51 protein-coding genes and 1 tRNA gene (2 of these 52 running past the window's edge) are annotated in these 56257 nt (G+C 62.6%); 32 read left to right on the top strand and 20 right to left on the bottom strand.

Going from position 1 to position 56257, the window contains the following annotated elements:
• Positions 1-593, top strand: the 3' portion of a protein-coding gene (gene aroB / locus KJQ96_RS20515) for a 3-dehydroquinate synthase (RefSeq protein WP_213288358.1). Its footprint begins 550 nt before the window's first position; only the last 593 of its 1143 coding nucleotides appear in the window; the start codon falls outside the window, past its left edge; the stop codon is at positions 591-593.
• Positions 594-654: 61 nt separating this feature from the next.
• Entirely contained in the window at positions 655-2007 is a 1353-nt protein-coding gene (locus KJQ96_RS20510) for a hemolysin family protein (RefSeq protein WP_213288357.1), read from the top strand.
• Between the two features lie 33 nt (positions 2008-2040).
• Here the strand turns inward: KJQ96_RS20510 and KJQ96_RS20505 are convergent, their stop codons facing one another.
• A complete protein-coding gene (locus KJQ96_RS20505) occupies positions 2041-2484 on the bottom strand; it encodes a hypothetical protein (protein ID WP_213288356.1) in 444 nt (147 codons plus the stop codon).
• A gap of 187 nt (positions 2485-2671) precedes the next feature.
• A complete protein-coding gene (locus tag KJQ96_RS20500; protein WP_213288355.1) occupies positions 2672-2947 on the bottom strand; it encodes a BolA family transcriptional regulator in 276 nt (91 codons plus the stop codon).
• Positions 2948-3056: 109 nt separating this feature from the next.
• On the opposite strand from KJQ96_RS20500, the gene KJQ96_RS20495 reads away from it, so the two are divergent.
• Positions 3057-3704 (top strand): J domain-containing protein, encoded by a 648-nt coding sequence (locus KJQ96_RS20495; protein WP_028347651.1) that lies wholly within the window; start codon positions 3057-3059, stop codon positions 3702-3704.
• Between the two features lie 171 nt (positions 3705-3875).
• Here the strand turns inward: KJQ96_RS20495 and KJQ96_RS20490 are convergent, their stop codons facing one another.
• Positions 3876-4967 (bottom strand): citrate synthase/methylcitrate synthase, encoded by a 1092-nt coding sequence (locus KJQ96_RS20490; protein WP_213288354.1) that lies wholly within the window; start codon positions 4965-4967, stop codon positions 3876-3878.
• Between the two features lie 75 nt (positions 4968-5042).
• On the opposite strand from KJQ96_RS20490, the gene KJQ96_RS20485 reads away from it, so the two are divergent.
• A complete protein-coding gene (locus KJQ96_RS20485; RefSeq protein ID WP_213288353.1) occupies positions 5043-6260 on the top strand; it encodes a citrate synthase family protein in 1218 nt (405 codons plus the stop codon).
• Here the strand turns inward: KJQ96_RS20485 and KJQ96_RS20480 are convergent.
• Positions 6218-6877 carry a DedA family protein gene (locus KJQ96_RS20480; protein WP_213288352.1) on the bottom strand — a complete coding sequence of 220 codons (660 nt, stop codon included), beginning with the start codon at positions 6875-6877 and terminating at the stop codon, positions 6218-6220. The two genes, KJQ96_RS20485 and KJQ96_RS20480, sit on opposite strands and share 43 nt — an antisense overlap.
• 300 nt (positions 6878-7177) lie before the next feature.
• Here KJQ96_RS20480 and cobS point away from each other — a divergent pair, with 300 nt between their 5' ends.
• From cobS to KJQ96_RS20455, 5 genes are all read left to right on the top strand, one after another.
• Positions 7178-8176 carry a cobaltochelatase subunit CobS gene (gene cobS, locus KJQ96_RS20475; RefSeq protein ID WP_065746623.1) on the top strand — a complete coding sequence of 333 codons (999 nt, stop codon included), beginning with the start codon at positions 7178-7180 and terminating at the stop codon, positions 8174-8176.
• A gap of 136 nt (positions 8177-8312) precedes the next feature.
• Positions 8313-10217: a cobaltochelatase subunit CobT gene (gene cobT / locus KJQ96_RS20470; protein ID WP_213288351.1), complete on the top strand. Its 1905-nt coding sequence runs from the start codon at positions 8313-8315 to the stop codon at positions 10215-10217.
• A 4-nt stretch (positions 10218-10221) separates the two neighbouring features.
• Complete coding sequence (locus KJQ96_RS20465; protein WP_213288350.1) at positions 10222-11289, top strand: esterase-like activity of phytase family protein; 1068 nt, start codon at positions 10222-10224, stop codon at positions 11287-11289.
• Positions 11290-11409: 120 nt separating this feature from the next.
• Positions 11410-12522 carry an NADH:flavin oxidoreductase/NADH oxidase gene (locus tag KJQ96_RS20460; protein WP_213288349.1) on the top strand — a complete coding sequence of 371 codons (1113 nt, stop codon included), beginning with the start codon at positions 11410-11412 and terminating at the stop codon, positions 12520-12522.
• Positions 12523-12696: 174 nt separating this feature from the next.
• The gene (locus tag KJQ96_RS20455; protein WP_213288348.1) at positions 12697-13797 is read left to right on the top strand and encodes an LLM class flavin-dependent oxidoreductase; all 1101 of its coding nucleotides are present in this window, start codon (positions 12697-12699) and stop codon (positions 13795-13797) included.
• Positions 13798-14030: 233 nt separating this feature from the next.
• Here the strand turns inward: KJQ96_RS20455 and KJQ96_RS20450 are convergent, their stop codons facing one another.
• Both KJQ96_RS20450 and KJQ96_RS20445 read right to left on the bottom strand, forming a co-directional pair.
• Positions 14031-15158: a DUF2336 domain-containing protein gene (locus KJQ96_RS20450; RefSeq protein ID WP_213288347.1), complete on the bottom strand. Its 1128-nt coding sequence runs from the start codon at positions 15156-15158 to the stop codon at positions 14031-14033.
• Positions 15159-15476: 318 nt separating this feature from the next.
• On the bottom strand, positions 15477-16763 hold the full coding sequence (locus tag KJQ96_RS20445) for a DUF2235 domain-containing protein (RefSeq protein ID WP_213288346.1): 1287 nt from the start codon (positions 16761-16763) through the stop codon (positions 15477-15479).
• 236 nt (positions 16764-16999) lie between these two features.
• On the opposite strand from KJQ96_RS20445, the gene KJQ96_RS41765 reads away from it, so the two are divergent.
• Positions 17000-18595: a dsDNA nuclease domain-containing protein gene (locus KJQ96_RS41765; RefSeq protein ID WP_213288345.1), complete on the top strand. Its 1596-nt coding sequence runs from the start codon at positions 17000-17002 to the stop codon at positions 18593-18595.
• Positions 18596-18651: 56 nt separating this feature from the next.
• Positions 18652-20751 carry a DEAD/DEAH box helicase gene (locus KJQ96_RS20435; RefSeq protein WP_213288344.1) on the top strand — a complete coding sequence of 700 codons (2100 nt, stop codon included), beginning with the start codon at positions 18652-18654 and terminating at the stop codon, positions 20749-20751.
• Between the two features lie 69 nt (positions 20752-20820).
• Here the strand turns inward: KJQ96_RS20435 and KJQ96_RS20430 are convergent, their stop codons facing one another.
• Together KJQ96_RS20430 and rpmB are read right to left on the bottom strand one after the other, a co-directional pair.
• A complete protein-coding gene (locus tag KJQ96_RS20430) occupies positions 20821-21585 on the bottom strand; it encodes a hypothetical protein (protein ID WP_213288343.1) in 765 nt (254 codons plus the stop codon).
• A gap of 243 nt (positions 21586-21828) precedes the next feature.
• Positions 21829-22137 (bottom strand): 50S ribosomal protein L28, encoded by a 309-nt coding sequence (rpmB, locus tag KJQ96_RS20425; RefSeq protein ID WP_213288342.1) that lies wholly within the window; start codon positions 22135-22137, stop codon positions 21829-21831.
• A gap of 335 nt (positions 22138-22472) precedes the next feature.
• On the opposite strand from rpmB, the gene KJQ96_RS20420 reads away from it, so the two are divergent.
• From KJQ96_RS20420 to KJQ96_RS20390, 7 genes are all read left to right on the top strand, one after another.
• The gene (locus KJQ96_RS20420) at positions 22473-23378 is read left to right on the top strand and encodes a DUF3108 domain-containing protein (protein WP_213288341.1); all 906 of its coding nucleotides are present in this window, start codon (positions 22473-22475) and stop codon (positions 23376-23378) included.
• Between the two features lie 649 nt (positions 23379-24027).
• A complete protein-coding gene (locus KJQ96_RS20415; RefSeq protein WP_213288340.1) occupies positions 24028-27450 on the top strand; it encodes a helicase-related protein in 3423 nt (1140 codons plus the stop codon).
• Between the two features lie 12 nt (positions 27451-27462).
• Positions 27463-27732, top strand: coding sequence for an RNA-binding S4 domain-containing protein (locus KJQ96_RS20410; RefSeq protein ID WP_028347636.1), 270 nt, complete (start codon positions 27463-27465; stop codon positions 27730-27732).
• Between the two features lie 124 nt (positions 27733-27856).
• Positions 27857-28195, top strand: coding sequence for a ferredoxin FdxA (gene fdxA / locus KJQ96_RS20405; protein ID WP_057842040.1), 339 nt, complete (start codon positions 27857-27859; stop codon positions 28193-28195).
• 415 nt (positions 28196-28610) lie between these two features.
• A complete protein-coding gene (locus KJQ96_RS20400) occupies positions 28611-29396 on the top strand; it encodes a CarD family transcriptional regulator (protein WP_249734257.1) in 786 nt (261 codons plus the stop codon).
• A gap of 378 nt (positions 29397-29774) precedes the next feature.
• A complete protein-coding gene (locus tag KJQ96_RS20395) occupies positions 29775-30134 on the top strand; it encodes a hypothetical protein (protein WP_213288338.1) in 360 nt (119 codons plus the stop codon).
• A 656-nt stretch (positions 30135-30790) separates the two neighbouring features.
• Positions 30791-32449 (top strand): peptidoglycan-binding protein, encoded by a 1659-nt coding sequence (locus KJQ96_RS20390; RefSeq protein WP_213288337.1) that lies wholly within the window; start codon positions 30791-30793, stop codon positions 32447-32449.
• A gap of 156 nt (positions 32450-32605) precedes the next feature.
• On the opposite strand, the gene KJQ96_RS20385 is transcribed toward KJQ96_RS20390, so the two are convergent.
• Positions 32606-34093, bottom strand: a complete 1488-nt coding sequence (locus KJQ96_RS20385; protein WP_213288384.1) for a M48 family metalloprotease — start codon at positions 34091-34093, stop codon at positions 32606-32608.
• Between the two features lie 101 nt (positions 34094-34194).
• A complete protein-coding gene (locus KJQ96_RS20380; protein WP_213288336.1) occupies positions 34195-34983 on the bottom strand; it encodes a thermonuclease family protein in 789 nt (262 codons plus the stop codon).
• A gap of 82 nt (positions 34984-35065) precedes the next feature.
• Between KJQ96_RS20380 and KJQ96_RS20375 the strand changes: the two genes are divergently transcribed.
• The 4 genes from KJQ96_RS20375 (at position 35066) to KJQ96_RS20360 (ending at position 38628) form a co-directional block, all read left to right on the top strand.
• The gene (locus tag KJQ96_RS20375) at positions 35066-35473 is read left to right on the top strand and encodes a VOC family protein (RefSeq protein WP_213288335.1); all 408 of its coding nucleotides are present in this window, start codon (positions 35066-35068) and stop codon (positions 35471-35473) included.
• A gap of 233 nt (positions 35474-35706) precedes the next feature.
• Positions 35707-36915: an ABC transporter substrate-binding protein gene (locus KJQ96_RS20370; RefSeq protein ID WP_213288334.1), complete on the top strand. Its 1209-nt coding sequence runs from the start codon at positions 35707-35709 to the stop codon at positions 36913-36915.
• 152 nt (positions 36916-37067) lie between these two features.
• The gene (locus KJQ96_RS20365; RefSeq protein ID WP_213288333.1) at positions 37068-37862 is read left to right on the top strand and encodes an enoyl-CoA hydratase; all 795 of its coding nucleotides are present in this window, start codon (positions 37068-37070) and stop codon (positions 37860-37862) included.
• Position 37863: 1 nt separating this feature from the next.
• A complete protein-coding gene (locus tag KJQ96_RS20360; RefSeq protein WP_213288332.1) occupies positions 37864-38628 on the top strand; it encodes a hypothetical protein in 765 nt (254 codons plus the stop codon).
• A gap of 156 nt (positions 38629-38784) precedes the next feature.
• Here the strand turns inward: KJQ96_RS20360 and KJQ96_RS20355 are convergent, their stop codons facing one another.
• Genes KJQ96_RS20355 through KJQ96_RS20345 form a run of 3 tightly spaced genes read right to left on the bottom strand, consistent with a single transcriptional unit; the run spans position 38785 to position 41884 of the window.
• A complete protein-coding gene (locus tag KJQ96_RS20355) occupies positions 38785-39585 on the bottom strand; it encodes an enoyl-CoA hydratase/isomerase family protein (protein WP_213288331.1) in 801 nt (266 codons plus the stop codon).
• Positions 39586-39622: 37 nt separating this feature from the next.
• Positions 39623-40783 (bottom strand): acyl-CoA dehydrogenase family protein, encoded by a 1161-nt coding sequence (locus tag KJQ96_RS20350; RefSeq protein ID WP_213288330.1) that lies wholly within the window; start codon positions 40781-40783, stop codon positions 39623-39625.
• A 33-nt stretch (positions 40784-40816) separates the two neighbouring features.
• On the bottom strand, positions 40817-41884 hold the full coding sequence (locus KJQ96_RS20345; RefSeq protein WP_213288329.1) for an acyl-CoA dehydrogenase family protein: 1068 nt from the start codon (positions 41882-41884) through the stop codon (positions 40817-40819).
• Between the two features lie 279 nt (positions 41885-42163).
• Between KJQ96_RS20345 and KJQ96_RS20340 the strand changes: the two genes are divergently transcribed.
• Complete coding sequence (locus tag KJQ96_RS20340; RefSeq protein WP_028347623.1) at positions 42164-42946, top strand: SDR family NAD(P)-dependent oxidoreductase; 783 nt, start codon at positions 42164-42166, stop codon at positions 42944-42946.
• Positions 42947-43093: 147 nt separating this feature from the next.
• On the opposite strand, the gene KJQ96_RS20335 is transcribed toward KJQ96_RS20340, so the two are convergent.
• Positions 43094-43372 (bottom strand): GlsB/YeaQ/YmgE family stress response membrane protein, encoded by a 279-nt coding sequence (locus KJQ96_RS20335; RefSeq protein ID WP_065726443.1) that lies wholly within the window; start codon positions 43370-43372, stop codon positions 43094-43096.
• A 71-nt stretch (positions 43373-43443) separates the two neighbouring features.
• Positions 43444-44019, bottom strand: coding sequence for a YidB family protein (locus tag KJQ96_RS20330; protein WP_213288328.1), 576 nt, complete (start codon positions 44017-44019; stop codon positions 43444-43446).
• A gap of 138 nt (positions 44020-44157) precedes the next feature.
• Between KJQ96_RS20330 and KJQ96_RS20325 the strand changes: the two genes are divergently transcribed.
• Positions 44158-45165: a 2-dehydropantoate 2-reductase gene (locus tag KJQ96_RS20325; RefSeq protein ID WP_213288327.1), complete on the top strand. Its 1008-nt coding sequence runs from the start codon at positions 44158-44160 to the stop codon at positions 45163-45165.
• Positions 45166-45224: 59 nt separating this feature from the next.
• Positions 45225-45425, top strand: coding sequence for a hypothetical protein (locus KJQ96_RS20320; protein WP_213288326.1), 201 nt, complete (start codon positions 45225-45227; stop codon positions 45423-45425).
• Positions 45426-45585: 160 nt separating this feature from the next.
• Here the strand turns inward: KJQ96_RS20320 and KJQ96_RS20315 are convergent, their stop codons facing one another.
• The gene (locus KJQ96_RS20315) at positions 45586-46227 is read right to left on the bottom strand and encodes a hypothetical protein (RefSeq protein ID WP_213288325.1); all 642 of its coding nucleotides are present in this window, start codon (positions 46225-46227) and stop codon (positions 45586-45588) included.
• A 268-nt stretch (positions 46228-46495) separates the two neighbouring features.
• Positions 46496-47452, bottom strand: a complete 957-nt coding sequence (locus tag KJQ96_RS20310) for a helix-turn-helix domain-containing protein (RefSeq protein WP_213288324.1) — start codon at positions 47450-47452, stop codon at positions 46496-46498.
• Between the two features lie 268 nt (positions 47453-47720).
• Here KJQ96_RS20310 and KJQ96_RS20305 point away from each other — a divergent pair, with 268 nt between their 5' ends.
• The 3 genes from KJQ96_RS20305 (at position 47721) to KJQ96_RS20295 (ending at position 49873) form a co-directional block, all read left to right on the top strand.
• Entirely contained in the window at positions 47721-48359 is a 639-nt protein-coding gene (locus tag KJQ96_RS20305) for an RraA family protein (RefSeq protein WP_213288323.1), read from the top strand.
• 29 nt (positions 48360-48388) lie between these two features.
• Complete coding sequence (locus KJQ96_RS20300; RefSeq protein WP_213288322.1) at positions 48389-48757, top strand: cupin domain-containing protein; 369 nt, start codon at positions 48389-48391, stop codon at positions 48755-48757.
• A gap of 156 nt (positions 48758-48913) precedes the next feature.
• Entirely contained in the window at positions 48914-49873 is a 960-nt protein-coding gene (locus tag KJQ96_RS20295; RefSeq protein ID WP_213288321.1) for a tripartite tricarboxylate transporter substrate binding protein, read from the top strand.
• A 78-nt stretch (positions 49874-49951) separates the two neighbouring features.
• Here KJQ96_RS20295 and KJQ96_RS20290 read toward each other — a convergent pair whose 3' ends face one another.
• Positions 49952-50494: a PRC-barrel domain-containing protein gene (locus KJQ96_RS20290; protein ID WP_213288320.1), complete on the bottom strand. Its 543-nt coding sequence runs from the start codon at positions 50492-50494 to the stop codon at positions 49952-49954.
• A 358-nt stretch (positions 50495-50852) separates the two neighbouring features.
• Between KJQ96_RS20290 and KJQ96_RS20285 the strand changes: the two genes are divergently transcribed.
• Positions 50853-50929: transfer RNA gene (locus tag KJQ96_RS20285), tRNA-Arg, on the top strand.
• A 64-nt stretch (positions 50930-50993) separates the two neighbouring features.
• Here KJQ96_RS20285 and KJQ96_RS20280 read toward each other — a convergent pair.
• Positions 50994-51950, bottom strand: coding sequence for an alpha/beta hydrolase (locus KJQ96_RS20280; protein ID WP_213288319.1), 957 nt, complete (start codon positions 51948-51950; stop codon positions 50994-50996).
• A 239-nt stretch (positions 51951-52189) separates the two neighbouring features.
• On the opposite strand from KJQ96_RS20280, the gene KJQ96_RS20275 reads away from it, so the two are divergent.
• A complete protein-coding gene (locus KJQ96_RS20275; RefSeq protein ID WP_213288318.1) occupies positions 52190-52432 on the top strand; it encodes a hypothetical protein in 243 nt (80 codons plus the stop codon).
• 101 nt (positions 52433-52533) lie between these two features.
• Here the strand turns inward: KJQ96_RS20275 and KJQ96_RS20270 are convergent, their stop codons facing one another.
• A complete protein-coding gene (locus KJQ96_RS20270) occupies positions 52534-54375 on the bottom strand; it encodes a di-heme-cytochrome C peroxidase (RefSeq protein ID WP_213288317.1) in 1842 nt (613 codons plus the stop codon).
• A gap of 243 nt (positions 54376-54618) precedes the next feature.
• Here KJQ96_RS20270 and KJQ96_RS20265 point away from each other — a divergent pair, with 243 nt between their 5' ends.
• Both KJQ96_RS20265 and KJQ96_RS20260 read left to right on the top strand, forming a co-directional pair.
• Positions 54619-55302, top strand: coding sequence for an alpha/beta family hydrolase (locus KJQ96_RS20265; RefSeq protein WP_213288316.1), 684 nt, complete (start codon positions 54619-54621; stop codon positions 55300-55302).
• Positions 55303-55617: 315 nt separating this feature from the next.
• Positions 55618-56257 carry the 5' portion of an aspartate/glutamate racemase family protein gene (locus KJQ96_RS20260; RefSeq protein ID WP_213288315.1) on the top strand. Its footprint extends 95 nt past the window's final position, so only the first 640 of its 735 coding nucleotides appear in the window; the start codon lies at positions 55618-55620; its stop codon lies off the right edge, out of view.

The raw sequence follows: 56257 nt of genomic DNA, 5'->3' as shown, positions 1-56257 counted from the left end.
CGCCGCGCCAGTTCCGCGCCGGCTATGCCGAGGTCGCCAAATATGGCGTGCTTGGCGATGAAGCCTTTTTTACCTGGCTCGAAGCCAACCATGCCGACATCTTTTCCGGTGGCGCGGCGCGCGAGCACGCGATTGCAACCTCCTGCCGCGCTAAGGCAGCGATCGTCTCCCGCGACGAGCGAGAAAATGGCGAGCGCGCGCTGCTCAACCTCGGCCACACCTTCGGCCATGCGCTGGAGGCCGCGACCGGCTTTTCCGACCGCCTGTTCCACGGCGAGGGCGTCTCCGTCGGCATGGTGCTGGCGGCGGAGTTTTCGGCGAAACTCGGCATGATCTCCGAGACCGACGCCACCCGGGTCGAGCGCCATCTTGCTTCTGTCGGCCTGCCGACCCATTTGCAGGACATCGCAGGCTTTGCCCAGGAAGGGCTGGCCGATGCCGATGCCCTGATGGCGCTGATGGCGCAGGACAAGAAGGTCAAGCGCGGCAAGCTGACCTTCATCCTGCTGCAGGCGATCGGCCGCGCGGTGGTTGCAAACGACGTCGAGCCGGCGCTGGTTCGCGATTTCCTGCAACAGAAGTTGTCGGGATGACGGGATTGTCGGGCGGCTTGACGCAAGCGTCGCGCGGGGCCGGGGCCGTCACGAGGAATATATGAGTTCGACCGCGTTCAATCTGCTGCTCGCGATCTTCCTGCTCGCCGCCAACGCGTTTTACGTGGCCGCCGAGTTTGCGCTGGTCAAGAGCCGCGGCTTCCGTATCAAGGCGATGGTCGAGCAGGACCGGTTCGGTGCGCGCCTGCTGCACGGCATGATGGGCAATATCGAGGCCTATCTCGCCTGCTGCCAGCTCGGCATCACCATGGCTTCCCTCGGCCTCGGCTGGGTCGGCGAACCGACCGTTTCGGCGCTGCTCGAACCGGTGCTCATGCCGCTCGGAATGTCGGAAGCCAGCTTGCATTTCGTGTCGTTCCTGGCCGGGTTCCTGGTGTTCTCCTCGCTGCATATCGTCGTCGGCGAGCAGGTGCCGAAGACGCTGGCGATCAGGGAGCCGATGCCGGTATCGCAATGGATCGCGTATCCGCTCTATTTGTCCTATCTGGTGTTCTGGCCGCTGAACTGGCTGCTCAACAGCGCCTCGCGCGGGATTCTGCGATTGCTCGGCGTACAGGAATCCTCGCAGCACGAAATTCTCACCGACTCCGAGATCGAAGGGCTGGTGGAAGAATCGGCCGTGCACGGCGGGATCGAAAGCGGTGAGGCCGAATACATTCAAAATGTCTTCCGCTTTGGCGATCTGGCGGTATCCGACGTCATGGTTCATCGCACCGCGATGGTGATGATCAATGCCGACCTGCCGCCGGACGAACTGGTGGGCGAGGTGCTGGCAACAGAATACACCCGCATCCCGCTCTGGCGCGACAAGCCGGAGAACATCATCGGCGTGCTGCACGCCAAGGATCTCTTGCGCGCGATCCGTGCTTCCGACGGCGATACCTCGCACATCAACGTTTCGGCCATCATGCGCCCGCCCTGGTTCGTGCCGGAAATGCGGCCTCTGTCCGAACAGTTGAAGGCGTTCCGCCGCCGCAAAACCCACTTCGCGCTCGTCGTCGACGAATATGGCGAGGTCGAAGGCATGGTGACGCTGGAAGACGTTCTGGAAGAGATCGTCGGCGATATTTCCGACGAGCACGACGTCGTGGTCGCCGGCGTCCGCATCCAGGCCGACGGCTCCGTGGTGGTAGATGGCTCCGTGCCGATCCGCGACCTCAACCGCGCCATGAACTGGCACCTGCCCGACGAGGAGGCGACGACGGTCGCCGGCCTCGTGATTCACGAGGCGCGCTCGATTCCCGAACGCGGCCAGAATTTTACCTTCCACGGCTGCCGTTTCCGCGTGCTGCGCCGCGAGCGCAACCGTATCACCGCACTTAAGATCACGCCGCTGCCGCGCGAAACCGACGCGGAGTATCCGAAGCCGAAGCGGGCAGGGACGGCGTTCTAAGCGCCTCTCCGCGCATTTGCGCGCATGACGGGACTATTCAATATCGATCGTGACGCCGGAGAGTTTCCACTGGCCGTCGGAGGGAATGAAACCGAGCTGGTACTTCACCCTTTTCGGCGTGGTGTCGAAGCGGCCTTTCAGGCGCAGCACACCCTTGTCGTCGATCTTGGCGTCCTCCTCCGGAATGACCGGGCTGGCGACGATCGCGTCGAACACGGCGTGCTTCTCGACCAGATCCTTGAAGACAGTGCGCAGCTTGTCGGGCGGAAACTGATCGCGGAACGGCTTTGAAATCTTGGCGTGCAGGACCGTGAAATTGTCCGATGCCACCGCGTCGTTGAGCGTCACGAGAATGCTCTTGATGAGCACCTCCTGGACAAACGGGCTCGGCATGTCCAGCGCTTGTGCCTTGGTTGACGAGACTGCAACCAGGGCCATCACGGCCACGGCCCATCTGAAGCGTACCCAATGCTGCATCGGACGACCCTATCGAGTGGCGATGGCATTGGGGCCGCTCCGGCCCCGGTTCGGATGGAACTGCGTCCATCGCCCAGCAGTCAACAGATAAATCAAAACGGTTGTGCCGTCTGCGCGATCTTGAGCAAAAGCCACAGGTCTTCGGCCTGTCTGTCGGCGCACTTCAGGATCGGGTTGATCGGGCTCGTCAGCCCTGACCCTCCCGGGGCGCCTGCGCCCTGATGGCAAGTGCATGGACGGAGCCCTCAAGTTCCGCCGCAAGCGTCGCATTTATCATGCGGTGGCGTTCAACCCGGCCCTTCCCTTCGAAGGCTTCAGATACGATATAAACTCTGAAATGCGTCTCACCGCCTGGCCGGTGGCCCGCATGGCCCTCATGCAGATGAGATTCGTCCGCGACGTCGAGGCTTTCCGGCAAGAAAGCTTCACGCAACTTGTTTATGATAATGTCCCTGGTGCTCATGATGGTTGCAGATAATTCTGTGTCCGCTTCTCGTCAATGGCGCATCCGAATGGAGGTATTCGCAATGTCAAGACTTGAAGCCTTGCGCGTTGCGTAGTCAAAGTCAGCCATGCCGATTGATTCATCCAAGTTCTTCGATTCCATTCGCATCAAGCCCAACAAGCTGAGTGCGAAGCAGCAGGCGCAGGCGCGCGAGGAAGCCGCCATGTGCGAGTGGGCGGGCTGCCAGAACAAGGGCCCGCACCGCGCGCCCAAGGGCCGGGAGAATTCCCGCGAGTACTGGCACTTCTGTCTCAACCATGTGCGCGAATACAACCAATCCTACAATTTCTTCCAGGGCATGAACGCCGACGCCGTCGCGCGCTACCAGAAGGACGCGCTGACCGGCCATCGCCCGACCTGGAAGATGGGCGCCAACACCGCCGGCAAGAAGGGTAAGCAGCCCAGCGCCGAAGACTTTGACGGCGCCGCCGATCCGTTCAGCATGTTCTCCGAGCTCAACGGTCGCGGCCGCTGGCGGCCGGGGCCGGGCGCGCAGGCCAAGACCGAAACGCGCAAGGTGATGAACGCCGAGCGCAAGGCGCTGCAGGTGATGGGTCTTTCCGCCGAAGCAACGCTCGATGACGTCAAGGCCAAGTACAAGGCGCTGGTCAAGCAGCACCATCCCGACGCCAATGGCGGCGACCGCTCCACCGAGGACCGCCTGATCGAGATCATCAAGGCGTATAATTATTTGAAGACTGTGGTGCGGGCGTAGTTTTCGTCGTCCCTGCGAACGCACGGACCCATACGCCGCGGCTTCTCGATTTATTCCATCGGTTGACGGCTTCGCCAGACAACACGCATTTGTGGTTATGGGTCCCTGCGTTCGCAGGGACGACAGCGGAGATCTTGGCTCCGCTGTTGTTGTACGAAGCTTTGGTCCCGCTCACCTCGGCATTGAGCCAATATACGCCGAACTCGGCCGGATCAGCCTGCCGCCACGCTGCTGCTCGCGGGCATGCGCGGTCCAGCCTGCGGCGCGCGCCACCGCAAAGATCGGCGTAAACGCCTGCCGCGGAATTTTCAGCGCGTCGAGCAGGATTGCGGTGAAGAACTCCACATTGGTATCGAGCGGGCGCTCCGGATTTTTCCGCCGCAATGCATCGCGAATGTAGGCCTCGACCTCGCCCGCGAACGGCAGATCGGCGCCGCCTCCTGCGAGCCGCTCGATCGCGCGCTTAAGCACGTCGGCGCGCGGGTCGCGGACGCGATAGACGCGGTGGCCGAATCCCATCAGCCGCTCGCCGCGGGCCAGTGCGCTGTCGACCCACGGCTTGATGCGCTCGCTCGAGCCGATCGCATCCAGCATCTCCAGCACCGGCTCGGGGGCGCCGCCATGCAATGGCCCGGTCAGGGCGCAATAGCCTGCCGTGACGGCTGCGAACAAATCCGCTTGCGTCGAGGCTACGACGCGCGTCGTGAAGGTCGACGCGTTCATGCCGTGGTCGCACACCGTGACGAAGTAGGTGTCCAGCGCGGTGATCTCGCGCGGTTCGGCTTTGCGGCCGCGCAGCATCGACAGCGTGTCGGCGGCATGGCCGACGGTCGGGTCGGCCGCGATCGGGTGCTCGCCTTTGGCCCGCTGCAATAGCGCGCCGGCAATCACAGGCAACGCGCCGACGATGGTCGCCTCGTGCTCAAGTCCGTTTTCGCCGCGCAGGCCGGCAACGGCTGCGCGAAAGCCGTCGACAATCGACATGCCACGCGTTGCCGGTAGCAATTCGGGTAGCCGAGCGAATGCGCGTTCCCGGGCAGCGCCAAGCCTTGAGCGCACATTGGCTTCGTTGAGCGAGGTTCCCATTGCGGCGTTCCACAGCCGCGCGGTGACGCCTTCAAAACTCGACTTGCCCGCGAGGTCGCCGACCCGTTCGCCGGCGATGATCAGTTCGCCCCGCTCGCCATCGACATGGCTGAGGACGGTTTCGGCGGCCGGAATGCCGTCGAGCCCGATCGGGGTCTTGGAAATCTGCATGTTCATGGGGGCTCTCCTTTTTGCCTGCTGCAGAGGTCGGGCCTCTCGACAGATTGATCAATCTTGATTATATAAATCAATATGAAAAAGCCTGCCGGCCTTTACCTCTCGGCCCGCGAGGCCTCCGCCGAACTCGCGATCTCCCAGGCGACCCTCTACGCCTATGTCAGCCGTGGCCTGATCCGGTCGGAACCGTCGGAGGATTCCCGCAGCCGCCGCTACCGGGCCGAGGACGTCCGCACGCTAAAAGAGCGGCGTGCGCCGTCGCCGGAGCCGCGCGGCCTGCGCAGCTTCGACGCCGATCTGCCGGTGCTGGATTCGGCCGTCGGAACCATCACCGAGGACGGCGCGATCTATCGCGGCGTCAACTGCATCGATCTCGCCGAGCGCGACACGCTCGAACATGCCGCGACGCTGTTGTGGGATGTGACAGGCGTCGACCCCTTCGATCAGAACAATTGTCCCGTTGTGTCGGACGAAATGCGCGCAGTGGCCGAGGCCGCACGTGGGGCAAACGCGATCGATCGCGCCATCGCCGTGCTGGCGCTCGCCGCCAGGGCTGACCCGCGAGCCTTCACCCGCGCCGACGAAGAGCGCGCGATGCTAGGTGGCCGCATCATGCGCCTGGTGGTCGCGACCATGCTGAACGCCAAATCCTCGGCAAAGCCGCTTCACTTGCAGATCGCGCGGGTCTGGGCGCCGGAACACAAGCATGCGGCCGATTTGATCCGCCGCGCGCTCGTGCTGCTGGCGGATCATGAGCTGAATGCCTCGACCTTCACCGTGCGCTGCGCGGCCTCGACCGGGCTAAATCTCTACGATGCCATGATCGCCGGTCTCGTCGCGCTGAAAGGCCCGAAGCACGGCGGCGCCGGCGTGCTGGCGGCGCAGCTTCTGAAGACGCTCGCCAATGGCGAGGTCGCCCCTGTCATCCGCGAGCGCGTCGCGCTCGGCGAGCGCTTCGCGGGCTTTGGTCATGGGGTCTATAAGCATGGCGATCCCCGTGCACGGGCGCTCTTGGAGGCGCTGGCACGCTCGGGCGCGAACCGTAAGTTTACCCACGAAATCCCGGAGCGCATCGCCGAAGCGACTGGCGAGTTCGTCAATATCGACTATGCCCTTGCGGTGCTGGTGCACACGCTCGGCCTGCCGCCGGGCCATGAACTGGTCTTGTTTTCCATGGCGAGAACGGTCGGATGGATCGCGCATGCTTGCGAGCAATTGCGCCATGGCCGGCTGATCCGGCCCCGCGCGCGCTATGTCGGCCCCGCCCCGGGACGGAGCCCCGTCCGCGCCTGACGGCGGCGCAGCGTCCAGACCCCGAGCGCGATGATCGCCGTCGCGAACACGGCCAGAATCCACAGATGCTTTCCGGTGTGTTGGTGATGCGGCAGGCCGGCATATTCATGCAACACCGAGACCGCGAGCACGCCTGGCAACACATGCGCCAACGCCCAGGCGAGTACCGCGGGAATATTGACGCCGAAGAAAAGGATCGGTTGCATCCCGAGCGCGCCGGCCGTGACCGGTACGAAGGCCCGGATCGGCGGCACAAAGCGCGCGAATAACACCGCCAGCGCTCCCCAGCGGTGGAAGAACGCCTCGCTCTGCGCCATCACGCCTGGATATTTCGACATCGGCCAGGCGCCCAGAATTTCGCGCTGCGAGCGATGGCCGGCCCAGAACGCCGTACCGTCACCCAGCAATGCGCCGGCGATCGCGGCCGCCAGCACGCCCCACAGCTTCAGTTCGCCGCCGGGCACCAGCGCACTCAGCGCAAGGATGATGGTCGAGCCAGGCACCAGCGCGCCTGCGACCGGGATCGCTTCCAAGAGAGCCGCCAGAAATAGCGTCAGGTAGGCCAGCCATGGATGGGCCGATACGACTGCAATCACGGGATCGAGGAATGAAGTCACAATTGCCGTCCTGTGGGTGGCCGCCTGCGCCTAGAGCTACCAAGCCCAGGCAGGGGCCGAAAGTGCCGGCAGAGCTGGCACGGCCGCGGCGAAGTGGCCAAGCGGGCAAAAGTGCGGCGTGATTCGCAGGGCAGCCCTCCAAAAACCTGAGAGATGGCTTATCTCAATGATAAGGCAATGGAACTTTGATTGCGCCGCGGGCTTCTGCCGGCCCCTGCTCTCTGCTAGGTTTGCGTTAGCCCCCATCCGCAGCCATTCACCAGATCTGGTTTCGGGAACGCCCGGGACCTCGGAGGATTGATGACGACCGCCGCCATGAGCAAAGTTTCGGAGCCCGTCGGACTGCCCGATATGAAGGTGTCGGTCCGGCAGGTTTTCGGTATCGACAGCGACCTCGAAGTGCCGGCCTATTCCGAAGTCGACCCGCACGTGCCGGAAGTCGATTCGGACTACCGCTTCGACCGCGCCACCACGCTCGCGATCCTCGCCGGTTTCGCCAAGAACCGCCGCGTCATGGTCACCGGCTACCACGGCACCGGCAAATCGACCCATATCGAGCAGGTCGCCGCACGGCTGAACTGGCCCTGCGTGCGCGTCAACCTGGACAGTCACATCAGCCGTATCGATCTGGTCGGCAAGGACTCGATCGTCATCAAGGACGGCAAGCAGGTCACCGAATTCCGCGACGGCATCCTGCCCTGGGCGCTGCAGCACAACATTGCGCTGGTGTTCGACGAGTACGACGCCGGCCGCCCCGACGTGATGTTCGTGATCCAGCGCGTGCTGGAAGTCTCCGGCCGCCTGACGCTGTTGGACCAGAACAAGGTGATCAAGCCGCACCCGGCGTTCCGCCTGTTTTCGACCGCCAACACGGTCGGCCTCGGCGACACTTCGGGCCTCTATCACGGCACCCAGCAGATCAACCAGGGCCAGATGGACCGCTGGTCGATCGTCACCACGCTGAACTATCTGGCGCATGACGAGGAAGTCGAAATCGTGCTGGCCAAGGCGCATCACTACCGTACCCAGGAAGGTCGCGACATCGTCAACAAGATGGTGCGGCTGGCCGATCTCACCCGTAACGCATTCGCCAATGGCGATTTGTCGACGGTGATGAGCCCGCGCACCGTGATCACCTGGGCCGAGAACTCCGACATCTTCGGCGACATCGGCTTTGCGTTCCGCGTCACCTTCCTCAACAAGTGCGACGAGCTGGAGCGGCCGCTGGTGGCGGAATTCTATCAGCGCTGCTTCAACCAGGAGCTGCCCGAGAGTTCGGTAAACGTGGCGCTTTCGTAGCTGTCGTTCCCGCGAAAGCGGGAACCCATACGCCGAGGACTTTCGATGGAAGGATGCTGCCAACGTCGGGTGAATTAACGATCGCTGGTGATTATGGGTCCCTGCTTTCGCAGGGACGACGGGTGATAGAAACGTAATGACGACGTCGAACTCCAAATTCCGCACCGGATCCAAGGAAGCCCCGACCGAACCGTTCAAGCGCGCGGTGACCTCGTGCCTGCGCGCGATCGCGAAGGCGCCGGAACTTGAAGTGACATTCGCGGCCGAGCGGCCCGGTCTTGCACCGGGCAAAGCGCGGCTGCCGGAGCCGGCGCGCAAGATGACCAAGCGGGATGCTGCGATCGTGCGGGGTCACGCCGATTCGGTCGCGTTGAAGCTCGCCTGCCATGATCCCAAGGTGCATCGCAAACTGATGCCGGGAAATCCGCAGGCGCGCGGCGTGTTCGAGGCGGTGGAGCAGGCCCGTGTCGAGGCCATCGGTTCGCGGCGGATGGCGGGTGTAGCGAAGAATCTCACCGCGATGCTCGACGATCACTTTCATCGCGGCAAATACGATGAGATCACCGACCGCGCCGATGCGCCGCTGTCGGACGCGCTGGCGATGTTGGTGCGCGAACGGCTGACGGGCCTTGCGCCGCCGGCGGCTGCGAAAAAAATGGTCGATCTCTGGCGTCCGGCGCTGGAAGATAAAATCGGCACCCGGCTCGACAAGCTCAGCCGCGTCACCGAGGACCAGGCCAAGTTTGGCGATCTCGTGCACGACCTCTTGTCGGCGCTCGACCTCGGCGACGACCGCGACGCGGACGCCGATGACGACGAAAACGATGACGAGAACCAGGACGGCGAGAGTGATCAGTCCGGCGCCGAGGGCTCGCCCGACTCCGATGCAGCGCAGGAAATGAGCGCCGACCAGGCGCAGGCTTCCACCGACGAAATATCGGAAAGCGCGATGGAGAGCGCGCAGGCTTCCACGTCAGATACGTTCGACGACGGCGAACTCGGCGACGACGAGACGCCGGGCGAAGCGACGCGGCCGAATACGCGTGGCGCCAACGAGCCGCGCGGCCCGGAATATCACGCATTTGCGCCGAAATTCGACGAGGTCATCGCCGCCGAAGATCTCTGCGACCATGACGAGCTGGAGCGGCTGCGTTCCTATCTCGACAAGCAGCTCGCGCATTTGCAGGGCATCGTGGCGCGGCTCGCCAACCGGCTGCAGCGCCGCTTGATGGCGCAGCAAAACCGCGCCTGGGAGTTCGATCTCGAGGAAGGCATTCTCGACCCCGCAAGGCTGTCGCGCGTGGTCACCGATCCCTATCACCCGCTGTCCTTCATGCACGAGAAGGAGGCGACCTTCCGCGATACCGTGGTGACGCTGCTTCTCGATAATTCCGGTTCGATGCGCGGCCGGCCGATCACGGTGGCGGCCACTTGCGCCGACATTCTCGCGCGCACGCTGGAGCGCTGCGGCGTCAAGGTCGAGATTTTGGGTTTTACCACCCGCGCCTGGAAGGGCGGCCAGTCCCGCGAGGCGTGGCTCGCCGCTGGCAAGCCGGCCAATCCCGGCCGGCTCAATGATCTCCGCCACATCATCTACAAGTCCGCCGACGCGCCCTGGCGCCGTTCGCGCAAGAATCTTGGCCTGATGATGCGTGAAGGCCTGCTGAAGGAAAATATCGACGGCGAAGCGCTGGACTGGGCGCACAAGCGGCTGCTCGGTCGCGCCGAGCAGCGCAAGATCCTGATGATGATTTCGGACGGCGCGCCGGTCGACGATTCCACGCTGTCGGTCAATCCCGGCAATTACCTCGAGCGGCATCTGCGCCACATCATCGAGGAGATCGAGACCCGTTCGCCGGTCGAACTGATCGCGATCGGCATCGGTCACGACGTCACGCGTTACTACCGCCGCGCGGTCACCATCGTCGACGCCGAGGAGCTCGGCGGCGCCATCACCGAAAAGCTCGCCGAGCTGTTCAGCGAGACCCACGGCGCCGCGCCTGCCAACGGTCACCGCCGGCCGCGCCGCTTGCATTCGTGAGCGCATGCCCCCGCTCATAGGCCGCCGCCGCCTTTTGAAGTATGCAGCGGCGGGGCTTTCCATGGCGGCCGTCCCAGGCGCTGCATTGGCGCAGGCCGCCGTTCAGCGGCCGCCGAGGCAGACCGTTCCCGACGAGTTCTCGGTCAGTGCGCCGGTCTCGATTGACGTCAATGCAAGGCCGCTGCAGTCGTTCGACACCCGCGACCGCTCGCGTGTGCGGTTCGGCGAACTCGAATTTCGCAGCGGGCTGATCCTGACCTCGCGGTTTCGTGGCTTCGGCGGATTGTCCGGCCTGCGGCTGGATTCAAAGGGCGAGCGCTTCATCGCCATCAGCGACAAAGGGGGCTGGTTCACCGGCCGCATTGTCTACAAGGGCCGCGAGATGACCGGACTTGACGACGTCGAGGCCTCGCCGGTGCTTGGCCACGACGGCAAGCCGATCACCTCGCGCGGCTGGTACGACACCGAGGCGCTCGCGCTCGACGGCTCGCTGGTCTATGTCGGCCTCGAGCGCGTCAATCAGATCCTGCGCTTCGACTTTTCCAAGGGATTTACCCGAGCGCACGGCGAGTTGATTCAGTTGCCGCTGGGCGTGCGCAAGCTGCCCTACAACAAGGGAATCGAGGCGCTCGTCGTGGTGCCGAAGGGCTTGCCGCTGGCGGGCACGCTGATCGCGATCTCCGAACGCGGGCTCGACGCGCAGGGCAACATCACAGCCTTCCTGATCGGCAGGACGCTGGGGCTGTTCAGCATCAGCCGCAGCGACAATTTCGATATCAGCGACGCGGTGCTGCTGCCGTCCGGCGGGCTGCTGCTGCTTGAGCGCAAATTCTCCTGGCTCGGTGGCGTCGGCATCCGCATCCGCCGCATAGCACTTGCCTCTATCGCCCCCGGGGCAGTGATCGACGGCCCCGTGATCTTCGAGGCCGACCTCGGCAGCGAGATCGACAATCTGGAAGGCATCGACGCCCATGTCACGCCGGAGGGCGAAACGGTCCTGACGCTCGTCTCCGACGACAATTTCTCGATGATCCAGCGCAATCTGCTGCTGCAATTCGCGCTGGTGGAGTAGCGCCGCATCTTCTCCCCGTATATTCGCCCGGCAGGGTTGAGCCAGACGCGGTTGAGCAGCGGGCGCGGCCTGGTTACACAAATAGGGCTTACTTTCCTCCGGTCCGGATCCTTATCGCCCATGAGCGCTTTGTTTACCCCGATCAAGCTGCGCGGCCTTAACCTCGCCAACCGCATCATGGTGGCGCCGATGTGCCAGTATTCGGCCGTCGACGGCGAGGCCAATGACTGGCACTTCACCCATATCAATTCGCTGGCGCTGTCGGGGGCGAGCGTTTTCTGTATCGAGGCGACGGCGGTGGAGCCGACGGGCCGGATCACGCCGGGCTGCCTCGGCCTCTACAATGACGCCACTGAAGCCGCGCTGAAGCCGATCCTGGCATCCGTGCGCAAGCGTTCGAAGGCCGCGGTGATGATGCAGCTCGCGCATGCCGGCCGCAAGGCGTCGAGCCACACGCCGTGGGAGGGCGGGCAGTTGATCCCGGTGACTGAGGGCGGCTGGCGGGCGGAGGGGCCGTCGGCGATCCCGCACAAGGAGAGCGAGCCGCCGCCCGTTGCCTTCGATGCCACGGGCCTTGCGCGCGTGCGCGATGCGTTCGTGGCGACTACTAAGCGTGCCGAGCGCCTCGGCATCGACGCGATCGAGGTGCACTCGGCGCACGGCTATCTGCTGCACCAGTTCCTGTCGCCGATCGCCAACCGGCGCACCGATCAATATGGCGGCTCGTTGCAGAATCGCATGCGCTTTCCGCTCGAAGTGTTTGACGCGGTGCGCGCGGCGTTCCCGCATGACAAGCCGGTCGGATTGCGCGTCTCCTGCACCGACTGGGTCGAGGGCGGCTGGGATCTGGCGCAGACCATCGAGTTCGCGCAGGAGCTGAAAAAGCACGGCGTCGACTGGATCGACGCGTCCTCGGGTGGCGTGTCGCCGCTGCAAAAAATTCCGCTCGGCCCCGGTTATCAGGTGCCGTTCGCGCAAGCGATCCGCGAGGCGACCGGGCTGACCACGATTGCCGTCGGCCTGATCACGGAATCCAAGCAGGCCGAGGAGATCGTGGCCTCCGGCAAGGCCGACATGGTCGCGCTCGCCCGCGCCATGCTCTATGACCCGCGCTGGGGCTGGCACGCCGCGGCCGAACTCGGCGGCGAGGTGTTCGCCCCGCCGCAATACTGGCGCTCGCAGCCTTCGACCCAGAAGGCGCTGTTCGGCGCGACGACATTCGGGACGCGGTAGCGCGGCCGCCTATGCCACCTTCTCCCACAGGGGGAGAAGGGAAGTGCGCAATACTCCGCCGCGCGAACTCCTGCCCATCCGTTTCGTCATATCTCGGCCATACGTCCGGCGTGCTATGCTTTCGCTGCGCGCGATAGACGCGTTTTCAATAACAACATACAGCGAGGACACCCTATGGAGATCGGATATTTCACGATGCCGTCCCATCCGCCGGAGTGCGGGTTGAAAGAGGGGCACGACTGGGACCTGCAGACGCTGCGCTGGCTCGACGAACTCGGCTATCAGGAAGCCTGGATCGGCGAGCACCACACCGCGCCCTGGGAGCCGCATCCTTCGCCCGATCTCATTCTCGCGCAGGCATTTTTGCAGACCAAAAATATCCGCCTCGGCCCCGGCGGCTTCCTGTTGCCCTATCACCACCCCGCTGAACTCGCGAACCGCGTCGCGATGCTCGATCATCTTTCCGGCGGACGATTGAACTTCGGCGTCGCGGCCTCGGGCCTGCCGAGCGACTGGGCGATGTTCAACGTCGACGGCATGTCCGGCCAGAACCGCGACATGACGCGCGAGGCGCTGGAGATCATCCTGAAAATGTGGACCGAGGACGCACCCTGGACCCACACCGGCAAGTTCTGGACCGTGAGCAAGCCCGACACCATGTTCGACTTCCTCAAGCCGCACCTCAAGCCGTTGCAGGCGCCGCATCCGCCGATCGGCGTCGCCGGTCTCTCCAAGGGCTCGGATACGCTCAAGCTCGCCGGCGAGCGCGGCTACATCCCGATGAGCCTCAACCTCAATCCGGCTTACGTCGGCAGCCACTGGGAATCGGTCGAGATTGGAGCTGCGAAAACCGGACGCAAGCCAAAGCGCAGCGACTGGCGACTGGTGCGTGAGGTCTTCATCGCCGATACCGACGAAGAGGCGTGGCGGCTTTCCGTCGGCGACATGATGGGTCGGATGATGCACGAATATTTTCTGCCGCTGCTCGGCCACTTCGGCTTCAAGGACTACCTCAAGGCGGCGCCCGACGTCGCCGACTCCGACGTCACGGTCGAATATTGTGCACGCAACAACTGGATCGTCGGATCGCCCGCAACCGTTACCGAAAAGATCGAGCGGATCTATCACGAGGTCGGCGGCTTCGGCACGCTGCTCGTGTTCGGCTTCGACTACAAGCACAAGCCGGAGGCGTGGCACAATTCGCTCCGCCTGCTGAAGCAGGAGGTGATGCCGCGGCTGAAGCATCTCGACGCGGACTTGACGAAGGCGGCGTGAGTGCTTCCTTCTCCCCTTGTGGGAGAAGGTGCCTTCGCGACAGCGAAGGCGGATGAGGGGTTCTCTCCACGGAGACAGACCCCTCATCCGTCTCGCTGCCGCTTCGCGTCCATAGCCGATGCAAAGCATCGGCGTCCTTTTAAGTACGGCGGCCGACGGCCGCCTATGCCACCTTCTCCCATAAGGGGAGAAGGAAGTATGCGGCGCGCGCGCTCCCGTTCACCACGACGCTTTTAGCGCGGCGGCTTCGGCGCCGGCGCTACCGGACGCACCTGCCAGAATCGCAGCAGGCGGCGGGCGTTTTCGACCGTCAGTTTTGCGTATTGCTCTCTTGCTTTCGCGAGCTCGTGCCGGTCCATCGAGCCGGCGGCGAAGCGGCTATCGAGCACGGCGGCCACCGTGTCCCAGTTCAACCCGGCGACGCGACAGGGGATCAGCACGCCGTCGTCGCGCAGGCTCTGCATCACCGGGCGGATCACCTCGACGCTTGAGCCCGATAGTTCGGCGAGCGCTGCGACCGTCTCGGCGTATTTCCGCTCTCTCGCAAATGCCAAGAGCGCCGCCTCGTTGAGCTTGCCGTGCTTGGCGAGCGCGGCGACGAAGCGACGCGCCATGGCGAAATCGCGCTTGCGCGACATTTCGCGGCTGGCGCCGGTCGAAGCGGCGGCGATTGCGTTCCGGATTTCCTCGAACAGATGCGGCGGCGCGCGCGACAACAGCCGCATGTGCACGGCTTCCGTTGCGCTCTGCAGCAATTGCCGGCGCTGTTCGGCCGGCAGGTCGACGCGGATGCCGGTCTCGACCGCCAAATCTGGATCGCTCTCCGCCTGCTTCAGCACGATCGCAAAGCCGCTCGCCGACATTCGCGCGCCGGGATTGGTGACGAGCCGCCGGCTGACCGAGGGATAATGCCGCTTCAGCAGCGCGTCGGTGACGATCTCGGTCAGCCACCAGCGACCGGAGATCGCCAGCAGATGCTGCTCGCCTTTGGTCTGCGCCAATTCCACCAGATCCTCGGCCGTCAGCCGCGCCGATTCGGTCAGCACCGGACGCGCGATCGTAATCTCGTCATTATGCGCGAGCCGTCGGATCACGCGAGGCGGCGCCTGCTTCGCGGACGCGAGCTGCGTGCTCAGTTCGGCGAGCGCGATGCGCGCGGCGACGTCGGCCAGCGCCCGCAGCTCGATGGTGCGGATCAGCCGTTCCAGCACGTCGCCGAACAGCTCGATCTGCTCGCCGGAATAGCCGTCGGCGGACAGCAGAAACAGGTCCGTGACCTGCCTCAGCGCGTCCAGATGTCTTTCCGGCGAGCCGGCCTGGATGGCCGCCTCGACCTCCTCGGTGATCGATCGTTCCAACATCGCTCGTCCTGAGCGTTTGAAGGCGGTTCTGGCAGCAGATAGGTGAGATTAGGCAGCAGAGTTGAACGATTCGTAAACCATTCGGGTTCCGCGGCGGCAGGAATGCGGCCGTAAGGTTGCGGGGTGCTAGGCCAGTGGCCGAGTTCTTGCGCTTCGCATCCGATTATCGCCACGTCGTCCCTGCGAACGCAGGGACCCATAACCACCGGCATGCATTGTCGAGCAAAGCCGTCGTCCATCTTGCCACGCCAACATCCGCCGCGGCGTATGGGTCCCGGATCGCGCTTCGCTTGTCCGGGACGACGGCTGGAAGCCACCCTACGATTCCGCCGCTTCTTCCGCGCTCGCATGCGCCGGCGGTGTCGGCATCGGGAATTTCTCGTACTGCTTCGGCAGGTTCACCGGCCGATAGCTCGGCAGCGCGTCCATGCGTTGCAGCACTGACTCGTGGATCACAGCGCCGTCCGGGATCAGCCGCGGCTCGGCGTCGGGGATGTAATAGCCGAAATGGCTCTGCCGCGCCGGCCATTCCTTGTACGTCGCGCGCTTCGGCAGATATTCGAGCAGCCACCACGCGCCGCGCAGCGACTCGTGCAGCTCGCCGCGGATATCAGGCGCGACATAGGAGAACGGGCTGCCCTTGCGCTGGATGCCCCAGGCGAGCTGGTTGACGGTGGCCTGGTTGACCCGGACGCCGCATTTGACGGCCTCGTCGATCATCCAGAGCAGCGGATATTTTGAAAGCCCGCTTTCCTTTTCCGGATAGCCGCCGCCGATATCGTCATGCACGCCGGCGAACCACACCTGCAGAATATCCTGCGGCTCGGCGTTGATGTCGTTGAAGCGGTTGTGCCGGAAGGTCTGCGGATCGTCCCACTTTTTCAGGCGGAACATGCGGCGTCGCTCGTCGATCGAGATCGCTTGCCGGAACCTCTCGACGCTCGGGTTCGCAGTCGTGAACGCAAGCTCCTCCAGGCTCGGCCAATAGAACCGATCGGCCCGCGGCACGATCACGCTCGCGACCGTATCCCAGACGCCGACGAAGCGGATCACGGGCCAGCGGGCCGAGGTGATGCGCGCGAATTGCGCGGCGTTGTCGAACGCGGTCTGCGGCAGCGGCCCTTGCGCGTCGCCGGCATCGCTGAGCAGCTTCATCTCGCGGCGCAGCTTCGGCGCCTCGTCGGAGGAGAACTGCTTGTAGGCGATCAGGCCGCTTCCAGCGAGATTGACCTGCTCGGGCCTGATCAATCCGATCTTGTGCACCAGCCCCGCCAGCACCCGCACGGTATAGGCACCGCGGGAAAAGCCGAACAGATAGATCTGGTCGCCTTCGCGATAATGCTGGACCAGGAAGCCATAGGCCGCGAGCACGTTGTCATCGAGCCCATAGCCGGTGGCGAGCCCCAGGATGGCGTTGAAATCCTGCTTCAGCTTGTGCCACGGGTCCGGCCGCTCCAGCGTGCCGACACCGGGATCGTAAAAAACCATCTGCCGCGGCTCGGTCTTCTCCGTCTTGCGCAGGCAGCGATAGAGCTTGAGCACATTGGAGATGTTCTCGGAAATCTCGTTGCCGGTGCCGTCGCAGCAGATGATGATGTTGCGCATGGGAAGCGCCCCCACCCCATTCCATTGTCTGAAACCATAAGGTTGTATCGATCATTTTATACGACTAAAGGGGGGCTGCTATCAATATGAGCATTTCTTATGCCCGTGGACTGTTCGTGTAAGGAAGAAGTCGCAAGACTAATCTGAGTGACCGCAATACTACGTACTTGTATAGAATCACCTTCAACGCTTGATTGCACGAGTCGTTTTTTCTTTAACCGCGTACAGGATGCGCTGTGGACGACATCTCGGATGCTGGCGGAGTCGCTGCGAGGTTTGGATTCAAGTATCAGGACCACGTAGCGGCATCTTTCGTCCTCGAAATGATTGGCGATCGAAGGATCTTGCAAGTCGAATGCGAGGCCAGCGACGATATAACGCGAATCATCCATCTCAATGGCGGTGAGATTCCCGAATACATCCAAGTAAAGACTACCGATCGAGATCAGAAATGGACGGCCAAAGAAGTATGCACCCGTCCAATCAAGAACATTGAGAGTTCTTTGATCGAGAAATCGCTCCTGACGGACAAGCATCGGCCAAATGCCCGCTTTAGGATTGTTACTCGTCGATCTGTGAATGCAACGCTCCGAGCGTTGCTCGATCCAATCGAGAAGCGAGACAGCCAAGGTGAGATTGCTACTTTGGCTGCGCGGCTCAAAGCAAAGCATCCCAAGACCATATCGAAAGCCGGTCACGACCTTGCATACTGGACGTTGAATGCAGTCTGGGACGTCCGGGCAGGCTTGGACAGTATTGAATCGAAGAATATGCAGCTGCTTAGTCGGCTTGCGGAGGAGTTCGGAGCAAATCCTCTACATTCACAAGCGAAACAGATTTATCGCGATTTGCTTGTCTTGGTTGAAGAAGCGGCATCCGCATCCCGACGGGATAAGAGCAAGAAAATCATTAGTAGAGCTGCGATTAGAAGTTGGTGGGACAACAAGCTGGCGACGTTGCGAACAACGGCAATAGCAACAATGAAGCCCTACCGTGCTAGGAGCGCTCAATTCTTTGTTGAAGTTCACAACATTCAGCACGATGGAGCGAGGCGCGTATCTCTAGGTTATGACGCCCAATATGAGCGCAAGGTCTGGCGCTCTACTCAATTGTCTCAGTACCTTGTAACGTGGGTAACGGAACTCGCTTTGAAGGCGAGCGAGCTTGCTGAGATTGACCAGCTCAATCTTAGACAAAAATTAGAAGCCGGCCTAAGGGTTGTTAAGGCGCACCGCAGTTTAAATACTCAGACTCTCCTAGGCGAAGCATTGTTGCACGCTATTCTGCGGCATTATTTCGGAAGCGAGCCAGTTGCTTGCAAGCTTTTTCACCGCTCCGCTCTTGGAGATCGGGTTACTAGAAATGCGCATGTTGTTCATACCGCTAAGGGAGATCAGCTTTGGCTCGGGAGAACCTACCTATTTGACGGTCGCAATGAAAGCGCTCTCCTAGCAGATGTATGTAAAGATCTCTGTGAAACAATGGAGACCGAAGTCCTCAAAGAGGAAAAGCAGGTGATAATTCAACTGCGAGAACCTCAACATCTACTATCGAGTTCGTTGTCGGACGCCTTCAGCCCGGGCGCGCCGATCGATCTCCTGATTGACGCGCTTTGTGTGCCTATTCTGATTGCGTACGACAGTGCCATTCTTCAAGCAGGTTATGCGGAAGATTATCAACAGCGACTGAAAGCGGAGATACAAGGACTTGCAAGCAAATGGATTCCAAATCTACCGAGGCAACTTAAGGAAATCAGGGTTCATTTGATTTTTGTGCCAATCGAAAGATTGTCGATACTCATCAATAAGTTTGAAGCTGAGATTAGCTCCTGATGAATTAGCAAGACTTAAAGCGGGAACTTGGTCGTGACAGTTTGGAAGCCTCGGACATGTTTGCGGTCCTAGGCGGAATAGCAAACCATGTAAATGATAAGCAGACGCACGATGAAGGCCGCGATCTGGTGATCCGCGCCCTCGCTCGACGTGAGCTGTGCGGCGAGTTCGAAACAAGAATTCTGGCTTCGTTGGTCCGAAATGTGGGGCTGTATCCGTATCTGTCTCCACTAATGGAGGCTGTTGATGACGATGATCTTCTTGCCTATGAACTGCACCGTCCAGACGGGCTGGATGCGGTCTTTCACAGTTTGCAGGCAAGAATTTATTACCAGTTGCGAACAGGCTCAAACGTAGTTTTGAGTGCGTCCACGAGCGTCGGAAAGAGTTTGCTCATTGATGCAATGATTGCACTTGGCAAGTTCAAGAAGGTCGTTGTCGTCTTGCCAACGCTCGCGTTGATAGATGAGACTAGGAAACGTTTGGCGCAGAAATTCCGAGACAAATGTCACCTCATCACTCATCCGTCGCAAGCTGCACGAGCAGACCGGATGAATGTGTACATTTTAACGCAAGAGCGGGTGCGTCATCGAATCGATCTAACGAATGTCGACTTTTTTGTCGTCGATGAGTTCTACAAGCTGGATTTCAAGCGCGACGACGATAAGCAGCGGGCTATCGAACTCAATTTGGCATTTCATGCGCTGGCAGCAACCGGCGCCCAGTTTTATCTGCTTGGTCCAAATGTCCAGGCGATTAAAGGGCTCGACAACTATGAATTTCATTTCATCCCGTCAGATTATTCGACCGTCGCTGTAGACGTTTTGCAGTTCGACTTGCCGAGGTTAGGTGAGGACCGGCCAGCTAAGTTGATTGAACTTGCAAGATCGATTGATGAATCGACGCTCATCTACTGCCAGGGTCCAGGAAGCGCCGTCAGGGTGGCGAGCCGGCTCTTACGCGGCGTAATGACAAAGCCCTCGGAGATTTGCGTCGCGACCGCCGACTGGATGTCCGATAACTATCATTCCGAGTGGATGGCCGCGCAGGCGTTGCGCCATGGCATTGGGTTGCATCACGGAGGGATTCCCCGCGCGCTCCAACAGCACATGGTTCGTATGTTCAATAGTGGTTCAATAAAGTTTCTAGTTTGCACGTCCACCCTTATAGAAGGGGTAAATACTGCCGCAAAAAATGTGATTATCTATGATCGGCGTCGAAACCAGTCTGTTCTGGACTTCTTCACGTATAAGAACATCCAGGGACGGGCCGGCCGAATGGGTACATACTTCGTCGGCAAAGTCTTCATGCTGGAAAAGCCGCCTCCAGATGTTGAGGTGACTGTGGAATATCCTGTCGGCGCGCAAACAGAAGACACGCCGCTGTCCCTTCTTTTGCAATTAGACGACAGCGAGCTTACCGAGTTGTCACGTGCTAGAGTGAGTGAGGCAATAGAAGGAAGCTTCTTATCTGTAGACACCCTGCGAATAAACGCGTCTGTACACCCTGACGTCCAGAACCGAATTGCCTTGAATGTGTATGACAGAATTGCTTCGGGCGAGACGCTGTTGCTCTGGCGAGGTTTTCCGAAATGGGACGAGTTGGTCGCTGTTTGCGACATTGTTGTTAGAGAATTGTCAGGGCCCAAACTGAACAATCTTGGAATTAGAGCTGGCAACCAGCTTGCCTGGCATCTTAATGCTTTGGGTCAATCCGGCGGATTGGCTGGTTATCTTCGGCAGGTTGCATTGGGCATCCTGCCAGGGCAGTCGATATCAGACAAGATAGATGAGGCATTGAAGATAGTACGCAACATTGTGACATTTCAGTTCCCACGAGATCTGATGGTCTTGCATACAATTATCTCAGAGGTCGTGGATCGCTTGAAAGGCGAGCCCAAGAGAGCCTACAGCGGTCCCAACCCAGACTACAGCGTATACGCGGAAGCTGCTGAGAGCCTCTTTGTGCCTGCGCCCATAGCCGCGCTGGACGAGTATGGCATACCAATCCAGATTGCGAAGAAGCTGTCTGGATTTCTGGATCAATATGATCTTGATCGAACAATCCAAGACTTGCGATCACTAGATCTCACCAAGCTGACCGACTTTTCACGTTTCGAGTTAGAGCTTGTGTCTTCAGTTCAAGAAACGATCTGACGATTGCGCGTACCATAGACGTCGACAGAAAATTCCCGGTCCGCCTGCCTACGCACCCTGCGCTTGACACTACGTCCCCGCCGGTCCCTGATTAACGTCCACCACGTGGCGATCCGGTCCGACAGTAATGACGATCGTGTAGCTCTTCTGCCCGCCCGCCTGGTCAGTCGGCGGCGCAATGTGCAACTGGCCGCCATACCACTCACCGGGCATCAGCGTGTTGTCCTTGATGACCGTCTGCTCCAGCATGGCCATGTTGCGTTGTCCCGTTTCGATGGTGGCGGCGAACATGGCTTCGTTCTGAACAGTAGCGTTGTGCTGCGCGATCACAGCGGCTGTTGGACTGTAAAACGTACCAGTGCGACCACTTGGTGTCGTATAGGTCCCATGGCCCGCTTGAGAGGCGCTGTAGGCGTTCGCAGCGCCGGCAACGCCAGTCAGAATGGCCGCCGCCACTTGCCGGTTTTTCTCTTCCTGCTGCAGCATTTCGAACGTGACGATCTGCATTCCGAAGTCGGAGCCGCCGACGTGCTGGATGGCTTCCACTTGCGCCACGCGAAATTCCGTCGGCTGTTTTCCGATGTTGTTGATGCCGACGACGAACACCGGGCGTCCGTTCGCCTGCAACTGGCGCGATGCCGGGCGGACCAGCACCAGCGAATTCTTCTGGCGTGAGACGAGCGCGGGTTGCCCGTCGCGCATCATCGCCTGTTGCTGTGGATTGGAAGCGCGAAACGCAATGGTTTCGCCGTTCGAAACGCAGCCGCCCAACGCGGCGCAAAGCGCCACGATTCCTAAATTGCGCATGACATGAACCCCCAGACCCGTCGCCATACAAGAGCAACCGGAGGACGTGGGCAAGCGCGCATGCGCGTGAATGCACACCGTGGAAATACGGTGTGACTTCAGAACGAAGTAAGACGTGGATGGCCGGGACCTGGCTACGCCAAGGCTTCGCCGGGGCAAGCAAGCCCGGCCATGACGGAGTGACGAAAGGTGCGGCGCGCTCAAACAAAAAAGCGGCCGGGTCTTTCGACCCGGCCGCTCCAAACTTCGATCCGCCGATTTAAACTTCGCTCAGCTCGCCTTCTTCACGAACGCGGGCTTGCCGACCTTCTTCTCGATCGCGCGCTTCAGATCGAGGGCGCGGGGGGAGAGGACGTCGGCCTTGGCCTTCAGGAGGTAGGCATCGAAGCCGCCATTGTGGTCGACGCTCTTGAGCGCATTGGTCGAGACGCGCAGGCGCACGTTGCGGGCGAGCGCGTCCGAGATGAAGGTGACATTGACAAGGTTCGGCAGGAAGCGCCGCTTGGTCTTGATGTTGGAGTGGCTCACCTTGTGGCCCACCTGGGGGCCCTTGGCCGTCAGTTCGCAGCGCCGGGACATCTTGCAAAATCCTCTTCCATCCCGCCATAGCCGAGCCGCTTCTCGCAGGCGCCCGCGGGGGTCCAAAATCGCGTCCATTTCCAGGAACCGCGGACGTATAGGGGGAGACGGCCACGGGGTCAAGGTTCTTGCGCTGGCTGCCTCACGGAATCGCCCGGTTTCTAAGGGGTTCCAGCCACTTAAGCCATCATATAAAGGGCGCAATCCGCGCCGACATCATGGGTTTAGCTTAGAAAAGACCTTGGCCTTCCGCGAGCGGCGGGCGGCGATGAAAGGTCCTTGAAAGCAGCGGTTTTCGCGATAACCCGCGTTGTTTGCCGGATATTTTTGCCTAAATGAACATCAGCTCGCGCCGATCCCGGGATTATTCATTCGTGACTGCCAGATGCGCCGTTTCGCGCCAATCTCTCTCCGCCAGGCTCGGCCTCGCTGTCGGCCTGTGCGCCGCCGCGTGGGGCTTACTCGCGCCGCAGGCAGCTTCCGCGCAGGGGCGGTTGGACGCGCATTATGAGGCGACGCTGGCGGGCATTCCGGTCGGCAAGGGAAGCTGGACCATCGAAATCGGCGACGATGTGTTTTCGGCCTCCGCGCAGGGCGGCACCGCCGGGCTGTTGAAGGCGTTTTCCGGCGGCACCGGTTCCGGCGCCAGCCAAGGTCGCATCGTGAACGGCGCGCTGGTCGCGAACGCCTATACCGCGACCACCACCACGCAGAAGAAATCCGAGACTATCCGGATTTCGCTGGCCAACGGCGGCGTGAAGGAATTTTCGATCGACCCGGCGCCGCCGGTCGATCCCGGCCGCATTCCCGTCACCGACGCGCACCGCAAAAGCGTGCTCGATCCCATGACGGGCTCACTGCTGCGCGTGCCCGGCAATGGCGAAGTGCTGGCGCCGGATTCCTGCCGCACCGGAGCCGGGATTTTCGACGGACGCATGCGCTACGATCTCAAGCTCGATTACAAGCGCATGGAAACGGTCAAAGCCGAAAAGGGCTATCACGGGCCGGCGCTGGTCTGCGCGATCTATTTCAACCCGGTCGCGGGCTACATCCCCGATCGCCCCGTGATCAAATATCTCGCGAGCGAACGAAAGATGGAGATCACGTTCGTGCCGATTGCCGGCACGCGCATTTTGGTTCCGTTCCGCATGACGATCCCGACGCCGTTTGGCCTGGCGATGCTGGAAGCGACGTCGTTCGTGACATCAGCGATGCCGCCACGGGTAGCGAAGACGAATTGACCTTCTTTCCCTCTCCCCTTGTGGGAGAGGGTGGCGCCGAACGAAGTTCGGCGACGGGTGAGGGGTTCTCTCCGCGAATCGTGCGCGCGGAGAGAACCCCTCATCCGGCGCTTCGCGCCACCTTCTCCCACAAGGGGAGAAGGGAGGTCTCGCAAGGGGCGAGGGAGAGGAGCTCCCTCCGACGAAATCGATGCAACCGCCATGAATCATGTTGACTCTTGACCACTTCTGATTCGACTCCGGTCTTTAAGAAATTAGTCCCGAAACCGTCGCTTGTGCAGCCGCTGTAAACTTGATCTAGTGCCGCCGGGTGCGCTTCAGCGCGAGATGTTGCGGTGAACGTATCGGGTCTCGGGAGGAGTCAGCGATTCGGACGCGATTCGTTCCAGACTCGTTCCAGAGCTTAAGCCGCGACCGCATCACCGTCGCAAAGTGAAACAGAATCGGCGCAGTTGGTGCCAAACGAAAGAGAAACTCCGCGTTTTTCCGTCATTGCGAGGAGCGAAGCGACGAAGCAATCCATACCTCCACACGTGTGGCGCTATGGATTGCTTCGCGGAGCCTGTCATCCGGCGGCGCTTTGCGCCGACCGGGTGGCTCGCAATGACGGGTTGGGCGCGCGCACCTAAATAAGAAACACCTGCACAGAATGGCTTTCTCTCCTTCCAAGTTCGCGACTGATCGCGCGCCCGGCGCGGGCGTTACCGCTGTCCTCGGGCCGACCAATACCGGCAAGACGCATCTGGCCATCGAGCGGATGCTGGGGCATTCGTCCGGCGTGATCGGCCTGCCGCTGCGGCTGCTGGCGCGCGAGGTCTACAACAAGATCGCTGCTCGCGCTGGGAGTGAGGCGGTTGCGCTCGTTACGGGTGAAGAGAAGATCAAGCCGAAGAACCCGCGCTACTGGGTTTCCACGGTGGAAGCCATGCCGAGGGAGCTCGACGTGTCGTTTCTCGCCGTCGACGAAGTCCAGATCGCGGCCGATCTCGAGCGCGGGCACGTCTTCACTGACCGCATCCTGCACCGTCGCGGCCGCGACGAGACGCTGCTGTTAGGGGCCGCCACCATGCGCCCGATCATCGAGCGGCTGCTGCCGGGCGCTTCCATCGTCACACGTCCGAGGCTCTCGCAGCTCGAATTCGCCGGCGACCGCAAGATCACGCGCCAACCAAGACGGACCGCGATCGTCGCGTTCTCGGCCGATGAAGTCTACGCGATCGCCGAATTGATCCGCCGCCAGCATGGCGGCGCGGCCGTCGTGCTTGGCTCGCTCTCGCCACGCACACGAAACGCGCAAGTCGCGATGTTCCAGAACGGTGACGTCGATTATCTCGTCGCCACCGACGCCGTCGGCATGGGGCTGAACCTCGACGTCGACCACGTCGCGTTTGCCTCCGACCGCAAGTATGACGGCTATCAGTTCCGCAGGCTCAATCCGGCCGAGTTCGCGCAGATCGCCGGGCGCGCCGGGCGCGCGACACGAAACGGCACCTTCGGCACCACGGGGCGCTGTGCACCGTTCGAGCCGGAACTGGTGAACGCGCTGCAGAACCACACGTTCGACAGCGTCAAAATGCTGCAGTGGCGGAATTCGAGGCTGGATTTCTCCTCGCTCGGGAGCTTGCAGGTGTCGCTGGCGCTGCCGCCCGGGCATGACGCCTTGACCCGCGCGCCGATTGCCGAAGATTTGCGTGTGCTCGATCATGCGGCGCGCGACGGCGAGGTGAGGGAGATGGCCCACGGCGCACCAGCCGTGGAACGGCTGTGGGACGCCTGCCAGATCCCGGATTACCGCAAGATCGCGCCCGCCGCCCACGCCGAGCTCGTGACCACGCTTTATGCATTCCTGATGAAGAAAGGTCGGATACCCGACGCATGGTTTGCCGCCCAGGTCGACCAGGCCGACCGCGTTACCGGCGATATCGACACGCTGTCGGGCCGGATCGCGCAAATCCGCACCTGGACTTTCGTCGCCAACCGGCCGGACTGGCTGTCCGACCCCGACCACTGGCAGGGGATCACCCGTGAGGTGGAAAATAAATTATCCGATGCGCTGCATGAACGGCTTACGGAGCGTTTCGTTGACCGGCGGACCAGTGTATTGATGCGCCGCCTGCGGGAGAACTCAGTTTTGAATACGGAAATTGGCAAGACCGGCGAAGTGATTGTGGAAGGCCACGCGATCGGCCGGCTCGATGGATTCACCTTTGCACCCGATGCGGCGGAAGCCGGCTCGGACGCGAAAGCGTTGCAGGCGGCCGCCCAGCAGGTGCTGGCGAGCGAGATCAACGCGCGCGCGGAAAAGCTCTCGGCCGCGCCCGACGACCAGTTCGTGCTGACCTCCGACGGCACCATCCGCTGGACCGGCGATGCGGTAGCAAAACTCGTCGCGGCCGACGATGCGCTGCATCCGCGCATCCGCATCATTTCCGACGAGCGGCTCTCCGGCGCGCCGCGCGAGGCCGTGCAAACGCGGCTCGATCTGTGGCTGAAGACGCATATCGAAAAGCTGTTGGGGCCGCTGTTCGGCCTGTCGAAGGCCGAGGACATCACGGGGATTGCGCGCGGCATCGCATTCCAGCTCGTCGAAGCGCTCGGCGTGCTGGAGCGCTCGAAGATCGCCAGCGAGATGAAGGATCTCGACCAGGCCTCGCGCGCGACCTTAAGAAAGTACGGCGTGCGGTTCGGCGCCTATCACATCTATTTCCCGGGACTCTTGAAGCCCGCGGCGCGCGCGCTGGCCTCGCTGTTGTGGGCCGAGAAGCAGGACAATGTCGATATGTCCGCGCTGTCAGGCGCGCAGCATCTGGCGAGCTCGGGGCGGACCTCGTTCCCGATCGACAAGGCGCTGCCGCGCGATGCCTATCGCGTGCTCGGCTACCGCCAGTGCGGCGAGCGTGCGGTGCGTGTCGACATCCTGGAACGTCTCGCCGATCTCATTCGTCCCGCTTTGGCGTGGCGTGAAACGTCGCCGGGCGAAAAGCCCGCCGGCGCGTTCGACGGCCGCGGCTTTGTGGTGACGCAGGCGATGACCTCGCTGACGGGATCCGCCGGCGAAGATTTCGCCTCGATCCTGCGCGCGCTCGGCTACCGCATGGACCGCCGCCCGCCGTTGCCGCCGAAGCCGGCGCCTGAGACCGTAGTCGAGACGGTCTCCGCCGAAACGCCGCCGGTCGAGGCGAGCGCCGAGGCGACCGCTGCTGCGCCGGCGGAAGAGGAAGTGCCTGTCAGCGACGAGCCCGCACGATCGTCGGCGTCGCTGCTGCCGGATGTGATCCCCGTGACCGCCGAAGAACCCGCTGCTGCGGTGGAAGCTGCGCCCGCCGAGACCACACCGGCGGAAGCCGCGATTGCGGATGCGCCTCCGGAACAGGAGACGCCGGAAGTGGTCAGCGCCGCGGAAGCGGCGTCCGAACCCGAAACCGCGAGCGAAGCGCCTGCCGAAGCCGAAGCGCCTGCAGAAGCCGCTCCGGTCGAAGCTCCGGCGGCCGAAGCCAAGCCTGAGACACCGGTAGAGCCTGCACTCGTCGAAGTCTGGCGGCCCGGCGGCCGTTCCGACGAGCGCCGTCCGCATCACGACCGCAGCCGCCAGCGCCATCACCGCGCGGGCGAGGGCGCGCAGGCGGCAAGCGGCGAAGGCGGTGAGGCGGCGCAGCGCGAGCAGCGCCATCGCCGTGGCCGTCGCCACGAGTTCAGAAAGCCGCGCGAGGGCGCGCCAGCCGATGCTACGGCAGCGCCGGCCGCAGCAGAGGGCGCGCCCGCGGCAGAAGCGCGTCAGGACCGTCCGCCGCGCGAGCGTTTCGAGGGCAAGGGCCGTGACCGCGAGGAGCGCCGCGACAAATTCGATCGCAACAAGGGCGAGCGCAAGGGTGGCCGCGACAAGGGCGAGCGCGGCGGCCGTGATTTCGGCGGACGCGACAAGGGCGGCCGTGACAAGCGCGACTCTGGCCCTTCGCACCGTCAATGGGCGACGAGCGCGAGCCCACGCGAGCGCGACCGGCCGATCGATCCGAATTCACCGTTCGCAAAACTGGCGGCGCTGAAGGAGCAACTCGCCGGCCGCAAGGAATAGTCGAGCAAATATTTGGAGCGGCAGCGCCTCGACAAATGGCTGTGGCATGCGCGGGTGGTGAGGGCCCGCACCTCGGCTGCCGCCCTCGTCGAGGCCGGTCACGTCCGCATCAACGGCGTGCGTGAAATGGCGCCGGGACATTCGGTGAAAGTCGGCGACGTCTTGACGATCGGGCTCGACCGCACCGTGCGCATCCTGAAAGTGGTGGGATTTTCCGAGCGGCGCGGCGACGCTGCGGCGGCGCGCGTGCTCTACGATGATTTGCAGAACGACAAACAATAACTATCTGCGCAGGGCACGCAGGGACGCCTGAAAAACGGCCGCTAACGGCCCGCTGCTTCCCTTGCGGCAGCGCACCGCATGCGCTACGCAAACCCCGGAAAACTGATCCGTTTCGGAGCGTTGGATGACTTACGTCGTCACTGAAGCCTGCATCAAGTGCAAATATACCGACTGCGTTGAGGTTTGCCCCGTCGACTGCTTCTACGAGGGCGAGAACATGCTGGTCATCCATCCCGACGAATGCATCGACTGTGGCGTCTGCGAACCCGAATGTCCTGCGGATGCCATCAAGCCCGACACCGAGCCGGGCCTCGAGAAGTGGCTCGAGGTCAACACCGAGTACGCCAAGAGCTGGCCCAACATCACCCAGAAGAAGGACGCCCCGCCGGACGCGAAAGAATTCGAAGGTGTCGAGGGCAAGTTCGAGAAATATTTTTCCAAGGAACCAGGTAGCGGTGATTAAGCCTGTGGATAAGTTGCGGGCTCGCCGAGCCTGATTTTCGCCCCAATCTGAACCGAACGCGGTGAGCGGATTTAACCCTGTTAGCGGTCTTATGACGGAAACCGCCCCGTAAGGGCCCGGAACCCGGCGTAAATCATTGATTTTTGCGGAAAATGTGCTATATTGGGCACATTCTAAGCCGATCCCGGCCATGCGTATCCTGTGGCCCCGGTGGGTTTCGTAAAAACATCGAACAGGGGCGTGGCAGTTCCGCGCGCAGGCTGTGTCACAGAAAACGCGTAAAAAGAGTGCTTCCAAGACGACGAAAAAAGCCGCTCCGGCCAGCCGCAGCGCAACCAAAGGCCGTGCCAAGGCGCCCATGAAGGACGCCAAGAAGGTTTCGGCCACAAAGTCCTCAAAGAACAAAAGAAGCGCAATGTCAGAAAAGACTGCCAAGACCGCCGCGAAAGCGACGGGTTCGAAGACCACTGCGTCGAAAGTTACTGCCAAGCATCCCGTCAAGACCCCTGTGAAGGCTGCTCCCCCGAAGGCCGCCGCGCCGAAGGCTGCTGCCAAGCCGGTTGCCGCTGCGCCGCGCGTCGAGGAGCCGAAGAAGGTCGTGACCCAGCGTCAGGGCTTCAAGGCCAATGAATTCGTGGTCTATCCGGCTCACGGCGTCGGCCAGATCCTGGCCATCGAGGAGCAGGAGATCGCGGGCGCCAAGCTCGAGCTGTTCGTGATCAATTTCATGAAGGACAAGATGACGCTCCGCGTGCCGACCGCCAAGGTCGCCAATGTCGGCATGCGCAAGCTGTCCGAGCCGGCGCTGGTCAAGAAGGCCCTAGAAACGCTGAAAGGTCGTGCGCGCGTAAAACGCACGATGTGGTCGCGCCGGGCGCAGGAATACGAAGCGAAGATCAATTCGGGCGACATCGTCGCGATCGCCGAAGTGGTCCGCGATCTCTACCGCTCGGAATCGCAGCCCGAGCAGTCCTACTCGGAACGCCAGCTCTATGAAGCGGCGCTCGATCGGCTGTCGCGCGAAATCGCGGTCGTGCAGCATTCGACCGAGACCGAAGCGGTCAAAGAAATCGAAAACCAGCTCGCCAAGAGCCCGCGCCGCGGCGCCAAGGCCGAAGCCACCGAAGCTGATGCCGAGGCCGACGAGGCCGATGTCGACGCCGACGGCGACGACGCTGCCGTGGCGGATGAAGCTGCCTGAAAGAATCCCGAGGATTGAAACGAAAAGCCCGGTCGAAAGACCGGGCTTTTTGTTTGGGGTGTAAGCAAATTCCTTCAGCGGGTGGGAGAAGGTGGCGCGAAGCGCCGGATGAGTGTTCTCTCCGCGGAGACAGACCCCTCATCCGTCTCGCTGCCGCTTCGCGGCCATAGCCGCTGCAAAGCATCGGCGTCCTCCTCTAACTACGGCGGCCGACAGCCTCCTATGCCACCTTCTCCCACAAGGAGAGAAGGGAAGGACGGCGATTTTGGACAGCATTTGCAGTCACTTACGCGAAAGTGGCCCAATTTTCGACTTTTTGTGACCAGAATCGGGGGAGAACCTCCCGCCCCAATCCAGATCAACCGCAAGGGGGATTCGATGAAAGGGCAGGTTCAGTCAGTCTTTCTCGCCATGGTCATGGCCGCGCTGCTTCCGATCAGCGCGCCGGCCGCGCAGGTGAGGGAATGCAGCGCCGCGGTGCCGTCCAATCAGCAGGGGCATTGGTCCTGGCGCCTAATCGACGGGCGCAAATGCTGGTACGCCGGCAAGAGCGTGATTTCGAAATCGTTGTTGCGGTGGCCTGCCGCGGCGCCGGCACCCGCGCAAGCGAAGGCCGAGGCCGAGCCGGTAAGCATCGTCACAGAGAAGCGCAGCGAGCCCATGGATGCGCAGGCGCGGATGCTTGACGATGACAATAGTTTTGAGTCGCGGTGGCGTTCGCGTGTGACCATCGAGTAGAATTAGATCGCACAAATTCCTGGTATCACGCAGCGCTCGCCGCGTAATTGCGAGGAGCTCGCGACAAAATTGCGGAGCAATTTTGCGCTGAAGCGACGAAGCAATCCATCTATCCCCGCGTTGGCGCGGATTGCTTCGCGGAGCCTGTCATCGGGCGCGCATCGTGCGACAAGATGGCTCGCAATGACGGCTGAGGCATCCTGATTAGTCCACCACGATCTTCACGCGATCGAGCGGCGCGACCTAGGCGTGCTGGTTGAGGCCGTTGAGGATGCGGAAGCGCTCGGTGGGGCGGTCGACGCCGGTGGAAGCGGACATCCGCAGAAGCCCCTTTAGACAATCTGCACCGCACCGGCTCGACCAATTACCTCAATTGAGTCATCTCGCTCTTCGCCACCGCAACGGCGCTGACCGACATAGGTCCACTCGCCAATCGTACAAACACGAGCCAGTTTCGCTCCGGAACCGTGTGTCCCGCTGGCGCAACGGCGTGAACGGGAACGAATGGCATCGGGCATTCGTTTTCCCAGCAGATCGGAAACTCGGACGAGCGCTCGTTTGCAGCAGGTCCGTCACTCATAACGGAGCCTTGAACTGCTCAGTTCGAAAGTACCGCGTCGAAAAAAATGCTGCGAGGCAAACGGAGGAGGTTTCACATGCACAGCATTAGAAAGAGCAGGTTCCTGCTGACCACAGCAGCGCTGCTCGCCGGCGTCAGTCTGGCGGCGGCACAAGGCATGCGTGATGGTGGCGGCGGTGGCGGAATGGGTGCCGGCGGAGGAGCAGGTGCCGGCGGCGGAATAAGCGCCGGTGGAGGAGCTGGCGGCGGTGCCGCCGAAGAGAGGCAGTCGGGAGGTGGAATTTCGCAGGGCGCAGGCGGCGCATCCCGTGGTGAAGGGATGACGCAAGGCCGAGCAGGCGGCCGGGCGGAAAGCCCTGCTGCTGCGCCATCGGGCGCACAGCGTAGCGAAGGAATGAGAGAGAGCGGCCGCGCGATGGATAGGGGCGAGCGACAGATCGGCGCGGATCGGTCGCAGCGCGGGCAAAAGGATCAGACGGTGGGGCAAGGCCGCGGCGAGCGCGATCAACTGCGTCAGTCAGACCGAAAGGCGCAGGACCAGTCCTATGGTAGGCAAAAGGACCAGACCGTGGGGCAAGGCCGTGGCGAGCGCGACCAGACGCGTCAGACCGAACAAAAGGCGCAGCAAAGGCAGAAGCCGGCAACCGCAGAGACAACCCAGCAGCGCCGTGACCAGACCGGTGCGGCAACGGAGGGTCCGAATGCAAGGCCGGGTACGACGACCGGCGCCAACACCAGGCCCAGCGCTCCTTCCCAAGGTCAGACCACGCAGCAGGGCCAGGCGACGCAGCAGGGTCAGTCCACAACGACCGGCGCCAACACCCGCGGACAGACCGATGCGCGGGCGGAAGGCCAGGGTGCGGCCGCTCAGAGCATGTCGGGCCGCGTGTCGGTGACTGCGCAACAGCAGACAACGCTGCAGCAGTCGGTGCTTGGCTCGCGCAATGTGGCGCGCGTTAACGTCAACTCCATCAACTTCCGGATCAACACCGGCGTCGTGGTGCCACGGCATGTCTCCTTTGTGTCGGTCGCGGCATTCCCCGTATTGATCGACACGTTCCCGGACTACCGCGACTACAGCTTCTTCGTCGTCGAGGACGAGATCGTGTTCGTGGATCGGAGCCGGAGGATCGTGGACGTTGTCCCGGCAGGACCGAGGACGCGGTTCGCAGGTCGTGGCCGCATCGGCGGTGGCAGCGTCGCCGCGCTCGATCTGAGCCCCGACGAAATCCGCGTGGTGCAGCGGGTGCTCATCCAACGCGGTTTGCTGACTGGCAGAGCGGATGGCGTGTTCAGCGCCCGGACGCGCGAGGCTTTGATGGTCTTCCAGCGGCGGCAGGGCCTGCAGGCCAGCGGCACGATTGATACACGCACCGTTGCCGCGCTCGGAGTGTCCAACAAGATAAGTGCCACTCAGAGCCAGTCGACGACGGCCGGCCAGCAGCCATCGGCGCAGCGGAACGCGACCGGCCAGAATACCGGTCAGGCTAATGCGCCTGCCCGGCAGAACGAGCCTACGACAACCGGTCAGGCTGGAAGAAACCAGCCGGCAACCACCGGCCAGGCCGGCACGCAACGGCCTCCGTCTGGTCAGACGACTGGACAGGCCCCGGCGCGAGGCGGCAATCAGCCGACCTCCAACCAGCCGTCCGGGCAAACCAACCAGAACAACAATGCGCCGGCACCTGCGGCGAAGAACCAGTCTGATCAGGGCGGTTCAGGTAGCAAGTATTGATCATCTTGAGCCCCGCTTCGGCGGGGCTCTTGTTTTCTTGCTTGGACGAGACAGGTCCTCGCGCGGTTACTGCGTGCGCTCGTTCGATCCACCTCGCCCACGAGGAGAGAGGGGAAGGCGAGCAGCCTCGCTGAGTGATTTTGTTTCGGCCGCGCGTCAATCCACCACGATCTTCACGCGATCGCGCGGCTTGACCTGGGCGTGCTGGTCGAGGCCGTTGAGGATGCGGAAGCGCTCGGCGGGGCGGTCGACACCGGTCATGCGGTGGGAGAGCGATTCCACGGTGTCGCCGGGCTGCACCGTGATGACTTTTATGCGCAAGGGGCGCGCGGCCTGGATTTCTTCCAGCGTCAGGCGGCGGAACGAGTTGACGGTCTCGCGCGCATTGCGCTCGCTTTCGGTATTGCGCTGCTTGGCAGCGAAGATGAAGCGGTAGACGTCACTGCCGTAACGCAGCGCATAAACCTTGAACTGCCACTGATCGCCGTTCGCCGAGGCCGAAGCCACCGGGAATCCGTTGATCATGAGGTCTTCGGTCGAGCCCTTGTCGACACCTTCCATCCAGCCGGAATTGAGGTAATCGGACAGCGATTGTTCGGCCGGCACGCGCACCACGTCGAAGCGCATCGCCTGCGTGCCGCCCTCGCGCACGCCGATCACGGCCTGCGCAGTGTTGTCGAGCGTGAACGTCTCGGGCGCTTGGAAGGTGAAGCCGAGTTTGGGATGCAGGAAGCGGCGCCCGCGCACAAAGCCCTCGCTGGGGTCCTCGCCATAGACGATGTTGTCGATGGCAGCGAGATAGGTCTCGCGGTCGCGCTCGCCGCTCTGCGGCGAGGTGTATTGCCGCGCGCTGGCCTGCGCGTTCTGCACGCGCTCGGGGGTTGCCGGATGCGAGGACAGAAAATCCTGCGCGCGCGGGTCGAGCGAGGTCTTGCCGGCCTTCAGCGCCGCATTGCGCTCCATCGCGGCGAGGAAGCGCGACGCGCCATAGGGATCGAAGCGGGCGCGGGCCGAAATGCCGACGCCGATGCCGTCGGCCTCGAATTCCTGCTGCCGCGAAAAGCTCGCCATCGTCAGCTTGGTTTTCGCCAGCGCCAGCGCCGTCAGATCCGGATCGTTGCTCATGTCGGTGACGACGCGCGTCACCACAGCCGCCTGCCGTGCTTGGTCTTCGCGGATCGAGGCGTGTTTTGCGATGACATGTGCCATCTCGTGGCTCAGCACCGAGGACAGTTCCGAAGTATCGCTGGCGAGCGCCACCAGCCCGCGCGTCACATAGAGCTGGCCGGTCGGCAGCGCGAAGGCGTTGACCGCGCCGGAATTGAGGATGGTCACCCGGTAGGCCTGGTCCGGACGGTCCGACGCCGCCACCAGCCGGTCGACCGTCTTGCCGATCAGGGTTGCGAGTTTCGGATCGTCATAGGCGCCGCCATAGGAGGCCAGAATGCGCTCGTGCTCGCGCTCGCTCGCCGGCGTCTGCGCGACGGTGCGACTCGGCTTCGGCGCGGGCACCGTCGGCGCGGCCGTCTCGATCTTCCCGAGGTTTCCACAGGAAGAGAGCGTGAGCGCAGCGCACAACAACGCCGGCGCAGCCAGAAGGCGGCGGCCCGTGTTTCCTTCGCGCCGTTGTGCACGATGCGTCAAATCAGCCACTGAGATCACGATCCGACCGGGATCCTTGATCTCATCCCCTCTTATTTGCGCGTGATCCCAGCGAAGACCGATGCCAGCCCTCGAATCAAACGCTATTTCCCGCCCAGCACCTCAATCTGCCCCACCCGAAGCAACTCAATTCGCGGTCCTCCCCGCGACGAGACAACGCCGCGGACACGAATCCGTCGATTTTCGAGCGACTTAGGTCCAAGGCCGGCGCTCTCGAACGCCGGTATGATGCGCCTTGAAATAGTCGCAGCAAAGTCCCGTGTCCAGTTCCGCCCGAAATTCAGGTAGGTCATTGCCCCAGCCTGCCGAACGGACAGCACTCTGCCCTCGACCACCGTAAAGTGCCCAATCGCGGCCAGAATATCGCCCGGACTTTCCGTGTTTTTTATGGCAGTTGAACTTGCCCAGATTCCCAATTTGGCATTTCTCGCCAGGCCCTCGGCGGCGGACAGCGCTGCAGCGCAATTTTTGTCGGATATATCGCTCGAAACCAGGGCCTCGCCGCGGCGCAGCAGCTCGCTTTGCACCGATTGTTCCGAATCAGTCACGAACACAAAGGCCGACTGCCGGCCGTACCGATCCGGCGTGTCATCCTCGCCATGCAGGGTCACGTCGCGACCGGTGATGATAGGCGACAATGCGGCCCTGCCGCTGGCCGTCTCGGTTCCCGCGCGCTCGATGCCGGCGAGGCGGATTTCCCGACCGTCCTCGAGGCGAAAGCCGCGCGCATCGACCACGGCAGCAACGCGCCCTTCGCCCTGCCGCTCCAGCACGCAGTCGGCGGCGTCGGCCTCGCCGGCGGATGCCAGAGCGAGCAGCGATGCGGCGGATGCCGCAAGCGCGGTGCTGTAACGAAATGCCGGGCCGGTCATAACGCTGCTCTCGGTCCCGCTTGTTCCTGTATGCTCGACAGCATTACTACCTGAGATTGCCACGTAGGGGGAGACAATGGAAGTGAACGGCATTGTCCATATTTTTCTCACCGCCTCGAATTACGAACGCTCCCGCGATTTCTATCGCAAGCTGCTGCCGTTTCTCGGCTTGAAGCCGGTCATCGATACCGAGACGACCTACTACTGCGTCGGCGGCCGCACTGCCGTCGGCATCAGCGCACCGTCGCCGGAGCACGCTGGCGCCGCGTTCGAGCAGCAGCGCGTCGGCCTGCACCACCTCTGCTTCCGCGCCCGCGAGCCCGCCGACGTCGATGAGCTGCACGGCTTCCTGCAGACGCTCGGCGCCAAGATCATCCGCGGGCCGCGCGAGGATCAATGGGCGCCGGGATATTACTCGATCCTGTTCGAGGATCCCGATGGCATAAGGCTCGAGCTCAATCATGTGCCGGGGAAGGGATTGCTGGCGTAGTGTGCTGCGTAGGATTGGTTGGAGCGAAGCGATACCCATCATGTCGCCGCGAAGGGATTTGATGGGTATCGCTGCGCTCCACCCATCCTACAAAAATCATTCCGCTTAGCGGAAATCGCGACGCAATCCATCTTCCTTCGCGCCTTGCCGCTCTACACCCCGTGCGGCATGATCATGCGAGAGCAAAATTTCAAAGTCGCAGGCCATGCGGCGCGTGCACAGGGAGAAACTCCATGAAGAGAGCAATCACAGCCGTTTTCGCCGCCGCGCTGGCGATGTCGGCGAGCGCGGCAATGGCGCAAAGCAAGCCGCCGCTCAAGCTCGGCGGCATCCTCGATATGTCAGGGCTCTACGCCGATATCACCGGTCCGGGCTCGGAGACGGCGGCGAAGATGGCGGTGGAGGATTTTGGCGGCGAGGTGCTGGGGCGCAAGGTCGAGATCGTCGCGGCCGATCATCTTAACAAGGCCGACCTTGCCGCCAGCATCGCGCGCGACATGCTCGACAATCAGGGCGTCGAGATGCTGTACGACGTGGCGGCCTCCGCGACGGCGCTGGCCGCCGGCGAGATCGCGAAGGCGCGCAACAAGATCGTGATGTATAGCGGCCCCGCCTCGATCCGGCTGAGCAACGAGGCCTGCGGCCCCTACACCGTGCATTATTCCTACGATACTTTTGCGCAGGCCAACGTCACCGGGCTCGCCACTGTGAAGAGCGGCTTCGAGACCTGGTTCTTTCTCACCGCCGACTATGCGTTTGGCCAAGATCTGGAAAGGGACACCACTAACGTCGTGCTGAAGGCCGGCGGCAAGGTGCTCGGCAGCGTCAAGCATCCGCTCAATACGTCGGACTTCTCTTCGTTCCTGCTGCAAGCGCAGAGCTCGAAGGCCAAGGTTGTCGGCCTCGCCAATGCCGGCGGCGACACCATCAACGCGATCAAGCAGGCGGCGGAATTCGGACTGACCAGGAGCGGCGGCCAAAAGCTCTCGCCGCTGCTCGCCTTCGTCACTGATATCGACAGCGTCGGGCTGGAGACGGCGCAAGGCTTGTTGCTTGCCGAAGCCTTCTATTGGGACCTTAACGACGACACCCGCGCGTTTTCGAAACGCTTCATGGAGCGCATCAAACGGCCGCCGACCGCGGCGCAGGCCAGCGTCTATTCGTCAGTCCTGCATTACCTGAAAGCGGTCAAGGCCGCGGGCACCACGGATGCGGCCGCGGTGATGAAGCTGATGAAGGAGACGCCGGTCAATGACATGTTCGCCAGGAACGGCAAGATTCGCGACGATGGCCGCATGGTGCACGACATGTATCTGTTCGAGGTCAAGAAGCCGTCCGAGTCGAAGACGCGCTGGGATTATTACAAGCTGCTGGCGACGATCCCTGGTAACGAGGCATTCCAGCCGCTGGAAGCCTCGCGCTGCCCGCTGGTGAAGAAGTGACTTCGTGACTTCGTCACGAAGTCATCCCGAGGCGATGCGAAGCATCGAACTATGGTGCGCAATTGCGCACCTGAGAATCTCGAGATTCCGGGTCTGGTCCTTCGGACCATCCCGGAATGACGGCCTCAATCAACAAACGAAAGCACCACCCCATGAGCGCAAACGAAATGGTCCTCCAGAAGTTCGAACAGGGCTTACTCACCATCACCATGAACCGCCCCGACCGGCGCAACGCACTCAATCCGGACATGACGCGCGGATTGGTCGAAGCCGCACGGCGCGCGGCGGAGGATCACGAGGTGCGCGCGGTACTCTTGAAGGGCGCCGGCGGCACGTTCTGCGTCGGTGGTGACGTCAAGTCGATGGCGGAGGGCAGAGCGCCGCTCGGCTTCGAGGCCAAGATGGCGAACTTGCGCCGCGGCATGGAAGTCTCGCGCATCCTGCACCAGATGCCGAAGCCGGTGGTGGCGCAGCTCGATGGCGCCGCCGCGGGCGCCGGCCTCTCCATCGCATTATCCTGCGACCTGCGCGTCGCCAGCGCCTCCTGCAAGATCACGACCGCGTTCGCCAAGGTTGGATTGTCAGGGGACTACGGCGGCACCTATTTCCTCACCCAGATGCTCGGAGCCGCGAAAGCGCGCGAGCTCTATCTGACCTCACCGGTGCTGAGCGCGACGGAGGCCTATAACCTTGGCATGGTGACAAAGGTGGTGCCGGACGCTGACATCGATACAGAGGCGCATGATCTCGCGATGTCGCTGGCGCAGGGACCGTCGGTGACGCTGGGCTACATCAAGCGCAACATCAACAATGCCGAGACGATGTCGCTGGAAGCCTGTTTCGACGCCGAAGCCATCCATCATTCGCGCTCGGGCGACACCGCCGATCACAAGGAGGCCGCAAAAGCCTTTGTCGAGAAGCGCAAGCCCGTGTTTCAGGGGCACTAGTATGGCCGAGTATCTCAGGCTGCGGCAGATCTGCCTGGTAGCGCCGCATCTGGAGCCGGTGATCTCGGACATCTCCGAAATCATGGGCCTCAACGTATGTTACCGCGACGGCAATGTCGCCAAATATGGCCTGGAAAACGCGCTGCTACCGGTCGACACGATCCTGCTCGAAGTGGTGGCGCCGATCCAGCCGGGCACCGCGGCGGGGCGCTTCCTCGACAAGACCGGCGGCCGCGGCGGCTATATGGCGATCTTCTGCTGCGACGATCCGGACGCGCGCGGCAAGCATGCCAATGCGATCGGCGTGCGCACAGCGAACGTGATCACGCACGCGCCCTATCACGGCGTGCAACTGCATCCGCGCGATTGCCGCGCCGCCTTCATCGAGTTCAATCATACCGACGGCAGCGACGATGTGCTGGGGCCCTATCCGCCGGCGGGCCCGGACTGGCAGAAGGCGATCCGCAAGGACGTGACGTTGGCGCTGACGGACGTCGAGATGCAGAGCCCGGATCCGCAGGGGCTCGCTGAGCACTGGGGGAAGATTCTGGGTATCGCCGTCAGCAATGGGGCAGGCGGTGACCCTGAATTGAAGCTGCCCAATGCCGGCTTCCGTTTCGTCAAAAGCGCAAGCGATCTGATGAGCGGATTGACGTTCAAGGTCGCCGATATCGCCAAGGTGCGCGAGGCGGCGAAGGCGAAGGGTTGCAAAGTGGCGGGCGATACGTTCGATCTTTGCGGCGTGACGTTCAAGCTGGTGGCGTAGCGAAATCCATCAACGCGTCGTCCCTGCGAACGCAGGGACCCATACGCCGCGGCTTATCGGTAAGGCGATGGGGTAGTTACCTTCCGTGCCAACGGGCGACGGTGGTTATGGGTCCCTGCGTTCGCAGGGACGACATGTTGAGAGAGTTGCGCTAGATCACCGTCCCTTGAAATTCGCCACTCTTCGCTCGGCAGTCGCTTTGACGCCTTCCTTGAAATCTTCCGTGGCGCGGAGTCTGGTCTGCTCGGCGAGCTCATGGTTGGTGGCGGCCATGACGCGGTCGGCGAGGCCGGCGCGCATGGTGGCGCGGGTCGAGATCAGGCCGAGCGGGGAGCATTCGGCGATTTCGGCTGCGAGCTTCATGGCCTCGGCTCGCACCTGGTCCTGCGGCACGCAGACATTGGCGAGACCCATGCGCGTGGCTTCCTCGCCCGTGATGCGGCGGCTGGTGTAGAAGATCAGCTCGGCGTTGTTGCGGCCAACAAGTTCGGGAAGCGTCGTGGTCAGGCCGAAGCCAGGATGAAAGCCGAGTTTTGTAAAGTTGGCGGCGAAGCGTGCCTCGGGACAGGTGACGCGGAAATCGGCCGAGACGGCTAGTCCCAGGCCGCCGCCGATGGCCGCGCCGTGGACGGCGGCGACGATCGGCTTTTTGTTGCGGAAGATGCGCACGGCCTGAACGTAGAGATGGTTGATCGGCAGATTGGCGGCCGGGTCATTCTGCGCGCTCGCTTCCTGTTCTTGCCGCTTCGGATCGGAAAAATCCGCGCCGGCGCAGAACGCCTTGCCTTGGGCTGCGAGCACGGAGCTGCGGATTTCGATGTCGTTGTCGAACTCCTCCAGCGCATCCGCAATCTGGTTGATCAGCGAGACGTCGAAGAAATTCAAGGGCGGCTTGCGGATTTCGATCAGGCCGACATGGCCGTGCTTCTCGACGCCGATATCAGTGTATTTGGTCATTAGGTTTCCTCGTTGAATTAGCGCAAACCAGGCCGCGCTAGCGCAGACCGAGTCCGCGGGCGATGATGCCGCGCAGCACTTCGGTGGTGCCGCCCTGGATCGTCAGCTTAGGCGCGGTCTTGATGGCGAAGTCGAGTTGCTTTTCCAGCGTCTCGCGGTTACCAGCGGTTTCCTCGACAAAGGCGGCGAGTTCACGCACGCGATGCGGCAATTGCTGCTCCCAGATGGTGCCGATGTCTTTCACGATCGAGGCCTCGACCACCGGCTCCTTGCCGGCCTGTAGCATGCCCGCGACCGACACCGACATGCGCCGCATCGTGTGCACCTGCGCGACCAGGCGGCCGATGCCCTCGGCGCTGCGGGTGTCCGGGTTATTGCCGACGGCGCGGACCAGCTCGGTCAGCACGTAATAGGTCTCAAGGAAGCGTTCGGGGCCGGACCGCTCATAAGCGAGTTCTGACGTCGCCTGCTTCCAGGCGCCGTCGATTTCGCCGAGCACGTAATCGTCGGGAATGAAGTGGTCAGTGAACACGACCTCGTTGAATTCGTACTGCCCGGTGATCTGGCCGATCGGGTTCACCTGGATGCCCGGCTGCTTCATCTTGACCAGAAACTGCGTCAGGCCGTGGCGGCGGTTTTCTTTGGTCGGCGGTGACGTCCGAAAAATCGCGATCATGTAATCGGCGATATGCGCCGAGGAGGTCCAGATCTTGGTGCCGTTGATCAGATAGCCGCCATCGGTCTTGGTGGCGCGGGTCTTTGCCGCGAACAGATCGGAGCCGGAGTTCGGCTCGCTCATGCCGATCGCAAAGCAGATCTCGCCGCGGCAGATGCGCGGCAGGATTTCCATCTTGATGTGCTCGGGCGCGTATTTCAAAAGCACCGGGCCGCTCTGGCGGTCGGCGACAAAGAAGCGCCGCGTCGGCGCATTCGCCACGCGCATTTCCTCGGTCACCACATAACGCTCAAGGAACGAGCGCTCATGGCCGCCATATTTCTTCGGCCAGGTCATGCCGAGCCAGCCGCGCTCGCCCACTCTTCGGGAAAACTCCGGCGCGTCGGTGTCTTCGCGGTTGGGCTGGTGCGGATCGAACGTGCCGGCTGCGATTTCCTCGGCAAGGAAGGCGCGGACTTCCTTGCGCAACTGCTCGCATTCGCTCGGCAGACGGATCGGATCGAAACGGAGGGCTGCGGTCATTGTTGTTCTCTATGCAGGCAAATCGAGATGATCTCAGCGCGAGGCCACGAGCGGCCACAACTCATCGGCGCCTCTTTGTGCCACGAGCTTGCCGAGCTCGACCGCCCAATAACTCTCGGAGCCGAAATCGTCGCGCCAGGCCAGCGCGCGCAGGGAATAGCGGTGCAGGATGTGCTCGATGGTAAAGCCGATCGCGCCATGCACCTGATGGGCGATGCCGCCGCCTTTTTCCGCCGCCTCCGAGCAGCGGATTTTCGCCGCCACCGCTTCGAGAAACACTTCGTCGTTGAAGCCCGTAGCGTTGGCAATGGCATCCGCGGCCGAGGTGGCCGCGGCAAGTGCGGCCGCCGACTCGCCGGCGAGCCGCGCCAGGTTGTGCTGCACCGCCTGGAATTTCGAGATCTTCTTCTCGAAGGCGACACGCTCGTTGGAATAGCGCACGGAGATTTCCAGCATCGATTCCAGCGCGCCGGCGATCTGCAGGGATCGCGCGACGCCGCCCATCAGCATCAGCCGGGCCTGGTCGAAACCTATTGGCGCCGGCTTGATCGCGACCGGCTCCACCTTGTCCAGCGTCACGACGTCAGAAGGATCGCCGCCGAGATTGAGGCCGCTCTCGATCCGACACTTGCCAGCATCGACCAGCGCGACGGAGAAATCACCCTTCGCATCGCTGGCGAGCACCGCGAAGTATTTTGCGACCTTGGCAAACGGCACGCCGCGAGCCCTGCCCGACAGGCTGCCATCGGCATTGATGGTAATTCGGTCTTTCGGGCTCGCAGGCACTACCGTCATCTCACCGCCGGGCGAAGTGATCTTTGCCTGCGCCAACAGCCAGCCCGCCAGCATGGTTTCGGCCAGCGGCACCGCGACGGCAAAGCGGCCGGCCGCGCTCAGCACGCTAAAGCCTTCGGCGAGAGAGGCGCCCGAACCGCCGTAATCCTCCGGCACCCAAGCCAGCGGCAGGCCGGCGTCGGTCAGCGCCTGCCAGAGCGGGGCTTTCCACTTACCCTTCTGGTCGCGATTGATGGTTTGGGCGTCGGCGAGATCGGCGAAGATTTTCTCCGCGGTCTCGGCAACGATGTTCTCACTCTCCGCCACAGCGTTCCCCGATTTGAAATTGGCATGCCAATCCCAACTCATATGGCCGGGCCGGCTGCGGTCTTTTCTTGCGCTTTATGATGGGCAAAAGCCATAGCTGTGACAAGTGCTGTCCGCAGGGCCGCATGAGGCGGCGGCATGAAGATCGCGGCGCAAAGAATAAATTCCGCGCAACGGACTTCTTCGGATTTGCACGCCGTTGGCCGCGCGATATGGTAGCGCTCGGCCCCGCCAGCGGCCGGTCAAAACTCTAATTCAAGAACAACAAAGGGAATGCGGATGTCGAAGGATGGTTTGTGCGCGATTGTCACCGGTTCTGCTTCGGGTTTGGGGGCGGCGACCGCGGCCATTCTGGCGAAGGGCGGCGCGCGCATCGTCGTCAACTATTCCAACAGCAAGGCGGAAGCCGAAGCGACCGCCGATCTCTGCCGCAGCGCTGGCGCCGAAGTCGTGGTCGTGCAGGGCGACGTGTCGCGCGATGAAGACTGCAGGAAGATCGCCGCCGCGGCCGTGCCGTGGGGACGCCTCGACGTGCTGGTCAACAATGCCGGCACCACCAAGCACGTGCCGCATCACGATCTCGACGGGCTTTCGGCCGAGGACTTTCAGCGCATCTATGCCGTCAACACGATCGGTCCGTTCCAGATGATCCGCGCGGCGCGCGCGCTGCTCGAAGCGGGCGCGAAAGCCTCCAACCTGCCGTCCGCCGTGGTCAACGTGTCGTCGGTCGCCGGCATTTCCGGCGGCGGCTCGTCCGTCGCCTATGCCGCAAGCAAGGGCGCGCTCAACACCATGACGCAATCGCTGGCGCGCGCGCTGGCACCGCTGATCCGCGTCAACACGGTGTGTCCCGGCTATATCGATACGCCATGGTTCACCAAGGGCCGCGGCGAAGCCGGCGCGAAAGCCGTGCGCGATGCTGTCGTGGCGAAGGTGCCGCTGAAGGTCGCCTCCACGGCCGAGGATATCGCGCAGCTCGTCTGCTTCCTCGCTTCGCCGGCGTCGAGCAACATGACCGGCGAGTTCGTGCGCATGGATGCGGGGATGCATCTGGTGTTGTGAAGATTGGAGGGCCGTCATTCCGGGATGGTGCGCTAGCACCAGACCTCAGGTGCGCAATTGCGCACCGGGGAATCTCGAGATCCTCAGGTGCGCAAGTGCGCGCCATAGTTCGATGCTTCGCATCGCCCCGGGATGACGGTTACGCCGTCACCTATTCCCCGGATCCGAGATCACGCCGCGCGCTACCAGTCTGTTCCAGATGAACAGCACTACTAGGGCGCCGATGGTGGCGGTGATGAAGCCAGCACCCTGATCGGGGCTGTAGTGGCCGATCGCCTGGCCGACGAAGGTCGCCAGGAACGCGCCGGCGATGCCGAGCACCGTAGTCAGGATGAAGCCGGTCGGGTTGTTCTGGCCCGGCGAAAGGATGCGCGCGATGATGCCGGCAACGAAGCCGACGACGATGATCCAGATAATGCCGCCCATTTCCGTCCCCTTTCCAATGCGTCCATGGTGAAGCGGCGCGGCACCTCTCGGGCGCCGCGCGTCTCGCGACGTCAGATCCGTTCCGATATCTCGTTCTCGTTCGGCAGCCGTCCGTCCGGTGTCAGATGATTGACGACGTCGGGCAGATACTGGCTGAGGCCTTGCAGCAAATCGTCGCGCGACAATCCGCTTTGCGCCGATAGCTGCTCGATGTCGTCGGCGCCGAGCGCATTGCCGAGATCGCCGGGCGAGACCTGCTTGTTGGGGCCGTTGCTGATCCACGAGTCGGCCTGATCGCCGAGGCCGTTCTGTTGCAACTGTTTCATGAGGTCGCCGAGGCCGCCGCTCAGGATTGTGCCGGCCGCGCCTCCCGCGAGCAGCCCGCCCAAGCCGCCCTTGAGCATGTCGCTGAGCCCGCCGCCCATGCCGCCGCCGGGCATGCCGGCGTTCACATTGCCGGGTACGGGCGCCGGTTGTGGTGCGGAGCCGGTCTGGTTGCCGCTGAAATGCTTGATGCCTTTCCAGGCCAGCAGCGCCAGGATCGCCATGGTCAAGGGCGACATTCCGCCGCTCTCGGATTGTGAGTTGGGGCGGCTCGGGCCGCGCGGCCCATTCATCATGCCGTTGAGTACGTCGAGTAAACCCATGGTTGTCTCCTCTGCGTAGCCCCGCGTGAAACATAACGGTGGCACATGACGGTTACAAGGCGCGAGCGGTGCCACCTGCGATAGGCACCGTCCGCGCGCTCTGCTATTCGAAGCCGGTTGCAACGCGGTAGGTGACAAATGGTTTCGCGCCAAACGATCGTTATCGCAGGCGCCGGCAGCATCGGCTGCTTCGTCGGCGGCATGCTGGCGGCCGGCGGCTGCCGCGTGGCGCTGCTGGCGCGTCCGCGCGTGATCGCCGAGATCGAGGCAGGCGGCCTGCGGCCGACCAGTTTTGAAGGTTTTGACCAGACCGTCGCGCGCGATCGGTTCGTATTGTCCGAAAACCCTTCCATTTTTGCTGACGCCGGCGTGGTGCTGGTCACGGTCAAGAGCGCGGATACCGCTGCGATGGCCGAAATCATCGCTCACCATGCGCCGTCCAATGTCGTCGTCGTTAGCCTGCAGAACGGCGTCGGCAACGCCGCCGTGCTGCGCAATCGCCTGCCGGGGCGGCGCGTGCTCGGCGGCATGGTGCCGTTCAACGTGATCGCGCTTCGCGCAGGGCGGTTTCATCGCGCCACCTCGGGTGACATCGTCATCGAGCAGGACGAGGCGCGCACAGCAGAGAAATTGTCGGTGCCGGGACTGACAATGCGGCCGACCGGCAACATTGACGGTGTGCAATGGGGCAAGCTGCTGCTCAATCTCAACAACGCGCTCAACGCGCTGGCCGATCTGCCGCTGCGCCGGCAGCTCGCACAACGACCATGGCGGCAATTGTTCGCCGATCAGCTCGCCGAAGCTCTCGCGGCGATCAAGGCCGAAGGTATCAAGCCGGTGTCGCCGACGCCGATTCCGCCCGCCTGGATGCCGGCTTTGTTGCGGCTGCCGGACCGGATCTTCGAAGCGTTGCTGGGGCGGACGATGAAGATCGATCCCGAGGCGCGCTCGTCGATGTGGGAAGATCTGCAGCGCGGCCGCCGCACCGAAATCGATTATCTGCAGGGCGTCATCACCGAAATCGCCGAGCGCCGCGGACTTGAGGCGCCGCTCTCGCGCCGGATTGTGGAATTGATCCGGCAGGCTGAAAGCAGTGGCCAGGGCTCGCCCGGCCTGACGCCGGAGCAGATTCGCCCCCGAAATTGATTTGCCTCGGCGCCGGTCCCGCGCGAGTTTCGTTCGGGTAAGCCGATGGGAGAAGCGACATGAAACGAACGCGCCTCGCGCTGGTAGCGGTTGCCGCCCTAATTTTCTGGGCGTCATTGCTGCCCGCTTATGCCGTGCCGCCGACGGCGACGCCCTCGCCGGGTTATGAAGCGAGGCTGCAGGAGCAGCGGGCGGCGTCACGTGCTGTTGTCGCGCCGGTCATCAAGTCGCGCCGCGTCAAGCGGATGCGTGCGCACTGATGCTGATTCGCCGCGAGCGCACCGCTCAGCCACGTCGTCCCTGCGAAAGCAGGGACCCATAACCACAAATCGTTATTGTCTGAAAAGGATATCTACCCAGCGGGTCAAAATAACCGCCGCGGCGTATGGGTCCCTGCGTTCGCAGGGACGACAGAAGTGGCTAGCTCTTCTTCTGTTTGCTCGGCGGCTGCTGCTGTGGGTTGAACAGCCGCTTCAGTTCGTTGATGCTCTCCGAGAGCCGCGGCCATTCACATGAGAATTGGTTCTTGGCGCATTGGGCCGCCCTGATGCGTGCGGCCTGCTTGACCGGGCTCGCCACCGGTATCGGCACTCTTTCGGTTTCGACCGGCGGAGGGACCTGCTCCGTGCGCAGCGAGACCTGTTGGACACCTTGTTGTACTCCCTGTGCTGGCGGCGGCTCCGGCTGTTGCTGCTTGGCCGCCGCCGCTGCGGCGATGTGGTTGCGCCGCTCGCGCTCGAGATAGGCAGTATATTGCTCGTCGATCTTCTTCTGCTCTTCCGGCGTCGGGTTGGGTCCCGCGATGTCGAACGTCCGGTCCTGCATGAAGTCGTAATAGGTGTAGCCGCCGCCGGGCTTGCGGCGGCCGGCGAATTTCGCGTTGCATTCAGCGAGTTTCGCCGTCTTTTCTTCTTTGGTCGTCGCCTTCTCGGCCACATCGGCGCAGGATTCGAAATCGAACGGTGCGCTACGCCACCACTGCGCATCTGAAGCCACCGGCGCGAGCACGAACAGCCCTCCGATCGTGGCAACAACAAGTGAAGATGCACGTGAGGCGATCACGGACGGTCTGCTCCAACTCGAATTCTCTAGGGAACTTTGATTGAGTCGATTGTCATCATTTTGGCAGCGCTGTCACCCCGAAATTGCACGGTGTTCCCGCTTGCGTTGTGACCTTATCCTCGGGATGTGACCGGTGGAACACGGTGTTAGGTCTTTAAAAATCCTGAAGAAATTCAACGGCAGGACAAATTCGCGCAGACGATGCTGTAACGATTCTAAGTGCACCATCTGAGGGCGAGCGAATGAGCACGCCACATTGTGGCAAGAATCAGTCAGCGCCTCTCGCGCGAGCCAGCGTGCGCGACGCCGTTTCATGGAACACTGCGCGATAGAGTCTTGCGAATTCGCCCATGTGACGGAAGCCATTGGCTCGGGCGCAGGACGTCACGGTGATGGTGTCGGATCCCTTCACGAGCTGCGCGCGCGCCGACCAAAGCTGCTTGAGGCGCAAATAGCGATGCAGGCTGATGCCGCGGACGCTCGCCACAGCTGTGCCCAGCGTCCTGACCGACACGCCGCATTGTTCGGCGAGGTCGGCGCTGTAGATCGCCGAGGCGGCATGAAAGGCGACATACTCGTCGATCATGCGAACGAGGCGGCAATAGCCTCTGCTTGCGTGCCGGCTCGCCACTTCCGGCGTTCGGCCGCTGCGGAACATCTCGTCGATGGCGAGCAGCAGGCCCTCCTGGAGGGCCAACGCCGAACGCGGCTCCTGCAACAGTTCCGGCCTGGCGGAAGCCGTCTGCAAAATATCTGTCGTGACGGATCTGACCGTTGCGAGGGCGTCGGGGTCCGGCATGAATGGGCATAGCCGGTCCGGCGTATCGAACCATTCCCGATCGCGCAGGCCGGCGCCAAGCGTGATGATCGCGTGCAGCGATCCACGGGGTTCAACGAACTGCAAATCCACATTGCCGCGCATGCCGACAAAAGCCGGACGATTCACGGACATGCCGTTGACGGCTACGTCGTAGTCGTCCTCGATCTGGAAGATGACGACGCCATGCGCGGCGCGGTAGCTGACATCGACAATACGTGGAAACGAGCGGAGCATCGTGACCCGGCAGCAGGGCAACTGCACCGCCGCGCGCGCGGTATGGAAGTTCGCAAGATTCAGCGGAAGGCTGCGCGCATCGGCGACGAATTCGACCGGCCGGAAGGCGTCGATGTCGGAAAACCGGATGATCGAAAGGGCCGGCGAGGGGGCAAGATTCTTAAACAGCATTGTAAGACAACCGGGCGGCGCGAATCGTCGCAGCCAGCGTCGGCCGGTCTGGTTAACGCAACATTAAGAAGTGTGGCCGAGGCGAAGATTTCGAAAGCACCGCCGTGACCTGCGAGGCCGCCGGGCGAGCCGGACCCATCCAAATCCATTATACCTGCTCAAGCGGAATGCTAATTGTTTTGCAGCAACCCAAGCCATCATGTGGCGGCTGGAGCCCTCGCGCCGAGCGGGCCGGAGCTGCAACAGGAAGCAAGAGGAAACAGTCTCTATGACCATCACCACGGCCATACCGAGCGTGCCGAAGCCCGCGCCTGAGGTGATCGAGGCGTTCAGGAACGCTCCGACCTCGATCATCAGCGACAACCTTGCGCGGCTGCCGGGCGCCGTGGGCCTGCGGCCGTTTCATCGCGCCGGCCGGCTGGTCGGACCTGCTTTTACGGTGCGCACGCGGCCCGGCGACAATCTTGCGATCCACCGGGCGCTGGAACTGATCGGGCCGGGCGACGTCATCGTGGTTGATGGCGGCGGTGACGAGACGCGGGCGCTGGTCGGCGAGATCATGAAGAACATCGCCGAATACCGCGGTGCCGCGGGCTATGTGATCGACGGCGCCATCCGCGACGTCGCAGCCTTCGCTGCCTCCGACTTTCCCTGCTTTGCCCGCGCGGCGATCCACCGCGGCCCGTACAAGAGCGGACCCGGCGAGATCAACGTGCCGGTTTCGGTCGGCGGGTCGGTGATTTCTCCCGGTGACATCGTGGTGGGCGATGAGGACGGCGTGGTATCGTTCCCCGCTGCTGTGGCCGCCACATTGCTCGAGGCGGTCCGCGCCCAGATCGCGCGCGAGGAAGATACGCTCACCGCGATCCGCGCAGGCCGCTACCAGGGCAGCTACGGAAAGTCCTGACGGGGCGCGACAGCACGCAAGGAGGATCGATGACTCAGAAGGACGAATTTCACAATCTTGATAACCCTAGCGACGGCCTGCTTCGCGAACTCGCTGCCGGCGTCACCACACGCATCTTTTCCGGCGAGCACGCCATGCTGTCGGTGGTGACGCTGGCGCCGCATTCGCAAGGCACGCTGCATCATCACCCCGAAGAACAATGGGGCGTGCTGCTTGAGGGATCGGCGATCCGCGTTCAGGGCGGTGAGGAAATTCCGGTCAAAAAGGGCGATTTCTGGCGGACGCCCGGCAATGTGCCGCACACCATGCGGGCTGGACCGGAAGGTGCGCGTGTGCTTGACATCTTCAGTCCGCCGCGCCCGGAATACAAAAAGGCCGGGTCCGGCTTCGGCACCTAGAGCATGATCCGGAAAAGTGGGAACTGGTTTTCCGAAAAATCATGCTCAAACAAGGAGAGGAGATCGTGATGCGATTCCGCCTAATCGCATCATGATCTAAAGCAAGTCTGCGAACAAAAACAAAAAAATCGCGGGCGACAACGGGAGGAGAGTTCTGTGAAGATCACAAGACGCAACTTGCTTGCGGCGACAGCCGCGTTCGCGGTGACGCCGGCGCTGGCGCAGCCGGCCAAGAACATGACGCTGGTGGTGCCGTTCCCGCCGGGCGGATCGACCGACGCGCTGGCGCGGCTATTGCAGTCTCATCTGCAGACGAAGCTCGGCCGCACCGTGCTGGTGGAGAACAAGTCCGGCGCGGCGGGCTCGCTCGGCGCCGTGCAGGTTGCCAAGAGCGCGCCTGACGGCGCGACGTTCCTGGTGACGTTCGATTCGCACGCGGTCATCCCATCGATCCTCGAAAAGCCGGGGCTGGATGTCGAAAAGGATCTGGTGCCGGTGTTCCTGGTCGGCACGGCGCCTTATGTCATCGCCGCGAATGCCGAGCGGCCGTACAAGACCTTTGCCGACGTGGTCGCGGCCTGCAAGGCAACGCCCGGCGCGGTGAAATATGCCTCCGTCGGCATCGGCACGCTCGGCCATCTGGCGATGACGGTGCTGGGCAAGAAGGCCGGCGTCGAGATCACACATGTGCCCTACCGCGGCGGCGGTCCGGCGATGAACGACGTGCTCGGCGGCCATGTCGATCTCATCGTGGGATCGGCGGCGTTGATCACGGCACAACTCGGCACCAACAGGCTGCGGCCGATACTGCAGATGGGCCGCGCGCGGATGCCCGTGCTGAAGGATACGCAGACTGCGATCGAAGCGGGCTTTCCCGATTTCGAGACGCTGGCCTGGTGGGGCGTTTTCGCGCCGAAGGGAACGCCGGAAGATGCCGTCGCCGGCATGGCGAAATCGGTGAAGGAGATTCTCAGCGAGCCGGCGGTAGCGGCGCAGTTGCGCGATACCCAGAACATGTCGCTGCTGCTCGCCGACGGCAAGGAGTTCGGCACCTTCTTCGCCAAGCAGGTGAGCATCTGGGGACAGGTGGTCCGCGAGAACAACATCAAGGCGTAGCAGCAAGTGCCGCCACCGTCTCCGCTCATGATGAAGGCCCCACCAGGGTGGGGCCTTCATCATCAAGAGGCGGTCGCCTCAGTTGTAGTCTGAATATTTGAACTGCGGCATCGCCTTGAGCTGCTCCTTGGTACCGCTCATTACCGCGTGATCGGGCATCCAGTCGTTCGCATCGCCGCTGCGTCCGGTCGTCGTCGTGGCGCCCGTGGCTGCGCCCGTCGTGGTCTCGCGCTGCGTGCCTGTAGTGTCGCGCGTGGTCGCTCCAGGCGCCGTCGAGCTGGTGCGGACCGGCTCCTCGACGAATTTGAGCTTGTCCATGGAAACGGCGATGTCGTGCTCGCCCATGCCCAGGAAGCCGCCGACGCCGATGACTACGGCATTGACCTTGCCCTGCTTGTCGAGAATCAGCTCGTTGACCTCGCCGAGCTTTTCATTGGCATCATTATAGACGTCGAGTCCCATGAGCTTGGACGCGCGCCAGTTCCCCTTGAGCTCCATCTTTTCCTGCGAGCCGGCCGTCGCGGCGGGGGCGGCGGGCTGAGCCGTTTGCGCGGTCTGCGCATAGGCGGGAGCACTGAAGACGGCGGCGCTCAAAAGAGCCGCGGCTAGGAATTTCTGCATTTTGTCCTCCTCGAAAATGGACGTGTTTCCCTAGAACAGAACGCATGCGCGAACGTTCCACGGCATTCGGGGAAGTTTCGGCATGACTTGAGGATGCGGCGTGGCGTCGGGTTTCGTCGACTGTGTCACTCCCCGGCCACGTGCGAGACGTCGAGTCAGCCGCATGCTGAAGAGGTATGGCGGTACACGGGGCAGAAAAGCCGCAACTGGAGCCGTCGGCGGGCGGCTCCTTTTTGGTTTTCGATCGACGCGGAAATCCCTTTGCGGGGCCCAAAGAGTGTGGCCCGGAGGGGCTGGCGATGCCACGCCTGCTTTGCTATGAAGCGTCCCAAGCACCTGCTTTGCCATGCGGGTCCGCGGTCCCGTAGCTCAGCCGGATAGAGCGACGGTTTCCTAAACCGTAGGTCGGAAGTTCGAGTCTTCCCGGGATCGCCAGCACGCCAGTGCCACAACGCAGCCATCCGCGGATCGAACCGGCGCATGACAGACATTGTCACCATCACGCTTCGAGCAGCGCCCTGAATTCCGCTCGCGCCCGCTGCGCTTCTCGCTTCGCGGTATCCGACGCTTCGCCGAGGCCGAAATAGCCGTGGATCAGGCCGAGGCCGTCATAGTAGCTGGTCGGCACGCCGGCAGCCTTGAGCGCGTCGGCGTAGGCCTTGCCTTCGTCGCGGAGCGGATCGAACCACGCGGTGCAGACGATCGCCGGCGCCACGCCTGCAAGATTCTTGGCGCGGAGCGGCGAGACGCGCCAGTCGGTGCCGTGGGTTTTGTCTTCGAGGTAATGGCCGCAAAACCATTCCATGGTGGCGCGGGTGAGGAAATAGCCTTCTGCGTTCTCGCTGCGCGAGGGGAAGCGGGCGTTTTCCGTCGCGTCCGCGAAACTTCCGGCAACGTCGGTGACGGGATAGACCAGCAACTGCGCTGATAGCCTGATGCCGGCATCGCGGCAGGCGATCGCGGTGGTGGCGGCAAGATTGCCGCCCGCGCTGTCGCCGGCGACGCCGACGCGCGCGGCATCGCCGCCGAACTCGGCGATGCGGGCGATGACGTCCTGCGTGGCCGTGAAGGCATCCTCGAAAGCGCCGGGAAAACACACCTCGGGCGGCCGGCGGTAATCGACCGAAACGACGACGGCGCCGGTCTCGATCGCGAGCCAGCGCGCCTGCCGGTCATGGGTTTCGAGATCGCCTGCAACCCAGCCGCCGCCGTGAAAGAACACAGCCGTCGGCGATTTTTCGTTCGAGTTCCGGTAGACCCGCGCCGCAAGGAATCCGGCCGCGCCTTTCACCTTGATGTCTTCCGTGCTCATCACCGGGGGTGGCGGAACTGCCGCGCGCGAGGCCGCCAACGCGCGGAGCGCATCGCGCGCGCTCTGCGGTGTCATCGTTGCAGGATCGCGCAGCGGCAGCAGCGGAATGATCTGGGCGACGACGGGATCGAGCGGCGGGATCATGCGGGGCCTCGTTGCGGAACAGGACGGCAGCATAGGTAACGGGCGCGGCGGCCGCAATTGCGGCGTTTCCCAGCGCAGACCGGGGCCCGCATCCTTCAATTGATAATGATTGCTTCAAGACGATATGCGGGCAGCGTCGATAGAATCGCGGTCCGTTTACTTCTGGTTATCCCTAACCGAGCGCGCGCGGGGAACGGCCGGGGGCGCCGATCATTACTCCTTCCAGAGGGAGTGGTGCGATGGATCAAATTGCCGGAATGGATCGGGCGCTCGACGAAATGCTCGTGCAACTCGGCGGGATGGTGCTGAAACTGTCCAGCCCGGAAGTGACGCGGACCGCCGACGAGCGGCGCGCACTGGCGTACTCGGTCAACCAATATTCGCTGTGCGCGGCGCGCTCGGCTGATCCGCGCGTGCACCAGCTCAAGGCCGAGCTTGAGGAAACGATCAAGCCGCATTTGCGGCTGGTGGCCAGCCGTTAAGGCCTGCCGTTCGTTTCCGACGCTGCGAGGCCGGCGCGCAGGTGGCGACGGCCGGGCGAAGCTCGGCCGCGACGTCGCGCGAATGACTTAGCTCGAATAATTTAGAGCGTCTTGAGGTACTCGATCAGCGCCTTTCGATCGTCGGCGGACAACTCCGGTCCGATGACGCCCTTGATTTTCTTGTTCTTGTCGTAGTCCTTCCTGAATTCGTGGCCCCTGTTCGAGTTGCCGCGAATGGATGTATCGAATTCGAATCCATTGGCGATCGGGTCGGTCTTGTAACCGAGCTTCACAGGGTCGTATTCGCGGCTGCCGAGATAGAATTTCGTCGGCCGCTTTTCCGGGTCGCCGAGCAGATCGTCGATGGTCGGCACCGAGCCGTTGTGCAGATAGGGCGGCGTCGCCCACACGCCGTTCAGCGGACGGACCTTGTAGGCTAACTCGGCCTGGATTTCGTTCGGCATATTGCCGTCCATGCGCTTGCGGTCGGCATCGCTCAAAGGCGGGTTGTGCTCGCTGTAAATGAGATTGACGGTGTTCTCGACCAGATATTTGAGAGCGAAGCCGAACCTGTTGTCCGTGATTCCGAGATTCGAGGGCAGGGCAACTTTTCGGCTGGCCATGTCTTCCGCTTGCGCGGGATCGGTCCCGATATGCGAGATCGGTATGTTTTCGACCTTGAGGATCGCCTCGCCGGCCTGATTCTTCGTCCACCACTTCTCGTTATTGTAGAACGCCTCGCTTGTCACCGGCGGGCGGTGACACTCCTGGCAATGGGTCTTGTAGAGTTCGGCGCCCTTGTCGGCCAGCTTCTGGTCGATCGGCGGTAGGATATCACCCGGCCATTTCGGCGATTTGAGGCCTGAGAATCCGTCCTTCGCGCTCGGCGGCTTGTCGCCTTTGATCATCTGCTCCATTTTGTCGAGCGACTTCACGTCGACACTCGACTTGTAGAGGCCCTTTACCGGATCGGTCAGGTTGAGCTCCGCCGACACGCCGAGCGCTTCGCCGGCATTGCGGACCATGGGCTGCATGATTGAGCCGTTATACTGGACCCAGTCGAACCACGGCGTGTTCCAGATCCTGGGATAGTGCACTGGCGCTGAGGAGCCAGCGTAGTTTTCGGGCTTCTTCAGGTCGATCGAAAACACCTGATTGCCGATCCGGTTCAGCGCATCGAGCCGTCCGTATCCTTCGATGATGCTCTGCGCGGCGACGGCCTCCTCGAGATTCTTGACCTGCTTGTATTGGGCGAGGACCTGGTCGAGCTGATACTTCAGGGTCGCGCGGTCGTCGACGGTGGAGTCCGGACCAAGGATGCGCTCGGCGAAACGGTCGAACCGACCAGGCCAGTAGCGCGTGAGCAACAGCGAGATGCCCATGCCCTGCTTCATCGCGAACAGGTTGGTGAGCGCCGGTCCGCCGTCGATGACGACGGCGGTGTCCTTGTAGGTGAAGCTGCCGGTGTGGCAGGCCGCACAGGTCAGGCCGACGCCGGTCATGTTCTGCTTGTTGCGCGGGTTCTTCCACGGCGCGCCGGTCGGGTCCAGCATTGGACCGCCCTGCGCGAAGCCGATCGGGAGTGCCTTCTTGCCGGGGATGACGGTATCGGCAATGAAGCCATAGCGATCGAGATAGGCGGAATCACTGAACAGGCCGGGGGAGGTGAACAACAGCCAGGGAATCGTCGGCTGCTCCAGCGCCACGAACCATTCGTAGGGAAAGCCGAAGGTCCGCGTTCCCTGATCGGCGTGATAGAACCAGCTCAGCTTTTCCTTAGGAACGCCCTGGTCTAGCCAGACGGTTTTCTTCGGTGTCGGATGTTCGACGATCTTGACGTGAAGATCCTGCCAGAGCTTGGCGACGTCGTCCTTGACGGCGGCGTAACCGATGCCGACGACCGCCAGCGCGATCACTATTTTTGCAATCCTTTTGCCCCGCATGGCCTGCCCCTCGTTAAAGCCGCGCCGTTGGCGCGCAATATCGGTCTGTTATCAAAAAACGCCGCAAGGCGAATCACCCTCGGCGTGCGATTAGATATGATGCCATCTTATAGTCGCGCCGTAGGTCTGTCCATAAATCCAAATCCTTGAGGACCGCGGGATTGCGATCCTCGCCGGTCATCGTTCGCCGGGCGTTTTCCAGTATAGAGTCTCAATCATGCAGAAGAGTGTTGGACAGATCACATGACGGCAGAAGCGGCAGAACGCTTGCGAATAGAGATCGGCTCCGGCCAGGCGGTTTCCGGCCTGGTGGTGGAGTCGCCACAGTCCCGCGCCTGTTACGTGTTCGCGCACGGGGCCGGCGCGGGCATGACACACAAGTCGATGGAGACGGTTGCCGCGGGCCTTACCGAGCGCGGCATTGCGACGCTGCGCTATCAGTTTCTCTATATGGAAAAAGGCGGTAGGCGGCCCGATCCGCCCGCGGTTGCGCATGGAACGGTGCGAGCGGCCGTGGCGGAAGCCGGGCGACGCTTTCCCTCATTGCCACTGATCGCGGGCGGCCGATCGTTTGGCGGGCGGATGACGTCGCAAGCGCAGTCCCTTTCACCATTGCCGGGCGTCCGCGGGTTGGCGTTTCTCGGCTTTCCGCTGCATCCGGCCGGCAAGCCGTCCAGCGAGCGGGCCAGCCATCTCGCCGACGTCACAATCCCGATGCTATTTTTGCAGGGCACGCGCGACGCACTGGCGGAACTGAGTCTGCTCGAGCGAGTCGTGCACGGCCTGGGATCGCGCGCGACCCTGCATCTGCTTGATGGCGCCGATCATTCTTTTCACGTGCTGAAGAGTTCGGGGCGGAATGATCGCGCGGTGATGGACGAGGCGCTGGATGCGTTTTCCGAATGGGTTCAGACGGTCGTGAGTTAAGTTCTCCGACGTCGTCCCTGCGAACGCAGGTACCCATAACCACAGGAGCACGTAGTTGAGAGAAGCCGACTCCCCTCGTGCCTCTTCTGCTGGCCACGGCGTATGGGTCCCTGCGTTCGCAGGGACGACGGAATAGAGGCGAGAGCCCCTCAACTTGTCGCCCCTGCGAAAGCAGGGGCCCATAACCACCGCTTTCGTTGTGTGATAAGGTGTCTGCTACCGCGCTTCCTCGATAGATCACGCGGTATGGGTCCCCTAAGTTCGCAGGGACGACGGATATGGTTGCGCTCGTCGCTTTCTGAACTACGATGCGTCATGACAAAAATCCTGATCGTTAATCCCAACACCACCGCCTCTATGACGGAAACGATCGGCGCCGCCGCGCGCGCTGTTGCCGCACCAGGCACCGAAATATCCGCCGTGACCTCTTTGATGGGGCCGGTCTCGATCGAAGGCTATTACGACGAGGCGTTTGCCGTGCCCGGCCTGATCCAGGCGCTGATGAATGCACGGGATGCTGACGCTGGCATCATCGCCTGCTTCGACGACACCGGGCTCGATGCGGCCCGCACCGCCGCGCCCTTTCCGGTGGTCGGTATTTGCGAGGCCGCCCTGATAACGGCTGGTCAAATCGCAAAGCGCATCGCGATCGTCACCACGCTGCCGCGCTCGATCGTGCCGCTCGAAGAGCTGGTGCGCCGCTATGGCTTTGCGGAGAGGGTGCAGGTCACCGCTTGCGACGTCGCAGTGCTTGATCTCGAAAAGCCGGGCTCCGGGGCGGAAGCGAAGCTTGACGCCGAGATCGCCCGCGCGCTCGAGAAGGGCGCGGAGGCGATCGTGCTCGGCTGTGCGGGCATGGCCGATCTCGCGCAAAAACTGTCGCGGAAATTTGGCGTCCCCGTCGTCGACGGTGTGGCGGCCGCGGTGAAGCAGGCCGAGGCGCTGGCGGGTTTGA

The organism is Bradyrhizobium sp. sGM-13 (assembly GCF_018398875.1).
GTDB lineage: Bacteria > Pseudomonadota > Alphaproteobacteria > Rhizobiales > Xanthobacteraceae > Bradyrhizobium.
This window is presented reverse-complemented; position numbering and strand designations above follow the sequence as displayed.

What these genes read in the sequence shown, in the direction of transcription:
- KJQ96_RS20510 (WP_213288357.1), top strand. Translation starts at nt 655, where the DNA reads ATGAGTTCGACCGCGTTCAATCTGCTGCTCGCGATCTTCCTGCTCGCC.
- KJQ96_RS20505 (WP_213288356.1), bottom strand. Translation starts at nt 2,484, where the DNA reads ATGCAGCATTGGGTACGCTTCAGATGGGCCGTGGCCGTGATGGCCCTG.
- KJQ96_RS20500 (WP_213288355.1), bottom strand. Translation starts at nt 2,947, where the DNA reads ATGAGCACCAGGGACATTATCATAAACAAGTTGCGTGAAGCTTTCTTG.
- KJQ96_RS20495 (WP_028347651.1), top strand. Translation starts at nt 3,057, where the DNA reads ATGCCGATTGATTCATCCAAGTTCTTCGATTCCATTCGCATCAAGCCC.
- KJQ96_RS20490 (WP_213288354.1), bottom strand. Translation starts at nt 4,967, where the DNA reads ATGAACATGCAGATTTCCAAGACCCCGATCGGGCTCGACGGCATTCCG.
- KJQ96_RS20485 (WP_213288353.1), top strand. Translation starts at nt 5,043, where the DNA reads ATGAAAAAGCCTGCCGGCCTTTACCTCTCGGCCCGCGAGGCCTCCGCC.
- cobS (WP_065746623.1), top strand. Translation starts at nt 7,178, where the DNA reads ATGACGACCGCCGCCATGAGCAAAGTTTCGGAGCCCGTCGGACTGCCC.
- cobT (WP_213288351.1), top strand. Translation starts at nt 8,313, where the DNA reads ATGACGACGTCGAACTCCAAATTCCGCACCGGATCCAAGGAAGCCCCG.
- KJQ96_RS20465 (WP_213288350.1), top strand. Translation starts at nt 10,222, where the DNA reads ATGCCCCCGCTCATAGGCCGCCGCCGCCTTTTGAAGTATGCAGCGGCG.
- KJQ96_RS20460 (WP_213288349.1), top strand. Translation starts at nt 11,410, where the DNA reads ATGAGCGCTTTGTTTACCCCGATCAAGCTGCGCGGCCTTAACCTCGCC.
- KJQ96_RS20455 (WP_213288348.1), top strand. Translation starts at nt 12,697, where the DNA reads ATGGAGATCGGATATTTCACGATGCCGTCCCATCCGCCGGAGTGCGGG.
- KJQ96_RS20450 (WP_213288347.1), bottom strand. Translation starts at nt 15,158, where the DNA reads ATGTTGGAACGATCGATCACCGAGGAGGTCGAGGCGGCCATCCAGGCC.
- KJQ96_RS20445 (WP_213288346.1), bottom strand. Translation starts at nt 16,763, where the DNA reads ATGCGCAACATCATCATCTGCTGCGACGGCACCGGCAACGAGATTTCC.
- KJQ96_RS20435 (WP_213288344.1), top strand. Translation starts at nt 18,652, where the DNA reads ATGTTTGCGGTCCTAGGCGGAATAGCAAACCATGTAAATGATAAGCAG.
- KJQ96_RS20430 (WP_213288343.1), bottom strand. Translation starts at nt 21,585, where the DNA reads ATGGCGACGGGTCTGGGGGTTCATGTCATGCGCAATTTAGGAATCGTG.
- rpmB (WP_213288342.1), bottom strand. Translation starts at nt 22,137, where the DNA reads ATGTCCCGGCGCTGCGAACTGACGGCCAAGGGCCCCCAGGTGGGCCAC.
- KJQ96_RS20420 (WP_213288341.1), top strand. Translation starts at nt 22,473, where the DNA reads ATGAACATCAGCTCGCGCCGATCCCGGGATTATTCATTCGTGACTGCC.
- KJQ96_RS20415 (WP_213288340.1), top strand. Translation starts at nt 24,028, where the DNA reads ATGGCTTTCTCTCCTTCCAAGTTCGCGACTGATCGCGCGCCCGGCGCG.
- fdxA (WP_057842040.1), top strand. Translation starts at nt 27,857, where the DNA reads ATGACTTACGTCGTCACTGAAGCCTGCATCAAGTGCAAATATACCGAC.
- KJQ96_RS20400 (WP_249734257.1), top strand. Translation starts at nt 28,611, where the DNA reads ATGTCAGAAAAGACTGCCAAGACCGCCGCGAAAGCGACGGGTTCGAAG.
- KJQ96_RS20395 (WP_213288338.1), top strand. Translation starts at nt 29,775, where the DNA reads ATGAAAGGGCAGGTTCAGTCAGTCTTTCTCGCCATGGTCATGGCCGCG.
- KJQ96_RS20390 (WP_213288337.1), top strand. Translation starts at nt 30,791, where the DNA reads ATGCACAGCATTAGAAAGAGCAGGTTCCTGCTGACCACAGCAGCGCTG.
- KJQ96_RS20380 (WP_213288336.1), bottom strand. Translation starts at nt 34,983, where the DNA reads ATGACCGGCCCGGCATTTCGTTACAGCACCGCGCTTGCGGCATCCGCC.
- KJQ96_RS20370 (WP_213288334.1), top strand. Translation starts at nt 35,707, where the DNA reads ATGAAGAGAGCAATCACAGCCGTTTTCGCCGCCGCGCTGGCGATGTCG.
- KJQ96_RS20365 (WP_213288333.1), top strand. Translation starts at nt 37,068, where the DNA reads ATGAGCGCAAACGAAATGGTCCTCCAGAAGTTCGAACAGGGCTTACTC.
- KJQ96_RS20360 (WP_213288332.1), top strand. Translation starts at nt 37,864, where the DNA reads ATGGCCGAGTATCTCAGGCTGCGGCAGATCTGCCTGGTAGCGCCGCAT.
- KJQ96_RS20355 (WP_213288331.1), bottom strand. Translation starts at nt 39,585, where the DNA reads ATGACCAAATACACTGATATCGGCGTCGAGAAGCACGGCCATGTCGGC.
- KJQ96_RS20350 (WP_213288330.1), bottom strand. Translation starts at nt 40,783, where the DNA reads ATGACCGCAGCCCTCCGTTTCGATCCGATCCGTCTGCCGAGCGAATGC.
- KJQ96_RS20340 (WP_028347623.1), top strand. Translation starts at nt 42,164, where the DNA reads ATGTCGAAGGATGGTTTGTGCGCGATTGTCACCGGTTCTGCTTCGGGT.
- KJQ96_RS20335 (WP_065726443.1), bottom strand. Translation starts at nt 43,372, where the DNA reads ATGGGCGGCATTATCTGGATCATCGTCGTCGGCTTCGTTGCCGGCATC.
- KJQ96_RS20330 (WP_213288328.1), bottom strand. Translation starts at nt 44,019, where the DNA reads ATGGGTTTACTCGACGTACTCAACGGCATGATGAATGGGCCGCGCGGC.
- KJQ96_RS20325 (WP_213288327.1), top strand. Translation starts at nt 44,158, where the DNA reads ATGGTTTCGCGCCAAACGATCGTTATCGCAGGCGCCGGCAGCATCGGC.
- KJQ96_RS20320 (WP_213288326.1), top strand. Translation starts at nt 45,225, where the DNA reads ATGAAACGAACGCGCCTCGCGCTGGTAGCGGTTGCCGCCCTAATTTTC.
- KJQ96_RS20310 (WP_213288324.1), bottom strand. Translation starts at nt 47,452, where the DNA reads ATGCTGTTTAAGAATCTTGCCCCCTCGCCGGCCCTTTCGATCATCCGG.
- KJQ96_RS20305 (WP_213288323.1), top strand. Translation starts at nt 47,721, where the DNA reads ATGACCATCACCACGGCCATACCGAGCGTGCCGAAGCCCGCGCCTGAG.
- KJQ96_RS20300 (WP_213288322.1), top strand. Translation starts at nt 48,389, where the DNA reads ATGACTCAGAAGGACGAATTTCACAATCTTGATAACCCTAGCGACGGC.
- KJQ96_RS20290 (WP_213288320.1), bottom strand. Translation starts at nt 50,494, where the DNA reads ATGCAGAAATTCCTAGCCGCGGCTCTTTTGAGCGCCGCCGTCTTCAGT.
- KJQ96_RS20280 (WP_213288319.1), bottom strand. Translation starts at nt 51,950, where the DNA reads ATGATCCCGCCGCTCGATCCCGTCGTCGCCCAGATCATTCCGCTGCTG.
- KJQ96_RS20275 (WP_213288318.1), top strand. Translation starts at nt 52,190, where the DNA reads ATGGATCAAATTGCCGGAATGGATCGGGCGCTCGACGAAATGCTCGTG.
- KJQ96_RS20270 (WP_213288317.1), bottom strand. Translation starts at nt 54,375, where the DNA reads ATGCGGGGCAAAAGGATTGCAAAAATAGTGATCGCGCTGGCGGTCGTC.
- KJQ96_RS20265 (WP_213288316.1), top strand. Translation starts at nt 54,619, where the DNA reads ATGACGGCAGAAGCGGCAGAACGCTTGCGAATAGAGATCGGCTCCGGC.